Source organism: Bradyrhizobium sp. USDA 4341, assembly GCF_054063755.1.
This window is the reverse complement of the sequence record NZ_JBSSGO010000002.1, coordinates 6,467,568-6,523,987: the sequence shown is the minus strand read 5'-3', so window position 1 is coordinate 6,523,987 and position 56,420 is coordinate 6,467,568. Positions and strand designations below refer to the sequence as shown.

The window sequence follows — 56,420 nt, the reverse complement described above, 5'->3', positions numbered from 1 at the left end:
GGCATTCGTGGTTATGGGTCCCTGCTTTCGCAGGGACGACACTGAGTGTGTCGCGCTGTTTGCGGTTATAATTTCGCATTCTCGCGACACGATTTGCCCGAGCTTTGCTCTTCGTTTCGCCGCTCTGAGATCAGAGGGCGCAGGGAAAGCCGTGTGCCGATCGGCAGCGCCGCTTCATCGCGTCTGGTCAAGGTAGCGACCGAAGCAACACGCCATCGATCTTTCCGTCAGATGCCAGAATGATCCGCCATTCCATGTCGACATTGGCGAAGTTGACGTCATAGACATCCCAACCGTCTCGCCCGACGCCCTTGAAGCGAATCGTTTGCATGCCCCCCGCCAGATCCAGCGCGGCGATGATCGCCGGAGCCTGCTCGCGGGCCACTGCCGCCATGAGGTCGCTCATGCCGGCGTAGTCGACGGCACCTTGCTGGTGCTGAATGATCAGGCGGCGGATCGCCTCCTCGGTTCCCGGCGACGGCGTCTTGTTATCTATCTTCTTTGCCAGCGCGGTCACCGCATCTTGGGCCTGCTGGTCGTCGATCCGGGTCGCGTTGTGCGTCAACCCGCCTTGATGAAGCGTCAGGGCGTTCGCGATTCCATCCGGCTCGACGGCGAAGGTAATCTGCGCCGCCGTGGTCTTGAGAAAAAACTTGTGCTCGCTTTCGGGATATATTTCCGAGGCGAACTGTCCGAGCGGCTTCGCGAACAGATGACCGCCATCGCGTGTGATCGTCACCACCTGCCCGCCGGTCTGAAACCGAAAATGACCGACGTAGCGCTCCATCACGCCGGGATCGATTTGAATCGCAGCGCGGGGCCGGGCCTGTTCGTAGCGCCGTTGCGCGACGGCATCGAACGATACTTCGGCCATGTTGGTCTCTTTGGCCAGCGTAATGAGGTCGGCGATCGAGAGCGATCCACCGGCGGAAAGCTTCAAACGCGCCACATTCACCAGCGCAAGGCCCTCATCGGCGCGGTTGCGCAGTTGAAGGATCGACGATTGTTGCATGGCCAGGATTCGGTCGAGATCGATCTCGCGGCCTTCGAGAAGCTTGGCGATTTGCGCCAGGCTGAGCCCCATTCGCTTTAGCGCGAGGATCTCGTGCAGCCGGCTGATCTCCGCAGCCCCATAGAGCCGCCAACTCTTCGCCGTGCGGCGCGGCGAAATCAGGCCGCGGCTCTCATAGAGCCGAAGTCCGCGTACCGTGAGACCGATGCGAGCGGCGCACTCTGCCGCGGTCAGCAAAACGTCCTTGTCGGCTTTGTCTCTCGGCTCGTTCATCGACGGAGGCCCTTTCGCCCGTACCTTACGGTGTGACCTTAGGTCCGGCTCAAGGCCTTTTTCGGCGCGGCAGGCGATAAACCGCTTGAGCCGGCCCCAAGGTCATAGGTCAGAAGCGGGGCAGGAAGACCCTTCAATGCGCAAGTCGCCACAAGACACGCGCGCATGAACGACGGTCCTCCGGACCTCGCCACACAACCACAACAACGGGAAACCAATCTCATGAAAAAGCTTCTGCTCGGTGCGGTCGCTGGTATCGCCTGCGCGGCTCCCGCGTTCGCGGCCGATCTTCCGGCGCGAACCTATCCGAAGGCGCCGGCCCATACGGCGCCGGAGGCGGTCTATAACTGGACCGGCTTCTATATCGGCGGCCACGTCGGTGGTGCCTTCGCGGGCAACAACAGCCTGGGCGGGGACAAGGTCCGATTCCTGGGCGGCTTGCAAGGTGGCTTCGACTACCAGTTCGCATCGAACTGGGTGATCGGTGCCGAGGTTCAGTTTAGCGGGCTCACCGGCAACGGTGGCAAAGGCTCGACCCTTCCGGCAGGCACCCTGGTAACAAGCAATCAGCTTGGCTCGATCACCGGCCGGCTCGGCTACGCCTGGGGCCCCGCGCTCCTCTACGCCAAGGGCGGTTACGCCGTCCGCGACAACCTCAATATCGGCGCCGGCTCCGGCGGAATTCCGGTGGTCGTTGCGACCAATGGCAGTCACCGGAGCGGCTTCACCCTCGGCGGCGGTCTCGAATATTTGTTCGGGCGGAACTGGTCCGCGAAGGCCGAATATCAGTACTACAACTTCGGCAACACCACCTTCGCCGGCGGCCCCGCCACGATCGTCGGCGTCCGGTTCAGGGACGACGAGCATACCGTCAAGGTGGGCTTCAACTACCGCTTCGGCTGGGGTGGCTAGAGCGCTTTCGATTCCTGGCCGTCATGGCCGGGCTTAGCCGTTCAAGAACCGCGTCGCTTCCGCTCGCCTATGCCCGGCCATCCACGTCTTTCTTCACGTTGGAAACCCAGGACGTGGATGCCCGGGACAAGCCCGGGCATGACGATTAAACTACCACCGCGCCGAACCTCACCGTCGCAACCGTTGATCCCGGATCGGCCCCGCCGCCGATATCGGCGCAACCTTCTGGGTCAGCCGCTGGCGGCCGACGAGGCCGGCGGTTGCCAGCATGACGTCGCCGCCGAACCACCACGAGCCGATCACGAACTCCCAGGCACGCGGCGGAATCTCGTCGAACACGATGCCATAGACCGACACCAGCGCAGCCAGCGCGGCGAGGAAGATGCCGCCGGCGCTCATCAGCTCGACGGCATCGATGCGCCCCGTGGCGCGCAAGGCCGGCCTTGGAATATCGATGCCGAGATAGAAGCCGACGGCACCGATCACGATCGTCGTCACGATGAAGGCAAGCGTACCGAAGAAAGCGATGTGCCCCTTCGCGAGCTGGGCGGCGACGAAGGTGCCGGCCATGGCACCGGCCATCGCCAGACCGGTTCGCTGCAACACATGCGCGGCGCGGCTGACCATCATCAGTTCGCGGGCGATCACGGCCCTCTCCTTTCTGCTCACGATCCTCATCTGCATGTTCCTTTCCAGCTCGATGGCCCGAAGCGCTCCAGAACGTGATCAGATTAGGTCGAATAGCGACGGCGCTACGCTCCGCCCCCTCTCCCCGTTCTTACGGGGAGAGGGTTGGGGTGAGGGGCCGTCACCGCACATACGGTGATAGCTGCGCTTGCGGAGGCTCCCCCTCACCCGGATTGCATCTCCGATGCAATCCGACCTCTCCCCGCACGCGGGGCGAGGTGGAACGGCGTCCGCGGCTCGACCGGGAGTAAAGTCACATCACGTCCTAGAACGGGTAGTAGCGGATCTGGGTCATGATGATGTGGTCGTCGGTCTTCGGCGCGCCGCCGACACCTTGGAAGGCGAAGCGCTGGTTATAGGAATACTGCACGCCGGCCTTGATCGCTCCGTAATCGCCCTTGAAGATCGTGTCGTAGAAGCCGGCGGTGTACTGCCTGACCTCCGAGGTGTTGCCGTTGCAGGTCGCCGCCGGCGAGTTCTCGATGTTGCAGCCGAGATTGTTGTAGAGCGGGTTGCCGTAGCCGAACGGCACCGTGCCGACATTGGAGAACGTCGCCTTGGTCTTCTCGAGGCCGGCATAGGCATAGAGATCGAGCGACGGCGTCGTGTGCCAGACCGTGCCGAGCAGGAACGCGGTGATCGGCAGCGGCTGGATCGAGCCGTCCTGCCGCACCGTCGCATCCGGGAACGGCGCGGCGGTGAAGCGGCCAAGCGCACCGTGAGACGCGGAGCCTTGCAGCTCCAGGAGCTTCGGCACGATCTCCGCCGAGAAGTGCCCGCCGAAGCTCACCGTGTTGACGTCGTGATTGGCGAAATTGAAGCGATCGTAGAAATCGCGATACATCGCCCAGCCCTCGACATGCAGCTTATAGGGCCCAAGCCGCGGATCCCACGCACCCTTCACGGTGAAATCAGGCACGTGATTGAGGCTGACATTGTTGGCGTTGTTGAAGAAGCTGCCGCCCGGCCCGGTGAGGTTGACCAGGAGGTTCGGGTTGAGCACGCCCTGTGGCCCAACCGCCGGCGTGCCGACCAGCGGCGTGTTGCCGCCGAAGAACGACGTCTGCGGATTTTCCGCCGAGACCGCGAGCTTGAATTCGGGCCCGATGTCCTGCCAGACGCGAATGCCGGGCTGCCGCGCCGCGAGGAAGCCGGGCACCGATTCGAAATCGATCACGCCGGGAGCATCGACCCCGCGCGGATCGATGCCGGACTTGCTCGGCGCATTCAGCGACCAGCTCTGACCGGCAAGCACGTGCAGGCCGAGATCGGTGCGGCTGACCTCGACGCTGGCCTGCCGCAGCCGCGGGTTGAACGAGTTGGTGGCGACCGAGTTCGCGGTCTGCGCCGCGCCTTCGAAATCCATTTCGCCGTAGCCGGCGACGCGGGTGTTGGCGAATATTTCGGCTTCCGCAAGCACCGAGAAGCGGGTCTGCCGCGCCGAGAAGCGCGATTCGCCGGTGTTGAAGTTCTTGCTCTGCGGGAACGGAATGAAGGCGTAGACCGAGCCGGTGTCGGAGGCGAGATTGCGGGTCCGATAGATGCCGGTGAGATCGACCCAGCCGCCGAAGGTGAAGGTGACGCCCTTGTAGCAGAGCTTGCCCGACGCGCAGGGATCGAACGGCACCGGCGCCTTGGCCGCCATGTGCGTGTTCTGCATCGCGCTCTGTCTTGCCGCCAGCGCCTCCTCCTTACGCGCCTGCACTTCCATTTTCTGTTCGAGCTGCTTGAGGCGTGCCTTCAACGCCTTCAGCTCCGACGCATCGTCGTCCGCCAACGCTGGACCTGCCGACAACAGCACGCTGCCGAGCAGAATCCCCCCGAGAATTCGCATCGCTTCCTCCACACGAGGTTGTTTCCTCAGGCGAGAGAGAGCGGTATTCGGGGAATGATATTCGCGGCGGCCCGCAATATTCCGGTCACGTTTTTCTCATCGCGCCAGCGGGAATGTTTTGCCGCGACGGACGATATCGCGCGCGGGGGTTAAGGAGTCTGTGCAATGCGTAGGGCGGATTAGCGTAGCGTAATCCGCCATCTTGGTGAGTTGGCGCGGCGAGTTACGGCTTCGCCTAACCCGCCCTACGAGCTACGAGCCCTCGACAGAACGCCGCTCAGAACAGCGGCGGAATCTGCGCGACTTTCAGCGGTCCCAAAAACACCGCGCCGTCGGCGAAGCGCAGCGGGAAGCTGCGCGCCTTCTTGCCTTCGAGCGTCGCCTCGATGCCGAGCGAATTGATGCCGGCGGAGATGCCGGCATTGGCGTTCTGCTTGATCACCTTGCCGAGGCCGGGGATGGCGCGGTCCAGCGCGCCGAACAGATTGCTGAGGTCCTGGCTCTTCACGCCCGGTGCGACGCGATCGAGCGTGGACTGCGGCACGCCCTCCTCGAGCATCTTGTCGATGCCGAGCGCGGGGATGACGCGCTCGAGGCCGGCGACCGTCATCTGCAGTTCGCCCTCGATGCGGCCTTGGGCGTTGAGGCGGAGCGTGCCGGCCGCGACCGAAAGGACGTCGCCCTGCTCGATCCGCGACTGCTGGATCTCGACGCTGCCGCCGGCCGCCTGGATCTCGCGGAAACGATCCGGCCACGGCTTCGGCGAGAAATCCTTCAGGCCGTTCAGCCGCGCATGGATGTCGGCGTTGAACGGCTGGGTGAGCAGCGGATGCACGTCCTGCAGGGTGCCGCCGGCGATCTGGAGCACGGTCTCGATCGCGGGGCTGTCCGGTGCCGAGCCGTCGACCTGCCTGCCGTGCAGCTCGATGTGATTGACGCGCATCAGCGGTGTCGGCGCAGGACCGCCGGTGCGGTCGATGGCGAGATTGTCGAACACCAGCGAGGCGCGCTGCGGCACCGCCGGCAGGCCGACCACGCTCGAGCGTCCGAGGCTCCAGTTCACCGACAATGTCGGCTGCGCATTGCGCTCGGCGATCGTGGCCGGGCCCTTGAACTCTGCGATCACGAGCTTGGGATCATAGATCTGCGCCACGACCAGGATCTCGACCAGCCGTGCCACGAACGACATTTGCGGCGAGGCGGTCTGCGACACCAGCATCACGCTGGGCTGCTCGCAGCGGATTTCGAGCCGGAACGGGTAACCCGCCACCGAGCGCTTGTCGCAATCATAGACCCGGCCGGCCTTCGCCTCCTGCGCGCGCCAGGCATCGGCCTGCACGCCGACCTGCGAGGCGGCAAAGAACCAGAAGCCGCTCCATAGCACGGCGGCGATCAGGACTGCGACAGGGACGGCATAGAGGCCGAAGCGCGAGCGACGGCGGGGGGCTGAGTTCAAATCGGACATGCGGCGTCCTTTGGCGGGCGAATTTGTCAAAATCGAAGCGGCAGCAAGCCGCGGGCAACCCTTACGCACCTCTTGCGCACCGCTTGCGCAATCCTCGCGCAACCTTTGCGTAACCCTTACGTAACCCTTGGAAACATCACGGAATCTGCTTCGCTTCGACGGCGTGTTCTGCTAGCCCATCTGCGGGATGTCAGCAAATCCTCCCCATTCCGAAACCGACGGCGACCTCTGGGTGTTCGGCTACGGCTCGCTGATGTGGAAACCGGGCTTCGAGTTCCTGGAGCAGGTGCCGGCGCGGCTGATCGGCGAGCATCGCGCGCTCTGCGTCTATTCGTTCGACCACCGCGGCACGCCGGAGAAGCCGGGCCTGGTGCTCGGGCTCGACCGCGGTGGCGCCTGCCGCGGCATCGCCTTCCGCGTCGCCGCCCGGCTGCGCTACGACACCATCGCCTATTTGCGGGCGCGCGAGCAGACCACCAACGTCTATCGCGAGGTGATGCGCTCGGTGTGGCTGGAGAATGCGGCGCGCGATCGCGTCAGTGCGCTGGCCTATGTGGTCGATCGCGGCCATGTGCAATATGCCGGACGGCTGTCGCTCTCCGAGCAACTGCGCCTGGTGCAGCAGGGCCACGGCCGTTCCGGCAACAACCGCGATTATGTGCTCTCGACGGTTGCCGCGATCGAGAAGCAGGGCTTTCGCGACACCCAACTGCACCAGCTCGCGACGATGCTGCATGATTCCGGCCCGCTGCATCGCGATGCACGTGCGGCGGACGGGCTCGACCAGGCCTGAGTGCGGCCGCGCTATTGGCGTCGATCTCGCGCATTGAGGAACCGGTTCGCGGAATTTTGCCACGGCGCGAACAATATTGTGGTCTCAATTTTCGGTCGCCGGAATGGAATGACTGGAATGCGCCCCTCATTGCTGAAGCTCGCCGCACTCGGCCTGCTGTTGCTGCTCAACACCCCATCTTATGCCGGGCTGAGAGAGGATGGTGCGGCGTGCGACGCCAAGGATCCGCACCCGGAACTCGCGATCCCCGCCTGCACCCGCCTGATCGCGGCCAATCCGAGGGGACGCGACCTCGCGATCACCTATTACAACCGGGCGCTGGCCTGGCATAACAAGGGCGATCTGGAGAAAGCCAAGGCGGACTACGACCAGTCGATCGCGATCAATCCGTCGTTTGCGCCTTCCTACGGCCAGCGTGCGAAGGTCTATCTGCAGAACCAGGCCTATGACCGCGCGCTGAGCGACTTCGATCAGGCGATCCGGCTCAAGCCTGCCGGTCCGTTCAGCGCCGGCTGGTTCAACAATCGCGCCGAGCTGTTCGTTGCCACCGGGGACTATGATCGCGCGTTGGCCGATTACGGCAAGTCCATCGAGCTCGATCCCAACTCGTGGTACGCCTATGTCAATCGCGCGCTGGTCTATGATTTCCGCGGCAAGGACCGGCTCGCGGCGCTGCATTGCCAGGATGCGATCAAGCTCGCGCCGCGCGCAGCCGGCCCCTATTATTGCCGGGCCGTCGTCGAGATCAGCGCCGGCGATCTCGACAATGCCGCGCGGGATATCGACCACGCGATCGCGACCCAGGATGGGCAAGCCGAGTTCTACTCGCTGCGCGGCCTGACGCTCGCCAGCAAGGGCGAGCTCGACCAGGCGATGCGCGACTACGACCACGCCACGCAACTGAATGCACAGGGCGCGCTGAATTACGCACGGCGAGGTCTCGCCGACGAGAAGAAGGGCGATATCGACGCTGCGCGCGCCGACTTCCGGCATGCGCTCGACGTCATCGGCCTCGATCAACTCGACCGCACCCAGGGCCAGCGCGTCGCCAGGGACGGCCTGCAACGGCTGGATCAGGTCGCCACCACGGAGAAGAGCGTCGTCGCGGATCACGGCGCGGCCAAACCCGGCCCGGCCAATCCTGCCCCCGCGCTCGCCGCGGCCGTTCCGATCCCGCCGATCGGCGCGGGCCAGACGGCAACGACAACCGAACGGCGCATCGCTCTCGTCGTGGGCAATTCGAAATATCGCTCCGTCCCGGTGCTGCCGAACCCCGGCCAGGACGCCGCGGCGATTGCCGACACGCTGCGCGCGGTGGGCTTTCAGGACGTCCGCCTCGTCACCGACGCCACGCGGGACAGCCTGGTCGAAGCCCTCAAATCATTCGCCAACGCGGCTGACGGCGCCGACTGGGCCGTGATCTACTATGCCGGGCACGGCATGGAGATGGCGGGCGAGAACTATCTGGTGCCGGTCGACGCCAAACTCGCAACCGACCGCGACGTGTCGTTCGAGGCCGTCGCCCTGACCCAGGTGATGGGCGCCACCGAAGGGGCGCGCAAGCTGCATCTCGTCATTCTCGATGCCTGCCGCGACAATCCGTTCGCCAACCAGATCAAGCGCACCGTCGCGTCACGCTCGATCGGCAGGGGGTTGGCCCAGGTCGAACCCGACAGCGGCACGCTCGTGGTCTACGCCGCCAAGCACGGCCAGGTCGCGCTCGACGGCGACGGCGGCCACAGCCCGTTCGTGACCGCCCTGATCAAGCGCATGCAGACCCCGCGGATCGAGATCCGCAAGCTGTTCGACCTCGTGCGCGACGACGTCATGGCGGCCACGGATCGGCGCCAGCAGCCCTTCAGCTACGGTTCGGTCCCGGGAAGCGAGGATTTCTACTTTGTCAGCGCGAGCCAGAATGCAGCCAAGTAGTCCGCGTCCGCGCGGTCGGGAACGAGCGATCGGGAATTCGGCCATTGTCGGGCGTCTGTTGCGATCCGATCAATCGCGGCGGGCGTATGGCGGCGGCCTGTGACATTTAAGCTTTTGCATCGCGGCGCGGACAGATAGAAGCTCATCCGCGAACATCGACACTGATGCAATGAACCTCTCCGCCCCCTTTATCCGCCGGCCGGTCGGCACCACGCTGCTGTCTCTTGGACTGGTGGTGGCGGGCATCATTGCGTTCTTCAAGCTGCCGGTGTCGCCGCTGCCCGACGTCGACATCCCGACCATCATGGTGCAGGCGACCCTGCCCGGCGCCAGCCCGGCCGACGTCGCTTCCACCGTGGCGAGCCCGCTCGAGCGTCATCTCGGCCAGATCGCGAGCGTCACCGAGATGACGTCGACGTCTTCGCTCGGCTCCGCCCGCGTCACGCTGCAATTCGACATCGACCGCGACATCAACGGCGCCGCGCGCGACGTGCAGGCGGCGATCAACGCCGCGCGCGCCGACCTGCCGACCAACCTCCGCGCCAACCCCACCTACCGCAAGTTCAACCCGGCCTCGGCGCCGATCCTGATCTACACCCTGACCTCGGACACGCTGACGCCGGCCGAGCTCTATGACGCGGCCTCGACCGTGCTGGCCCAGAAGCTGTCGCAGGTCGAGGGCGTCGGCGAAGTCTCGGTCGGCGGCGGCTCGCTGCCCGCGGTGCGCGTCGAACTGATCCCGCCGGCGCTCTACAAATACGGCATCGGGCTCGAGGACGTCCGCGCCGCGCTGTCGAGCGCCAACGCGCACAGCCCGAAGGGCGGCATCGACGTCGGCGACCAGCGCTACCAGATCTACGCCAACGACCAGGCGCGGAAGGCCGCCGACTACAAGCCGCTCGTCGTCGCCTACCGCAACGGCGCGGCGGTGCGCCTGACCGATGTCGGCGACGTCATCGATTCCGTGGAGAATGTGCGCACGCTCGGCCTGTCCAACGGCAAGCCCGCCGTCGTGATGATCGTGTACCGGCAATCGGGCGCCAACATCATCAAGATGGTCGACAGCGTGAAGGGGCTGATGCCGCAGCTCAAGGCCTCGGTTTCGCCCGCGATCGACATCACGCTGGCGATGGACCGCTCGAAGACGATCCGAGCCTCGCTGCACGACGTCGAGATCACGCTCCTCATCGCCGTCGCCCTGGTGATCCTGGTCGTGTTCGCCTTCCTGCGCAATGCGCGGGCGACGCTGGTGCCTGTGGTAGCGGTCGGCGTGTCGCTGATCGCGACCTTTGCCGTGATGTATTTGCTGGGCTACACGCTCGACATCTTCTCGCTGATGGCGCTGACGGTGGCGACCGGTTTCGTGGTCGACGACGCCATCGTGGTGCTGGAGAACATCGCCCGCCACTTGGATGCCGGGATGTCGCGGCTGGAGGCGACGCTGGTCGGCACCCGCGAGGTCGGCTTCACCGTGCTGTCGATGAGCGTGTCGCTGATCGCAGTGTTCGTGCCGATCCTGCTGATGGGCGGCCTGGTCGGTCGCCTGTTCCGCGAATTCGCCATGACCATCACCATCGCGATCGTGATCTCGCTGGTGGTCTCGCTGACGACGACGCCGATGATGTGCGCGGTGCTGCTGCGCAAGGAGGAAGGCCAGCCGCATGGCTGGATCTACCGGATCAACGAGCGCGCCTTCGAGTTGATGCTGAGCGGCTACCGCGCGACACTCGGCCTCGCGCTGCGGCATCCGCTGCTGGTGATGCTGATCCTGGGCTGCACGCTCTATCTGAACGTCCATCTCTACACGGTGGTGCCCAAGGGCTTCGTTCCGCAACAGGATACCGGGCTGCTGATCGGCTCGATCCAGGCCGACCAGAGCACCTCGTTCCAGCTGATGCAGCAGAAGCTGACCCAGTTCATCGACATCGTGAAATCGGATCCGGCGGTCGATACCGCGGTCGGCTTCACCGGCGGCGGCGGCGTGGGTCCGGGCGGCACCAACACCGGCACCGTGTTCGCGTCGCTAAAGCCGATGGACGAACGCAAGCTGCGCGCCGACAAGGTGATCGAGCGGCTGCGCGACCCCTTGGCAAAGGTGGCGGGCGCCACCCTGTTCCTGCAATCGATCGGCGATCTCGGCGCCGGCGGGCGCTCGGGCAACGCGGCGTATCAATACACGCTGAAGGGCTCGACCTTCGAGGAGCTGAACGAGTGGACGCCCAAGCTCGTTGCGGCGCTGCAGAAGGAGCCGACGCTCGCCGACGTCAACACCGACCAGCAGAACAAGGCGCTGCAGGCCAATCTGGTCATCGATCGCGACGCCGCCTCGCGGCTCGGGATCACGGTCAGCCAGCTCGACAACACGCTCTATGACGCGTTCGGGCAGCGCCAGGTCTCGACCATCTTCGTCGCGCGCAACCAGTATCATGTGATCATGGAGGTCGCGCCGCGCTTCTCGCAGGACCCGCAGACCCTGAAGGAGGTCTACATCTCGACCTCGGGCGGATCGGCGACCGGCACGCAGAGCACCAATGCGGTGGCCGGCACGGTGGCCTCGTCGTCGCAGAAGAGCTCGATCAGCTCGGTCGCCGCCAATGTGGTGCGCAATCAGGCGACCAACTCGATCGGCGCCACCGGCAAGGGCGTCGCCTCGACCGGAACCGCGGTCTCGACCAGCGCGGAGACGATGATCCCGCTGTCGAGCGTCGCCCGCTTCGAGCATGGCGAGACGCCGCTTGCGGTGAACCACCAGGATTTGCTGGTCGCCAGCACGATCTCGTTCAATTTGCCGCCGGGCGTCTCGCTCAGCACCGCGACCACCACGATCGAGAACGCAATGCACACGCTCGGCATGCCGGCGGGCATTTCCGGCGGATTCGCCGGCTCCGCGAAGATCTTCCAGCAGGCGCTGGCGAACGAGCTGTTTTTGATTCTCGCAGCACTTGCGACGATCTACATCTCGCTCGGCATGCTCTACGAGAGCTACGTCCACCCGCTGACCATCCTCTCCACTTTGCCCTCGGCCGGCGTCGGCGCGGTGGCGGCGCTGATGCTGTCGCACACCGATTTCGACATCATTGGCATGATCGGGGTGATCCTCCTGGTCGGCATCGTCAAGAAGAACGCCATCATGATGATCGATTTCGCGCTCGACGCCGAGCGCCAGCGCGGGCTGTCGTCGCGCGATGCGATCTACGAGGCCTGCCTGATGCGGTTCCGCCCGATCATGATGACGACGCTCGCCGCGCTGTTCGGCGCGGTGCCGCTGATGATCGGCCTCGGCGAAGGCAGCGAGCTGCGCCAGCCGCTCGGCATCGCGATCTTCGGCGGCCTGATCCTGAGCCAGATCCTGACGCTCTACACCACGCCGGTGGTCTATCTCTATCTCGACCGCGCCAGGCTGTGGGTCCAGCGCCGCCGCGCCGCGCGCCGCGCACGGCGGGCCACGGCACGCGCGTCCTGACTGGGCCGGGTACTCACACATCCGAAGCGCGTGCGCGGGGTCGCGAGGTCCGCGTTACCCCGAACAGCAGACGTCGGCGATGCCTTCGAATCATGCCTTGCGGCCGTTGGCATCGATCGACAGCGCCTGGGCAATGAATTTGTGTGTCGGGGTCGGTACGCCGAGCTTCTCACCCATGCGCACCAGGGTGCCCGAGAAATAGTCGATCTCGAGCGGCCTGCCGGCTCGCCGGTCGACCAGCATGGACGTGATCATTTCGCGGGGATTGGCGTCGGCGGCTTTCATGATCGTCTCGAAGTCGGCGGGCTTGAACGGCACGCCGGCTGCGAGGCCGACGGCGATCACCTCGCGCACGGCATCCTCGAACAGAGCGCGGGTGCCGGGCGTCTCGCGCATCGGTCCGTAAGAGGCATTCGTCAGCGTCATCATGCCCGAACTCGGAGCCAGTGACGCGAACTTCATCCAGACATTGTAGCGGATCTCTGGTGTGAGCACGGCATCGAGGCCGGCCTCCTTGCACATGTGTTGGAAGGCCTCGAGGTGCGGATTCGCTCGTCCATCCGGCTCGCCGAACTCGATGCGGCCGGGTTGCGCCTTGTGCTCGATCACGCCAGGCCGCGCGATGTGGCTCGAGATACGCACCACGCCCGGCACCACGTGCGCGCGCGGCAGGTGCGCCCTGATCAGGTCCGGCCCCTCGATGCCGTTCTGCAGCGAGATGATCGTGGTGCCATCCCGAACCGCGGCCTGCAACGCTTTCGCCGCGCGCTCGGTATCGCCGAGCTTGGTTGCAAAAAGCACCATCTCCGGCGGCCCGGCCTCGGCGGGATCGCCGACGGCCTTCGCCGGCTTCACAGTGTGATTGCCGCTGATACCGATGATCTGCAGTCCATCACGGCGCATTGCGTCGAGATGCGCTCCGCGCGCGACGAACGTGACGTCCTGCCCCGCGGCCGCTAAACGCCCACCGTAGTAGCCGCCAATGCCGCCAGTACCCATGACCAGAACTTTCATGGTCTCTCCTCCCAAGCCGCGAACGGCAGAGAGTGCCGATCGGCAACATTCCTGCCAGTCACCTCTGGCTCGAACCTCCCGAACATCATGTCACGCGACCACGGCATCGCCTCGCCTCGTTGAGGCGATGCCGTGTTTGCGGACCATCAAGGTCATGCAACCAAGGTGGCTCAGGCGACGACCAAATCGGGCACCAAGAGCTTGCCTTTGGTCTCGGGCCCGTAGAAAGCCGCTGCGGTCCAAGCGAGGCAACCGATCCACGTCCCGACAATCATCGGCAAAGCCAATCCTGTGCCGTAACGTTCAGCGACGAAGGTCAGCACCAGTGGCACGAAGCCGCCGAAGATGGCCCCCTGGTGGTAGCAGAACGCAGCTGCGGTCGCCCGAACCTCGGTCGGGAAACGCTCGTTCAAGTAGGGCACCATCTGCCCATGCATCCCGCCGCCGGCGCACATTCCCTGAGCGATGAAACCCAACGCGATCCATAGAAAATCGGAGGAGAGCAGGTAAAGCGGTGCGAGCGGCAGAGCGATCAGCGCTGGAATAATGATCGCCGCGCGCCGGCCAAAGCGGTCGGACCACCAACCCCAGCCGCACGTCGAGAGGAACAAGCCGAGATTGGCGAAGAAGATCGGGGTCGCGACCTGCCCTGGGGAGAGGTGCAGTTCCTTCTGCAGATACGTCGCGAACAGCGCGTTGACGGAGTAATAGGCGACAAAGCCGCCGGCAAGCCAAACGCAGGCTGTCAACGTGTTGGCCAGAACACCACGTTTGAAAATGGAGATAAGGGGGGCACGAACCTCGCGTTGCTCGACACGCTGGCGGCGCCGGTTCTCGAGCCAAACGGGCGGCTCTTTGACGTACTTGCGGACATAGAAAACGGAAAGCGCCGGGAGGACCCCGACCCACAGCATGCCGCGCCAGCCGATATAGCTGTAGAAAAGGCCATAGATCGCGCTCGACAGCATGAAGCCGAGGCCCCATGAGCCTTGCAGGACGCCGCCCATCAAGCCGCGCGAACGTACCGGCCAAGTCTCCATCGCCAATGCCGCGCCGGCCGGCCATTCGCCGCCCATGCCGATACCAAGCAGCGCGCGGAAAATGAAGAGATAGGTGAAGGTTGGTGAGAAGCCGGCGGCGAAATTGCTCAGCGAATACCACAGGATCGAGATCATCAGCGGGATCTTGCGACCGACACGGTCAGCGAGCCAGCCCGATCCCACGGCGCCGACCAGCCTGAGCCACAATGTCACGGACAACACGAACGCGACTTCGGTCAACGGAACATGGAATTCCTGCGAGATGGGCACCATGATCAGCAGAAACATCGTGAAGTCGAACGCGTCGAGGGTCCAGCCGAGCCAGGCCGCGACCCACGCCAGCCATTGATCCTTCGTAGGCTCTTTCCACCAGGGGACTTCCAAAGAGGAATTAATTTCCAAAGAGGAATTGAGGGTGCCAGACATGGGATGCTCCGTTTGTTGGCTTCCCGGTTGCTCGAAAAGGAATTGCTGCCGCTGGGAAAGCGGCACACGAACGAAGAAGAATGAAAATCTGAGTGGAGAGCCAAAAGAGACGGCAATCTCCCGAGAGATCATGCCTGCCGACAGCAACAACCCTGCTCAGCGAATGAACGGGGAATTCGGCACGTCCCCGCTATGAGCGTCAGACAAGTGGACAGCTTACCTCTCACCGACGGGTGCGGCAAAGAGTAAGGATTGCTGTCACCTTTCCAAGGCCGCCGCTCCTTCGCTTCGATGCGGCATTTCTGGCGGGTCCGTGCGTCTTGCAACTGCTGCCAGACCATGCGCCGCGAGCTGGCGAAATGTACCATGGCACTCGGCGCCATCATCGCAGCCGAGCTTGCCGCGCCGCACGGGTGATGCCGGCCCACATGCAACCCATTCCCGCGGCTGCGTTATGACGGCGTCGCGGAATGCGTGATAGCGTTTCGCCAACCAGACCCATCGCCTTGCGGGAGGATCTCATGAAGACCTATCAGCTCTACATCAACGGCCAGTATGTCGACCCCGCCAATGGCGAGTGGTTCGACAGCATCGATCCCTATCGCGGCGAGGCCTGGGCCAAAATTCCGCGCGGCTCGGCGGCCGATGCCGACAAGGCGGTGAAGGCCGCCAATGAGGCGATGTGGCGCGGCCCGTGGGCGAAGATGACGGCGTCCGCGCGCGGCAAGGTGATGCGCAAGCTCGGCGACCTCGTCGCCGCCAACGCGGAGCGTCTCGCCGAGATCGAGGTGCGCGACAACGGCAAGCTGATGGCCGAGATGCTGGGCCAGCTGCGCTACCATCCGGAATGGTGGTGGTATTTCGGCGGCCTCGTCGACAAGCTCGAGGGCGGCCTGGTGCCGATCGACAAGGCGGACACCTTCGCCTACACGACGCATGAGCCGGTCGGCGTCGTCGCGGCGCTGACCGCCTGGAATTCGCCGCTGCTGTTCGTCGCCTGGAAATGCGCCGCAGCGCTCGCCGCCGGCTGCGCCGTGGTCGTGAAGCCCTCGGAATTCACCTCGGCCAGCACGCTGGAATTCGCGGCGCTGACCAAAGAAGCCGGAATTCCCGACGGCATCTTCAACGTGGTGACCGGCTTCGGGCCGGAGGCAGGCGCCGCATTGATCTCGCATCCCGGCGTCGCCAAGATCACCTTCACCGGATCGGACACGACTGGCGCAAAGGTCTACGAGACCGCGGCCAAGAGCCTGAAGCGGGTCTCGCTCGAGCTCGGCGGCAAGTCCCCCAACATCGTGTTCGAGGATGCCGACCTGACGGCGGCTGCGGCCGGCGCGATCTCCGGCATCTTCGCCGCCACCGGCCAGACCTGCATCGCCGGATCGCGCCTTCTGGTGCAGAGCTCGATCAAGGAGAAGTTCGTCGCGCGCGTGCTGGAGCTGGCAAAATCCGCCAAGATCGGCGATCCCATGCAAGCCGACACCAATGTCGGCCCGATCACGACGCCCGCGCAGTACAAGAAGGTGCTCGACTACATCGATATCGCGAAAGCCGAAGGCGCGCGCTGCCTGCTCGGCGGCAAGCCTGCGTCCGGCGAGGGTATCAAGGGCGGCCAGTTCGTCGAACCGACCATCTTCACCGATGTCGACAACACCATGCGGATCGCGCGCGAGGAGGTATTCGGCCCGGTGCTGTCGATCATCTCCTTCGACACCGAGGAAGACGCCATCCGCATCGCCAACGACACGATCTACGGCCTTGCCGCCGGCATCTGGACCAAGGATCTGGCGCGCGCCATCCGCGTGCCGAAGCAGCTGCGCGCCGGCACGGTGTGGGTGAACACCTACCGCGCCATCAGCTACATGATGCCGTTCGGCGGCATGAAATTCTCCGGCGTCGGCCGCGAGAGCGGCATCGACGCGGTGCGCGAGTATCAGGAGACCAAGAGCGTCTGGGTCTCGACCGCGACGGACGTGCCGGCGAATCCGTTCGTGATGCGGTGAGAGGACGAAACCCATCATTGGAATGGCTTGCTTGAGTTCAACCTCGGTGGCGAAGATGTATGCGATCGAGCTGAAGATTGCCATGCAGCCCGTGCCGCCTTTCTCCTCTGCGGCGGCGACGCCGTACACGCGCGGTAGTCGCAGGCGTCACCCGGCCGGGCTTGCCGCCGCACAAGCCGCGCACTGCGCGTCGGCTTTTGCCTTGCGACGACGTGCTCCGACCAAGATAACGAGCGACGAAAGGGCGAGGATGGCGGCACTGAACAGAAACGTGGCTCGATAGCCGCTGTGATCGAAGAGAACGCCGCCGCCCGCAGCACCCATCGTGATCGCGAGCTGAACCACCGCGACCATCAGCCCTCCGCCTGCTTCGGCGTCATCGGGCAAGGCCTTGCTCAACCAGGTCCACCAGCCGACGGGGGCCGCCGTGCCGACGAAGCCCCACAGGAACATCAGTGCCGCCGTTGCCCCGAGTGACGAACCCATTGCGATCAGGGCGACGGCGATCACGGCCATTGCGAACGGCATCAACACAAGCGAAGCGTAAAGGCGGTCGCGGATGACAATGCCGATCAGCGCCGTGCCGACGAGACCGGCAACGCCCATCACGAGCAGCAGTGCCGAAATGGTCGTGACATCGACGCGTGTTACCGTTTCGAAGAACGGCCGCAAATAGGTGAAGAGCGCGAACTGCCCGAGGAAGAACAGGGCTGCGGCGATCATGCCGTAGGGCACTCCAGGGCGGCGAAGCACCTTGAACGCCGCTGCCGCGCTCGCCCGCTCATGGCTCGGCATCATGGGCAGTGTGACGAACTGCCAAAGCAGGGTCAGCGCAGCGATCGGCACGACGCAAAAGAACGCGCCGCGCCAGCCGATATACTGGCCAAGGAAGCTGCCAAGCGGCGCGGCGATCGTCGTCGCGAGGGCATTGCCGCCATTGAGAACCGCAAGGGCCCGCGGCACATCCTTGGCCGGCACGATACGTATCATCGTTGCGGCGGACATCGACCAAAAGCCACCGACAGCCATGCCGACAAGAGCGCGTCCGAGCATGAAAACCGGATGATTGGGCGCGAAAGCCACGACGATGCCGGAGACCAGCATGACGCTGGTCAACCACAGCAAAACAGACCGCCGGTCGATACCGCGCGTTGCGGCCGAGATAAACAGACTGGTCAGGATGGCGAAAAGGCCAGAGATCGAGATGGCTTGCCCGGCCTGTCCTTCCGTCAAGCGCAAGCCATCGGCAATCGGCGTGAGCAGACTCACGGGCATCCATTCAGAGGCAACGAGGGTCGAGGCGCAAAGCGTGAGCGCAAAGACGGCGCCCCATGCACGCATGGGCTGCGTGGTCTGTTGATCGGTCGTGGTGTTCATCGGGCATCCATATGCGGAGAGGCGCCAGGCAGGCGCCGTTCACGGCCACACCTAGAGCTCTCCGCAGCATTCGATTAGCCGATATAATTTGCTTGCATTAATCGATGGAGGCCATGAATACTGACCGGCCATGGCGAGCCAAGATTTCAACGACTTACTGGCATTCGTGGCCGTCGCCCGCGAGCGCAGCTTCACCAAGGCGGCGGCAAAGCTCGGCGTCGTGCAGTCAACGCTCAGCCATACGATCAAGCGCCTGGAATCCCAGATGGGGCTGCGGCTTCTCACGCGCACGACCCGCAGCGTCGGCTTGACCGAAGCGGGCCAGCGCCTTCAGCAAACACTTGCGCCGCGTATCGAGGAAATCGAGCGCGACATCGCCGCGCTGATGTCCCTGCGAGACAAACCGTCCGGCACCATCCGGATCACGCTTTCGGACCATGCGCTGGAAAAGGTTGTCTGGCCGAAACTGTGGCCCGTTCTCAAGAAATATCCCGACATCAAGGTCGAGTTCAGTCTCGATACAGGCTTTCGCAATATCGTCGAAGACGGCTTCGACGCGGGCATCCGCCTCGGTGAGAGCGTCGAGAAAGATATGATCGCAGTGCGCATCGGCCCCGATTGGCGGCTGGTCGCGGTCGCGTCACCCGCTTACCTGAGAGAGCATCCCAAGCCCAAGCACCCGCAAGACCTCATCCAGCATGTCTGCATCAAGCGGCGTCAAGCGGCAGGCGGTCACTATGCGTGGGAGTTCGCCAAGAACGGCGCTGAACTGCGGGTGCGTGTCGAGGGCCAGGCGACGTTCAATGACTCTCGCGCCATGATCGATGCCGCCGTGAAGGGCTTCGGCATCGCCTATGTTCCCGAAGACCTGGCTGCGCCGCGCGTGCAGTCAGGTGAGTTGGTCGTTGTGCTCGACGACTGGTCGCCGAAGTTCGATGGCTACTATATCTACTATCCAACATCCCGGCAGAACTCGGCTGCATTCAAGGTGATCGTCGATGCGCTACGGCATCATGACGCACGGCAGAGGAAACGCGGATAGCACTCGGACATTGCCGTGGATTGGTGAGCTCCGTTCATGCGCCCAGGCAAAACTCTTCTAATTTGCCAGATGCCGTCGGCGTCATCTTCGGCTTCGCCGACGAAGCGCCAATAAGCCCGCGCCTACCCCTTCGCCGCACCCGGCACCCCGCCGAACAATTGCGCCTGCTCGGCGCGGCCGGCGTCGACGATGCGGGTGGTGGCGGTTTCGATCTGTTCGCGCAGGCGGGTCATGAACTCGTCGCGCGGCAGGCCCGGCGGCAACGGATCGAGGAATTCGACCACCAACGTGCCGGGATAGCGCATGAAGGTGCGGCGCGGCCAGAACAGCCCGGAATTGAGCGCGATCGGCAGGCACGGCACGCCGCTCTCGGCATAGATCTGCGCGACGCCGGCCTTGTAGTTCGGCGCAGCACCAGGCGCGGTGCGGGTGCCCTCCGGAAAGATCACGAGCTGGCGGCCGAGCTTCACCTCGACTGCCGCGCGCTTCAGCGTCTTGATCAGCGAGCGCGGGCCGCCGCCGCGCTCGACCGAGATCATGCCGACCTTCTTCAGGTACCAGCCGAACACCGGGATCATCATCAGCTCGCGCTTGAGGATGAACAGCGGATGCTCGAAGAAGCGCACCAGCGCAAACGTCTCCCAGAACGACTGGTGCTTGGAGGCGACGACGAGCGGCCCGCTTGGAATCTTCTCGACGCCGCGGAACTCGATCCGGATGTTGCAGATCACGCGCATCAGGAACAGGCTGATGTTGGCCCACGCGGCCTCGATCGCCATCATCGCGCCGCGCGGCAGCAGCAGCGCCGGCAGCGCGACGATGCAGAGCAGCACCAGCACCAGATAGAACAGCACGTTGAAGATCAGCGAGCGCAGGAAAATCATTTCAGTCCTTGTTTGAGCATGATCTCAGCGCAAACGCGTACCGCGCTGGTCGCGAAGGAAAACCGCTCCGCACTTTTCCGGATCATGCCTAGTCCTTGTTCGCCTGCGCCGTCGCCGGGCGGCGTGGCACGGCTGCCGGCTCGGCGAGATCGGAGGTCAGGTCGAGGCCGATATCGGCCAGCCGCACCCGCATCTCCGCGGCGACATATTTGGCGTATTCCGATAGCAAGAGACGGAACGTTCCGCCACTCGTCCACCACGGCTCGTCGCGCCATTTGTCGCCGACCACCGCGAACGGGATCAGCGTGATGTCCGGCATCGCATGTGACAGTTCCACGATCGCGCGGGGCATGTGGTAGTTCGACGTCACCACGATCAGCGACTTGAAGCCGCGCTCGTGCGCCCAGCGCCGCGTCTCCGCCGCATTGCTGCGGGTGTTCACCGCGGAACGGTCGAGATCGACGCAGCACCGCATCAGCCCCTGGCTGTCCGGGACCGAGCGCGAAATGTCATTGGCGTCGTTGGTCGGATGCACGCCGGAGATCAGCAGGCGCTTGCCGTAGCCCGCCGCCAACAGCTCCATGGCGTCGGACACCCGCGACGAGCCGCCGGTCAGCACCACGATGCCGTCGGCATTGTGCGGCGGGTCGGTCTCGACGCCGCGCAATTGCGACAGGAAGCCGATGAAACCGACCGCGGCGGCAACGAAGGCAAGCGCCAGCGGCACGACGATGACGACGCGCAGCCAGCCGCGCGGCTGCGCGGCATGGCCTTTCGGCGACGTATCGTCGGGCTGCAAACTCATGTGATGCTGATATCCTTCCCCCCGGGGATTTTAGAGCATGATCCGGAAAAGTGGAAACCGGTTTTGCCCGGCCAGGGCCGTGCGGATGCGGGCGAAATCACACTCTGGCGACGACCCGCGATCACGAAACCGGCCCCATGATTGCGACGCCGCGGGCCGTCAGTCGATATCGTCGAGCGTGGCAAACAGGGTGCGCCGCGACGCCCACGCGGTGATCGCCGCGATCAGCACCGCCTGCAACGCCAGGACGAGGTAGCCCGACGGACGCAGCGAGAACGTGCCGAGCAGCGCCGCGAACTGGTCCCCCACCGGCGTGCCGGAGAACCAGTTGGCGATCGACTCGGAGAAGCCGAACGCCAGCATCGCCGCGCCGCCGCCGATCAGTCCGCCCTCGAGGCCGAGGCGAAGGAAATGCCGCAGGAAGCGGTTGGCGATGAAGCTGTCGCCGGCGCCGACGAAATGCAGCACCTCGACGATCGGACGGTTGGACGCCATCGCGCCGCGGGTCGCGAACGACACCGAGATGATGGTGGCGATGATCACGAGGATCAGGATGCCGACGCCGGCAAACACCGTGGCGCCGGTCATCGAGCGCATGCGCTCGATCCAGGCGCGATGATCGTCGACGCTTGCGGTCGGCGCCGCCTGCGTCACCCGCGCGCGCAACGCGGCGAGATCGAGCGTGGTGCCGGGCTGCACCCGCGCCACGATCACGCGCGGCACCGGCAGCTCGTCGATCGAAAGCCCGCTGCCGAGCCAGGGCTCCAGCAGCTTGGCGGATTCCTCCTTGCTGAATGGACGCACCTCGAGAATGCCGGACTGCGCCCGCATCGCCTCCACGGCGGCCTGCGCGTCGCGATCGAGGTCGCGGCCGGGCGCGGGGCGCACCTGGATGGTGATCTCGCTCGACACTTCGGACTGCCATTCGGCCGCCGACGCGCTGACCAGCAGCACGGTGCCCGTCGTCAACGAGGCGAGGAAGGTCATGATCGCGACCACCGCGACCAGCGCGCGGCCCGAGATCGAGGCGCGCGGCACGATCGGCGACATGTTGCGCGCGGTGGCCGGGACCTGCGGGCGCTCGCGCCCGAGATCGACCAACGACACTTTCTCGTCGCCGCTCCTACTCATAGATGTGCAGCCGTCCCTGATGCAGCACCAGCCGCCGCGCCTCGTATTGATCCATCAATGTGATGTCGTGGGTCGCGATGATAACAGCGGTGCCCGATTTGTTGAGCTCGATGAACAGCCGCAACAGGCGGCGCCCGAGGGTCGGGTCGACGCTGCCGGTCGGCTCGTCCGCCAGCAGCAATTGCGGCCGCGAGATCACCGCGCGCGCGATCGCCGCGCGCTGCTTCTCGCCGCCCGACAGGATCGGCGGCAGCGCATCCATGCGCTCGCCGAGGCCGACCCATTTCAAAAGGTCGATCACCTCGCGGCGATAGGTCGATTCCTCGCGGCCCATCACGCGGAACGGCAGCGCAACGTTCTCATAGGTCGTCATGTGGTCGAGCAGGCGAAAATCCTGCAGCACGATGCCGATCCGCTTGCGCAGGTCGGCGACCTGGTCCTTGCTCAGCAGGGAGACGTCCTTGCCGAACAGATTGACCAGCCCGCGGGTCGGCCGCAGCGACAGGAACAGCAGCCGCAGCAGCGAGGTCTTGCCCGCGCCGGACGGCCCGGTGAGGAACTGGAACGAATGCGCCGGGATCATGAAGGAGAGGTCGCGCAAAATCTCCGGGCCGAGCCCGTAGCGCAGACCGACATTTTCGAACCGAACCAATGCGCTAGCTCCGTTCGAGAGGGCCTGTGGCCCAATACCCAACTCCAGAGCCTTTTCCGTTCCGATGGAATCGGAACGGGGCTCTGGATTCTTGTTTGGACGCGTTTTCTTCACGCGGACCGGTACCCACTTCGCTCGAAAACGCTTTCGCGGCCCGAACCCCCGCCGAGCGGCCGCGAACCGCACAGAAAGCTTGTGCGTCGGTTATGGTTTCCGATTCGTTAACGGTCGCTCGGTAGCATCCGGACATACCACACGGTGGAGATTCGCCTCCATATGCATATCGTTTGCCCGCATTGTACAACATCTTACGCCATCAATCCGGCCACCCTGGGCGAGGCCGGACGCACGGTCCGTTGTTCCCGCTGCCGCGAGGTCTGGCTGGCCCGACCGGAGGACGCGATCGGGGCGACCGCACCCAGTTTGGCCTACGAGGCCGCCGGCTCCAATCTCGCCGCCGAATGGGAGGCGATAGGCCGCGAGGAGGCTGACACGACCCCGATGGTCGACAGCCCCTCGATTTCGGCCGATTTGCCCGCCGACGGGGACGCCGCCACGGAATGGCCGGCGGTGGCCGAGGCGGATGCCGCGGCCCATGCCGGCACCCAGGACGCCCGAAAGCGCCGCTTCAGCCTGCCGCGGCTTCCCCGCCTGTTCCGCCTGCCCTCGCTGCCCCGGATTCCCTTCATGCCCGTGATCGGCGCCCTGCCGACCGCCTGCGCCGCGATGGGCGCGCTGATCATTGCGCTGTTCGTCTGGCGCAACGACGTGGTGCGGCTGCTGCCGCAGACCGCGCTGTTCTACAAGATGGTCGGGCTCGACGTGAATTTGCGCGGCCTCGCCTTCAAGGACCTCAAGATCACCAACGAGACCGTGGACGGCAAGCCGGTGCTGGTGATCGAAGGCATGATCGTCGGCCAGACCAGGAAGCCGGTCGAATTGCCGCGGCTGCGCTTCTCGGTGCGCGACGCGCAGGGCGCCGAAATCTATGCCTGGAACGCGGTGCTGGAGCAGCCGGTGCTCAATCCCGGCGAGCGCGCCTTCTTCAAGTCGCGCCTCGCCTCACCGCCGCCCGAAGGCCGCAATATCGACGTACGCTTCTTCAACAAGCATGATCTCACAGGCGGCCGCGCCTGAGGCTAGCGGCCACCACTTTCGGAAACCGACCAATCACCATGACGCGTGTTCTGATCGCCGACGACGAAGACTCGATGCGCTCGCTGGTCGCGCGCGCCATCGCCATGGACGGCCACGAGACCGTGACCGCGCAGGACGGCGCCGAGGCGCTGGAGATGCTGACGCGCGACGAAGGCGCGTTCGATCTCCTGCTCACCGACATCCAGATGCCTGTCATGGACGGCATCGCGCTGGCGCTGACCGCGGCCCGCGACTTTCCCGCATTGAAGATCCTGCTGATGACCGGCTTCGCCCATCAGCGCGAGCGCGCCTCCGGCCTCGAGGCGATCGTGCATGACGTGGTGACCAAGCCGTTCTCGGTGGCCGATATCCGCACCGCGGTGGCGAACGCGCTGGCGGCAAGGAAGGCGAGCTAGCCGTCATTGCCGGGGCTTGCCCCGGCAATCCATCTCCGAAAGACAATTCTCGCGAAGCTCGATGGATGCGCGGGTCGAGCCCGCGCATGACGAGGGTGGTGTGCGGTGCTTTCCGCGTTGTCACTGCAAGCGAAGCAACTCGCCTCACATTTTGTGCCATGCCCCGCCACCGGGTCGCGAGAACGCGCGCCCGATAACAGGCTCCGGCGGGGCATCCAGTACGCCGCGGCCTCTCGATTCAATCGCTGGCGTCTCTGGAATACTGGATCGCCCGGTCGAGCCGGGCGATGACAGCGGGCTCAGTAATCCTTCAGCAGCCGCTCGATGTAGTCGAGCTCGATCTGCGGCCGTGACGGATCGGCGAGGCGGCGGCGTAGCTCTTCGAGGATGCGGCGGACGCGCTGGACGTCGATCTCGCCGGGGATCTTCACCGTGTAGTCGTCGCCGAATTCGCGGCCGTGCAGCGGGCGGCCGAGCGGATCGGTCTGGTTGCCGCCGCTCTGCTGGCGGCCGGCGCGGTTGCCGGGACCGTCCCCGGGCTGGTCGCCATCGCCCTGCTGCATCGCATCGGCGAGGCTCTGGGCGCCCTTGCGCAGCGCATCCAGCGCGCGGCCTTGCGAATCCACCGCACCGTCGGCATTGCCCTCGCCGAGCCGCCCGGAGGCATCGCCCATCGCGGAGTCCGCCTGGTCGAGCCCGTCGCCGTCGTCATCACCCTGATCGCCGCCCTGGTCGCCCTGCTGCGCCTGATCGCCCTTCTGGCCTTGCCCCTTCTGGCCCTTCTGGCCGCGCTGCTCCGGACCCATGCCGCGCTTGGCGAGCTCTTCCTGCAGCTTCTTCAGGCGATCGCGCAGCGCCTGCTGATCCTGCTGCAGGTCGCCCATCGACTGGTCGCCCTGTTTGCCGCGCATGCGGTCGCGGCGGGAATCCTGGCCCTGCTTGAAGGTCTTGTCGCGCAGCTGCTGCTGCTTGCGGATCATGTCGCCGAGCTCGTTGAGCGACTGCTGCATGTCGTCGTCACCCTGGTTGGGCTGCGCCATCTGCAGGTTTTCCAGCATCTGCTGCATCTGTTCCAGCAACTGCCGCGCCGCATCCTTGTCGCCGGAGCGCGACATCCGCTCCATGCGATCGAGCATGTTCTTGAGATCCTGCTGGCTCAGCATCTTGGTGTTGGGATCGAGCGGGCGAGCGAGCTGCTGCGGATTGTTGCGGTACTGCTCGGCGAGCTGGCGCAGGAAATTGTCCAGCGCCGCGCGCAGATTGTCGGTGAGCTTCTTGATCTCCTCGTCGCTCGCGCCGCGCTCCAGCGCCTGCTTGAGCGCGTCCTGCGCCGCGCGCAGCGCCTTGTCGACGTCGCTGATGTTGCCGTCCTCGATGGTGACGGCGAGCGCCCACAGGCTGGCGACGACCTCGCGCAGCTGGTCGTCGGTGCGCGCCGCCTCGAGCTGGCGGCTCACGGTGTGGAGGCCGAGATAATAGCCGGTCTCCGGCATGAACATTTCCGGCGCGATCATCAGCGCGTCGAGCGCGGCGTAGACCTGGCCGTTCTGGTTGGCATCGAGCGCCAGGATGCGGCGCTGCTCGATCAGCGCACGCGCCAGTGGCTTGGTGAACAGCCGCTCGGGCAGCCGCATGTTGAACGGCTCGCTCCTGCCCTCATTGCCGGCCTCGTCCTTGGCGGTCAGCGTCAGCGTCACGTCGGCGCCGGCGTAAGGGTCCTCGCTGAGGTCCTTGACGGTCTGGCCGACGCCGTTGCGGGTGCGCGCGTTCGGCAGCACCAGCGCGAATTGCGGCGGCTCGAACAGCGGTCGCGGCTGCGCCGCCTTGCTGTCGGCATCCTTGGCCACATCCTTGGGCGCATCGCCCGGCCGCGCCGCGAACTGCGCGCGCGCTTCGGTGACGCCGTAATCGTCCTCGAGCCTGTAGGACATCTGCAGGGCGCCACGCGCCTGCCGCTCTGGATCCTTGGCGAGCGCAATCGACGGCGGGCGGTCCGGCGTCGCGGTGAACTTCCACTGCGGCTGCCCGGCCGGGGCGCGGACATGCGCGGTGCCGTCGCCGGTGATCTTGAAATGCCGCTCATTGGTGCCCTTGGGCGCCTGCCCCTCCGGCGCGACCTCGGCGACGCCGCCGCCGACCACGACGTCGATGGTGCCGCCGCTGGAGCGCACCAAAAGCGTGCTGCCGGCCGGAACCGCGAGCGGGGTGGAGTCGGCCGCGTTGGCGTCCTTGTTGGCGTTGGACAGGATGATCGGCGGCTTGCCGGTGTAGTTCGGCGGCGTCACCCAGGCGTCGACCCGGACATTGGCCGGCGCCATGATGCCGTTCCAGTCGAACGCGGAGGCGACCCGCAGGCCGCGCTCGTCGCCGGCCGCGACATAGGTCGCGACCAGCATCACGATGACCAGCGCGCGCAGCGCCCAGGGGTCGTGCAGCGAGACGCGCGGCCGCGGCAGGCCGGCGCGGATGCGCTTGATCGAGGCCAGCGTGCGCTCGCGCTGCGCCTGCCACAGCGCCAGCGCGAACGGATCTTTGTTGGAGAGCGTGTCGGAGAGCGTGGTCGCGGGGCGATGGCGGACGCCGGCGCCACGGTCAAGCCGGCTCAGGCCCTCCTCGCGGCTCGGCCAGCGGAAGCGCAGCAGCGGCGCCAGCGCCGCGAGCGCGGCAATGCCGAACAGGGCGGCGCCGGCCACGCGTGCGGCAAACGGCAGCAGCAGCCACAGCCCGGCCCAGGACGCGACCAGGAACAGACCGGCGACCGTCAGGAACCGCGCCAGATGCGGCCACGCCCGTTCCCACGCAATCGCGAATTTCGCCCGCTGCAGAGCCTCGGTCAGCTTCAGTTGCGTCAGCTTCAGCCGCGCGTCCGCATCGCTGTCTCGGGCGGCGCGTGACGGGTTCTCAGACGGGTCGATGTTGGCTCCGCTCAATAAGATCTCCGGGGTAGCCGGCACGTCACCCTAGCACAGCGGCGGCTTTGAGGCACCCGTTCCGGGACGTAACCCACACCGGGAAATACGCATAACACGAAGGCGTGACTGCGGCGGTTCGACCCCGTAACGTCCCGGCCGAACCAACGCCTTACGCATGAGGAAACGACATGGACCAGAAAACACACGACAAGGGGCTCGAAATCCGCAAGGCGGTGCTCGGCGAGGCCTATGTCAACAATGCGCTGAAGAATTCGGACAGCTTCAACAAGCCGTTCCAGGAACTCGTCACGGAATATTGCTGGGGCGCGGTCTGGGGCCGCGAGGAATTGCCGCGCAAGACGCGCAGCATGCTCAACCTCGCCATGATCTCGATCCTGAACCGGCCGCACGAGCTGAAGGCGCACATCAAGGGCGCGCTGACCAACGGCGTGTCGCGCGACGAGATCCGCGAGATCTTCATGCAGGTCTCGATCTATGCCGGCATCCCGGCCGGCGTCGACAGCTTCCGCATCGCGCGCGAGGTGTTCGCCGAACTCGACAACAAGGCGTGAGCGAACTCCACCCGTTGTCGTCCCGGCCAAGCGAAGCGCGAGCCGCGGACCCATAACCACAGCTCGTTGTCGTTACGACGGCTGTGGCCCCAGCTAAACCAAACAACTCAGTCTTGGGGTTATGGGTCCCTGCTTTCGCAGGGACGACATCGAGTACGGGGCGCGCGGCTCGACACATAACGACGTAGAGGAAACAACACCATGGAAATCGGATTCATCGGCCTCGGGAAGATGGGCTTCCCGATGGCTCGCCGGCTGATCGAGGCCGGCCACAAGCTCACCGTGTTCGACATGCGCAAGGACGCCGTCGATCAGCTGGTTGCACTCGGCGCCGCGGCTGCGACATCGCCCCAAGATATCGCCGACCGCGTCGAGACCGTGATGGCGAGCCTGCCCTCGCTGCAGGCCTCGCTCGAGGTCGCGACCGGCGCTGGCGGCGTGATCGAGGGCAAACGCGTCAAGCGCTTCATCGATCTCTCCACCGTCGGCTCGCAGATGGCGGTGAAGATCCATGACCTGCTGGCCAAGAAGAACATCGTGCAGATCGACAGCCCGGTCTCCGGCGGCGTCTCCGGCGCCGAGAAGGGCACGCTGGCGGTGATGGTGTCGGGCCCGCGCGCCGATTTCGAGCTGGTGAAAAGCGCGCTCGACGTCATCGGCAAGGTGTTCTTCATCGGCACCAAGCCGGGCTCCGGCCAGACCATGAAGCTCGCCAACAACTTCCTGTCGGCGACCGCGATGGTCGCGACCTCGGAGGCTGTCGTAATGGGCGTGAAGTCCGGGCTCGATCCGGCCGTGATGATCGACGTCATCAACGCAGGCTCGGGGCTGAACACCGCAAGCCGCGACAAGTTTCCGCGTTCGGTGCTGCCGCGCAGCTTCGACTTCGGTTTCGCCACCGGCCTGATGGTCAAGGACGTGCGGCTCGCGGTCGAGGAGATGCGCTCGCTCGGGCTGTCGATGGAAGTTGCCGAAGCGGTCGGCCGGCTCTGGGAAGTCATCATCCGCGACGAGGGACCGGACTCGGATTTCACCGCGGCGATCAAGCCGATCGAGAAGGCCGCGGGCGTGATCGTGGGTGGTGGCAAGGGCGGCAGTCACGCCGCGAAGTAAGCGCCGTCGACAAAATAACGCTGTCGTCCCGGGCAAGCCAACGGGTCGGCGCGAAGCGCCGCCCGATGACAGGCTCCGCGCGACCCGGGACCCAAAACCACAGGGGTCTGTAGTATGTTGAGCCGGGGCCCCAGCTCAGCATCTCAACCAAGAGCGGTGGTTATGGGTCCCTGCTTCCGCAGGGACGACACCATTGATGCGGCACGCTCGGTGCCGCACAACCACGGCGCGGGCTTGTGCATTGCGACAAGGGGCGCGGACGCCATCGCTCCCCTGTCATCCTCAAGTTGTCATGTCGGTCGGCTATTCTGTCTTCCCTACAAACCTGCAAAAAATCGGGGAGGATAGAATGAGGCGTCATCGACCCTATCGTGTCGGCGCGACCATGGCCCTGTTTGCCGGTGTCGCGATCGCGGGCTCGCCAGCCATGGCGACACCGTGCAGCAATCTGCAATCCTTGCAACTGCAGCACACCGTCATCAATTCGGCGACCGACAACAGCGCCGGAACGTTCGTCGTTCCCGGCAACCCGCCGACCACGATCACCGGTCTCCCCCCGTTCTGCCGGGTGACCGCAACCCTTACTCCCAGCTCGGATTCCAGCATCAAGATCGAAGTCTGGCTGCCCGAGGGCACGTGGAACGGCAGGTTCCTCGGCACCGGCGGCGGCGGGTTTCAGGGCGACATCACCTACAGCGAGCTCGCTAATGGCATCAAGGCCGGGTTTGCCGCGACCAACAGCGACCTCGGCACCGGATCCTCGGGATGCAATCCGCTGTTCTGCGGCTCGAACGGCAACATGGGCAATCCGCTCGCGACTGAGTTCGGCGATCCGGCCGCGCCGTCGACCGGCCTGTTCGGACATCCCGAGCGGATCAAGGATTTCGGCTTTCGGGCCATTCACCTGATGACCGTGCGCGGCAAGGAGATCGCCAACGCGTTCTATGGGCAGCGAGCGAAGACGGCCTACTTCGCCGGCTGCTCCACCGGCGGCCAGAATGCCTTGATGGAGGCGCAGCGCTTCCCCGACGACTATGACGGCATTCTGGCGGGCGCAGCGGCGTTCAACCGCACCCACCTGCATATGGCGGGTCTTGCGGGCTGGCAGAACACGCATGCGAGCCCCAGCCGGTTCATCCAGCCTGGCCAGATGACGCTGATCACCCAGGCGGTGCTCAAGCAGTGCGTCGGCCACGACGGCGGCGCCGGCACCGACCAGTTCCTGACCGATCCGCGCGACTGTGGTTTCGATCCGAAGTCGTTGCTGTGCACCGGCGGCAAGCAGCCGCCCGCATGCCTGACGGCCGATCAGGTCACGACCATGCAGAGATATTACGCGGGCACGATCGACCCGGTGAACGGGCAGCTCATCAATCCGGGCTCCGAGCGCGGCAACGAAACCGACGACGTGCTCGCACTCGGCCTCGCGTTCCAGGAGCAACTTCCCGAGCCGGCCTTCGACGGCCTGTTCTACTGGGTGTTCGGTCCGAGCTTCGGCTACCCGTCCAGCAAGGTCAATTTTGCGAATTTCGACTTCCACCGCGCGGTCGACAAGGTCGACGATCAGCTTGCCGAGGTGCTGAACGCAACCAGCACCGATCTCGGCGAGTTCCGCGAGCATGGCGGCAAGCTCATCATGTATCACGGCTGGGCCGATCCGCTGATCCCGTCGCAGAGCAGCATCAACTACTTCAATGCCCTGGTCGGGAACGAAGGCCACGGTTTCCAGCCCGCCGGCTTCTTCCCGGGCGGCAACCCGGCGCTGCGGCGGACCCAGAGCTACGCGCGGCTGTTCATGGTGCCGGGGATGTACCACTGCTCCGGAGGGCCCGGTCCCAACACGTTCGACGCACTCACCCCGCTGGTCAACTGGGTCGAGAACGGCACGGCGCCGGAAACCATCCTCGCGACAAAGTTCGTTGCCGATACGCCGCCAGCAGTCCAGTTCACGCGGCCGCTCTGCGTCTTCCCGAAAGTCGCACAGTACAACGGCAGCGGCAGCAGCAGCATCGCTGCGAATTTCACCTGCGTCGCGCACGACCACGAGTTCAACCAGACGCCGGCGCCCAAATACGGGCCGTGAGACGTGCGACGCCGGCGAAGCTTCGGGTTCGCCGGCGTTCCTGACGAACTGCGTAGGACGGGTGGAGCAGAGCGATATCCATCAATGCGTCCGCACGGCGAGATGATGGGTTTCGCTGCGCTCTACCCATCCTACGATGCCGACTGTCGACAAACTAAATGCTTGTCGTCCCGGGCAAGCGAAGCGCGACCCGGGACCCATAACCACAGGCGTTTTTGGTTTGAGGGGCTGGGGCCCCAGCTAACTGCAACAACAACAAGCGGTGGTTATGGGGCGGTTATCGGTCCCTGCTTTCGCAGGGACGACACCGAGCATGAGGGGCTATCGGTGCCTCACAACCACGGCGCGGGCCTGTCCATCGCGATCAGCGCGTCGACGTCGATGCGCGGGCGGACCACGGCGTACTGGTCGTCCTTGACCAGCACTTCCGGCACCAAGGGCCGCGTGTTGTAGGTGCCGGCCTGCACCGCGCCATAGGCGCCGGCGGTCATGACGGCCAGCAGATCGCCGGCCTTCGGCTGCGGCAGCGAACGGTCGAGCGCGAGATAGTCGCCGGTCTCGCAGACCGGGCCGACCACGTCGGCGACCATGGTCGGCGTGCCCTGTGCAGGCTGGCGCACCGGCAGGATATCGTGATGCGCTTCATACAGCGTCGGCCGGATCAGGTCGTTCATCGCGGCATCGATGATCACGAAGTTCTTGGCATCGCCCGGCTTCACATGGATCACGCGGCTGACGAGGATGCCGGCATTGCCGACGATCAGGCGGCCGGGCTCGAACATCAGCGTGCAGCCGAGATTATGCGTGACGCGCTTGACCATCGCGGCGTAGGCGGCCGGTGCCGGCGGCGCGGCGCGATCCATGTAGTAGGGAATGCCGAGGCCGCCGCCGAAATCGATATGCGAGATGTTATGGCCATCGGCGCGCAGCGTCTGCACGAATTCGGCAAGCAGCCGGAAGGCGGCCTCCAGCGGGCCGAGATCGGTGATCTGGCTGCCGATATGCACGTCGGTGCCGGTGACCTGGATGCCCGGCAGCTTCGCCGCGCGGGCATAGACCTCGCGGGCGCGCGCGATCGGAATGCCGAACTTGTTCTCCGACTTGCCGGTCGAGATCTTGGCGTGGGTGCCGGCATCGACGTCGGGATTGACCCGCACCGAGATGCGCGCGGTCGTCTTCATCTCGACCGCAAGGCGCGACAGCATCTCGAGCTCGGGCTCGGACTCGATGTTGATGCAGAGGATGTCGGCGGCGAGCGCGGCGCGCAGCTCGCCCTCGGTCTTGCCGACACCGGAGAACAGGATCTTCGACGGCAGGATGCCGGCCGCGAGCGCCCGCTTCAACTCACCGCCGGACACCACGTCGGCGCCGGCGCCGAGCTTGGCCAGCGTGCGCAGCACCGACTGGTTGGAGTTGGCCTTCATCGCGTAGCAGATGAGCGCCTTCTCGCCGGCAAAGGCCTCGGTGAAGACGCGGTAGTGCCGCTCCAGCGTCGCCGTCGAATAGCAATAGAACGGCGTGCCGACGGCCTCCGCCAGCTCAATGAGATTGACCGCCTCGGCATGCAGCACGCCGTTGCGATAGTCGAAATGGTTCATGACGGACTTGATTGTTTGAGCATGATCTCCGCGCAAACGCGTTCCGCGTTTGTCGCGAGGGAAAACCGGTTTCCACTTTTCCGGATCATGCTCCAGATACTAGTTGCCGAGCAGCGGATCGAGGACGAAAGACCGTTTATTGCCTTTCGACGCGGCCGGCGCGGCATCCGAGCCATAGGTCGGATTGAACACGCTGGGCTGTGCCGCCCGCTCGCTCTCGGTGTCGCCCGGTGCTGTGGCCGGCGCGCCGTTCGCGGTCGGCGGCAGGTCGAGCGGTCCCTTGCGGCCGCAGCCGCCGAGCGCAAGCGTTGCAGCGCTCAGCACAATGATGGCCCATCCCGAGGGGGTCAGGCGGTTCTTGCTAATCACGACGAATTCCCCAATTCGGGCGGCACCATACAAACATTGGCGTGCTCTGGCGAGAGGCGGAGCGCCATGAAATCACGACCAAATTTTCCGGATCAGCCCAATTTTCGCTCTTTTTCCAGCCGCTTGGCCCAGGCTTTGGCCTGCGCCATCACATTCTTCGGCGCCGTACCGCCAAACGAGGTGCGGCTCTTGACCGAGGATTCGACGCTGAGCACTTTCAGCGCCTCCGCGGTAATCTTCGGCTCGACCTCCTGCATGGCCTCGAGCGGCAGCTCGTGCAGCGCCACGCCCTGCGCCGAGGCCAGGCCGACGATGCGCCCGGTCACGTGGTGGGCGTCGCGGAACGGCATCTTCAGGGTGCGCACCAGCCAGTCGGCCAGGTCGGTCGCGGTGGCATAGCCCTCGCCGGCCGCGGCCTTCATCTTCGCTTCGTCCGGCACCAGATCCTCGACCATGCCGGTCATGGCGCGGATCGCGAGCGACAGCGCCTCGAAGGCCTCCATGGCGCCCTGCTTGTCCTCCTGCATGTCCTTTTGATAGGCGAGCGGCAGGCCCTTCATCACGATCAGGAGCGCGGTGAGCGCACCGATGACGCGGCCGGTCTTGGCGCGCACCAGCTCGGCGGCGTCCGGGTTGCGCTTCTGCGGCATGATCGACGAGCCGGTCGTGAATTTGTCGCTGAGCTTGACGAGACCGACCAGCGGCGAGGTCCAGATCACGATCTCTTCGGCGAAGCGCGACATGTGCACCGCGCAGATCGCAGCCGCCGACAGCGTTTCCAGCACGAAATCGCGATCGGACACCGCATCGAGCGAATTGGCCATCGGCCGGTCGAAGCCGAGCGCCCTGGCGGTCGCAGTGCGGTCGATCGGAAACGAGGTGCCGGCGAGCGCGGCGGCGCCCAGCGGCGATTCGTTCAGCCGCTTGCGCGCGTCGGCAAAGCGGCCGCGGTCGCGGCCGGCCATCTCGACATAGGCCAAGAGATGATGGCCGAAGGTCACGGGCTGCGCGGTCTGCAGATGGGTAAAGCCCGGCATCACGGTTCCGGCATGCTCCAGCGCGCGGGTGACCAGCGCCTGCTGGAACGCCGCCAGCGCGGCATTTGTCTCGTCGATGGTGTCGCGGACATAGAGCCGAAAATCGGTCGCGACCTGGTCGTTGCGCGAGCGCGCGGTGTGCAGCCGGCCCGCAGCGGGCCCGATCAATTCGGACAGCCGCGACTCGACATTCATATGGATGTCCTCGAGCGCGCGCTTGAAGTCGAAATCGCCCTTGCCGATTTCTGACAAAATCGTGTCTAGACCTTTGCCGATATTTTTCGCATCAGCTGATGTGATGATGCCCTGCGCGGCGAGCATCGCGGCGTGGGCCTTGGACGCTGCAATGTCCTGGGCATAAAGGTGACGGTCGACGTCGATGGAGACGTTGATTTCCTCCATGATGGCGTCGGGACGTTCCGAAAACCGGCCGCCCCACATCTTGTTGCTCATGACATCTCGCTCACGAATTCGTATTTCAGGCCTTGCGGTTTCATCGCCGGAGCGGCGAAACAGCGTGGCGGTTCCGATCGTATTCCTAGCCACTGCTTAGCCACATCTGACCCAGGATGACAAACGATATGCCCGAGACGACCCCATCCGAACCGACCGCCAAGCCGACTGCCAAATGGCGCATCCCGCTGGTGATCGGCGCCGTGCTGGCCGGGGCCGTGATCGGCTATGTCGGGGTCTCCGGCCTCAGGCATCCCGCCGGCGGCGACGTCGCCTGCAACAGCGCGGTGGATCTGGCGAAGAAGATCGCCCCGCTCGCCCATGGCGAGGTCGCGGCGCTGACCATGGCGACCACGCCGCTAAGGCTTCCCGACCTGACCTTCGAGGATGCCAACGGCCAGCCGAAGAAACTGTCGGATTGGCGCGGCAAGACCGTGCTGGTCAATTTGTGGGCGACCTGGTGCGTGCCCTGCCGCAAGGAAATGCCGGCACTCGACAGCCTGCAGACCAAGCTCGGCGGCAAGGATTTCGAGGTGGTCGCGATCAACATCGACACCCGCGACCCGGACAAGCCGAAGAACTTCCTGAAGGAAGCCAATCTGACCAATCTCGGCTATTTCAGCGATCAGAAAGCCAAGGTCTTTCAGGACCTTAAGAACATAGGTAAGGCGCTGGGCATGCCGACTTCGGTGCTGGTCGACGGCAAGGGCTGCGAAATCGCCAATATTGCCGGTCCCGCCGAATGGGCGAGCGACGATGCGATCAAGCTGGTGAAGGCGGCGCTAGCCCCGGCCGCGGCGGGGTTCTGATCAGGCGACGGCGTTGAGGTTGCCACCGACGCCGGGGCCGAGATTGGCGGTCGACGGGGTGCCGAGCAGGGTCTGAACCGCGAACTTTTCCGCATCGAGGTTCTGCTTGGTCACGCGAGTCGCGATCTGACCCTGCAAATTGCCCTGCTGCATCGACAAGATGCTCGACACCATGCTCATCATGTCCATACGCGGCACTCCCAAACTTGCTCTTGCGTAGCGCGCGAAAGTTAATGCTTGGGTAACGGATGGCCGCGTCAGGCTGACGCATCGTCCTCTTCGTGGCGCAGCAAGTCGCCGGGCTGGCACTTCAGATAGGTGCAGATCCGCTCCAGCGTATCGAACCTGACGCCCTTCACCTTGCCCTGCTTGAGCAAGGACAGGTTGGCCTCGGTGATTCCGACATATTCGGCGAGCTCCTTCGATTTCACGTTGCGCTCGGCGAGCATCACGTTGAGCCGGACCCGGATCGGCATTGCGAAGGCCTCAGACGAATTGTGCGTGCTCGTCGGCGATCGCATTGGCTTCGGCCATCACCCAGGCCGTCACCGCAACCAGACCCGCGAACAGCAGCGCCAGCAGCGTGTCGGAGCCGAGCACGATGACGACGGACTTGCCTTGCGCGTAGGTTTGCCAGCTCAGCAGGATTGAAAGCAACGCGCCGATCACCGGCTTCAGCAAGGTCGAGAGCAGCATTGCGATCGCGAGGTCACGCAACCCCGCGACGTTTGCCGCCGTGAAGAAGCGGCCTGCCGCGAACGACGTGAAAGCGCGGCGCACGCGCGACAAGCCCCAGATCAGACAGGCGAGCGGCAACGCCGAGACCACGAGACCCATCAGGCGGACGAGCCAGCCGATCGGATGGAACGCAATGCCGGTCAGCCCTGCATCGCGCAGGATCGCCTCATCCGGGCTCGCCAGCCAATAGGCCAGCAAGCCAACCACAAGCACGAACGAGATGCCAGTGCAGGCATAGGCAAGCACGCGGCTGACCGCGCGGATGCGTTCGAGGCGGGCCGGCCGCGCGGATGGGGAAAGCTCTGACGAGAGGGACGCGGACATGGCTCGACCTCCGGATTGCTAATCTGATATTATCGTTTTACGATAATTAATATCTGCAAGTCAACCTGTCTCAGGAGGTGAAGTCATGCTCGTCCGTTCCGCTCACGCCATCTGCGCCGTCCTTCTATTGACGACCGCGGCTCACGCGCAGCCCTCGACATCGCGCGGACAGATCTCGGTCGCGCAGGTCAGGGCCATGCTGGACCAGGCCGCGACCAATCCGACCGCGCGACAGACGCTGACGGCCTATCTGGCCGGTACCGGCGAAACCGCCGGCTGGCTGCTCGATGCCGCACGCGGCCTGCCGCCCTGCGCGCGGCGGCTGACACTCGACGCGCAGCAGGCGCGTGACGCGATCGCAAGCGCGGCGGCCACGGCAGCGACCGAAACGCCGGCCACGCCGCTGATCATCCGTGACATGCTCAAGCGCGCAGGATGCCGCCTGACAGAATGAGGAGCGGCCAATGCTTCCGAGATCAGGCCGCGTTTGCGGCAAAGGCCGCACCGAGGGTGCGCAGCGCCTGCCGTGTCCGTGCGTCCGACAGCTTTGAGTGAAGCATGACGTCGCGCGACGGCAATGGCGGCAGGCCAAGCCGCGGCCCGAGGTCTATGGTATCCGCCGGCGCCACCCGGCGCGCCAGCGCGGCGACGGCGAGTCCTGCGGATATCGCGGCGCCGATCGTCGAAAGCCCGCCACCGACGAACGCCTCGGTCCAGGCGATGCCGGCGGCGTCGAGAGTTTCAACCGCCATGGCGCGCACGCTGCAAGGCTCGGCTTGCGTCGCCAGGCGCAGCGGCTCGCCCGGCCGATGGTGAAAATCGGGCGCGGCCATCCAGCCGAAGGGTTCTTCGAACAGCACGTCGCCATCGCGGCGCTTGGCGTCGTGGCGCAGCACGATCGCAGCGTCGAGCCTGCCATCGTCGAATGCGCTGAGCACCGAACGCGACGTATCGACATGCAACTGGATCACCAGTCCTGGATCGGTGGCGTTCATCCGCTTCAGCAGCGAGGCCAACTCCGATCCGACGATGTGGTGGCTGATGCCGACGACAAGCCGACGATGCTCGACCGCAAACGCCCCGATCGCCGATTGATGCGCGGCCACCAGATTGCGCGCCGCGCCGAGGAACGCCGTACCCTCGGCGGACAGTCGAACCATCCGCGGCGTTCGCTCCAGCAGCCGGCGGCCGAGCCCATCTTCCAGCCGCCTGATCTTCAGGCTGACCGCGGACTGCGTGGTCGCCATGGCCTGCGCCGCGCGCGTGAAGCTGCTGAGGTCCGCGACCAAGACGAAGGCCTGCACCGCCTCGACGTCGAGCGCCTTCATGACCAGACATTTAAATTAGCAATCATTGAAATGCGATACCATACCGTTTTTCAATGATCAACAAGCCCCTAGGATTGGCTGCACGCAACGATCGCCTCCAGGAGAGCCATCATCATGCCGCTGACCCGCGTCTCCCTGCGGCGGGGCAAGCCCGCCGCCTACCGCAAGGCCGTTCTTGAGAGCCTCTATCGCGCCATGCGCGAGACCTTCGATGTGCCGGAAGGCGATCGCTTCATGACGATCTCCGAGCACGATGACGACGATTTCGCCTATGGCGCGGACTATCTCGGCGTCAGGCGCAGCGATGATCTGGTCATCATCCAGATCACGGTCAGCAACACCCGCCCGGTGGCGCAGAAGCAGAGGCTCTACCGACGCATCGCCGACCTGCTGACGGAGAGTCCCGGCCTGCGCGCCGAGGACATCTTCATCAACCTGGTCGAGGTGCTTCCGGAAAACTGGTCGTTCGGCAACGGTGAGGCGCAGTACGTCCGATGACCGCGACACTGATCCTCTCGCCGCGCATGAGCGGCATCAAGGCATCGCCGGCGTCCATGCTGCGCCGTCGCGCCCGTGAACTGCGCGCCGCCGGACGCGACATCATCGAGCTGTCGTCGGGCAATCTCGACTTCCCGACACCGGATCATGTGATCGCGGCGGCGCATGAAGCGGCATTGCGCGGCGAAACCCGCTACACCGATGTCGACGGCACGCCCGAACTGAAGCGGGCGGTGCGGGCCGCGCTGCTGCGCGACCATCGCCTCGACTATCGCCTGGATGAGATCGTCATCACCAACGGCTCGACCCAGGCGCTGTTCAACGCGCTGCTGGCGACGCTGGCGCCTGAAGACGAGGTGATCGTGCCGGCGCCGTATTGGGCGCCCTATCTCGATCAGGTGCGGCTGGCAGGCGCGACGCCGGTGGTCGTGCCGTGCGCGCAGAACAACGGCTTCAAGCTGCGCGCGGAGGATTTACAGGCGGCGATATCGGCGCGAACACGCTGGATCGTGATCAACAATCCGGTCAATCCTTCCGGTGCAGTCTATTCCGCTGAGGATTTGGCTGAGCTCGCCGCGATCCTCTTGCAGCACCCTGACATCTGGGTGCTTGCCGACGGGCTCTACGAGCACATCGTGTTCAATGGCCGAGCTGCGCCGACGCTTGCGCAGATCGAGCCGCGCCTGAGGCCGCGGACGCTGACCGTCAGCGGCCTCGCCAAGAGCTACGCCATGATGGGATGGCGCATCGGCTATGCCGCCGGCCCATCAGCGCTGGTCCGCGCGATGATCACGATCCAGTCGCAGACCACGTCCGGCGCCTCGTCGATCAGCCAGGCCGCCGCGGTGGCCGCGCTCGATGGCGCGCAGGATGTGCTGGCCGAGCGATCCGCCATCCTTCGCATGAGGCGTGACCGCTTTGCCGAGCTCGTGAACGCATGCAGCGGGCTCGCCTGCACGCCGCCCGAAAGCACGTTCTATTTGCTGGTCAGTTGCGCCGGCGTGATCGGCAAGCGCGCAGCCGACGGCAAGCTGATTGCGACCGACCGCGATTTTGCGGCTTACTTGCTTGAGCAAGCCGATCTGGTGGTGTTTCCGGGCGAGGATCTAGGGCTGTCGCCCTATATCCGCCTCAGCTTCGCCAACCCGTCATCGATCATCGAGGAGGCCGGAAGGCGTCTGAAACGCGCTTGCGAGGCGCTGCAATGACAGCGCACGGGCAGAGCCAACGCCTCGCGCTGACGGCGCATCTGCTCGGACTTGGAACGGGTGTGGCGATGATTGCAGGTCTCGTGCCCGCGACGCTTGCGCTGCTGCGGACACTGATCTGAGCGGGTAGTTACCGCGTCGGGACCGGCTTGTCGCCGCGGTAGTCGTAGAAGCCGCGCTGGCTCTTGCGTCCGAGCCAGCCGGCCTCGACATACTTCACCAGCAGCGGGCACGGCCGGTACTTGGAGTCGGCGAGCCCCTCGTGCAGCACCTGCATGATCGACAGGCAGGTGTCGAGGCCGATGAAATCGGCGAGCTCGAGCGGGCCCATCGGATGGTGCGCGCCGAGCTTCATCGCGGCATCGATCGCCTCGACGTTACCGACGCCCTCATACAGCGTGTAGATCGCCTCGTTGATCATCGGCAGCAGAATGCGGTTGACGATGAAGGCCGGGAAATCTTCCGACACCGCGACCTGCTTGCCGAGCTTGGCGACGAACGCCTTGGCGGTGTCGAAGGTCGTGTCGTCGGTGGCGATGCCGCGGATCAGCTCGACCAACTCCATCGCCGGCACCGGATTCATGAAGTGAATGCCGATGAATTTCTCCGGGCGGTCGGTCGAGGCGGCGAGCCTCGTGATCGAGATCGACGACGAGTTGGTCGCGACGATCGCTTCCGGCTTCAGCACCGCACAGACATCGTGGAATATCTTGCGCTTGGTCTCTTCCTTTTCGACCGCGGTCTCGATCACGAGATCGCAATCGGCCAGCGCATCGATCGCCTCGGCGGAGGTGATGCGGTCGAGCGCCTGCTTGCGCTCGCCCTCGCTGATCGCCTTCTTGGCGACCTGGCGGGTCAGATTGCCGTTGATCGTCGCCAGCGCCGACTTCAGCCGGTCCGCGGAGACGTCATTGAGCACCACGTCGAAACCGGCCAGCGCCGCCACATGGGCAATACCATTGCCCATCTGGCCCGAACCGATCACGCCGACCTTTTTGATTGCCACCGTCATCTTGTCATCCACCGGAACGGCGCGCATGTCGCGCCTGCCCAATTCCAACGATACCCGAAGTGAAGCCTTCCGGGTTGCCCAATCCGCCGGAAAACGTTTCCCCGGACCATGATGTGATTACGACGTAATCGCACCCGATCCATCTTCCCTGCCGGACACGATCCTTTCGGAAAACCGTTTCCGGATCGTTGCGTCCCAAGAATAGTAACACCGGCCGGAGCTTACCCACCCGGCCGGTGTCTTGTCGCTTACTTTCCGAGCTTGCCGAGCGCTTCGGTCAGCTCCGGAACCGCCTGGTAGAGGTCGGCGACCAGGCCGTAATCGGCGACCTGGAAGATCGGTGCGTCCTCATCCTTGTTGATGGCGACGATCACCTTGGAGTCCTTCATGCCGGCCAGATGCTGGATCGCGCCGGAGATGCCGACCGCGACATAGAGTTCCGGGGCCACCACCTTGCCGGTCTGGCCGACCTGCCAGTCGTTCGGCGCATAGCCGGCATCGACCGCGGCGCGCGAGGCGCCGACGCCGGCGCCGAGCTTGTCGGCGAGCGGCTCGATGTACTTGGCGAAGTTCTCGCGGCTCTGCATGGCCCGGCCGCCCGAGACGATGATCTTGGCCGAGGTCAGTTCCGGACGGTCGCTCTTGGCGACTTCCTCGCCGACGAACGTCGACAGGCCCGGATCGGCGGCGGATGCGGCGTTCTCGATCGCGGCGCTGCCGCCTTCGCCGGCCGCGGCGAAGGTCGAGGTACGGACCGTGATCACCTTCTTGGCGTCCTTCGACTTCACGGTCTGGATCGCGTTGCCGGCATAGATCGGCCGCTCATAGGTGTCGGGCGCGACGACCTTGATGATCTCGGAGACCTGCATGACGTCGAGCAGCGCTGCGACGCGCGGCATCACGTTCTTGAAGCGCGAGGTCGCGGGCGCGACGAACGCATCGTAGCCCGGCGCCAGCGCGACGATCAGCGCAGCCAGCGGCTCGGCAAGGTCGTGCTCATAGGCGGGGCCTTCGGCCACCAGCACCTTGGTGACGCCGGCAAGCTTGGCGGCTGCTTCCGCCGCCGCCTTGGTGCCCTGGCCGCCACCGGCAACCAGCACATGGACGTCGCCGCCGAGCTGGCTCGCCGCGGTCAGCGCCTTGTTGGTCGAGTCCTTCAGGGTCTCGTGGTCGTGTTCAGCAATCAACAGCGTCGTCATCAGAGAACCCCGGCTTCGGTCTTGAGCTTGTTCACGAGTTCGGCGACGTCCTTGACCTTGACGCCCGCCTTGCGGCCTGCCGGTTCCGCGGTCTTCAGCACTTCCAGACGCGGCGTGAGATCGACGCCGTAATCCGACGCGCTCTTGTCGTCGATCGGCTTCTTCTTCGCCTTCATGATGTTGGGCAGCGACGCATAGCGCGGCTCGTTGAGGCGCAGGTCAGTGGTGACGATCGCCGGGCCCTTGAGCTTGATGGTCTGCAGGCCGCCGTCGACTTCGCGCGTGACCTTGAAGTCGGAGCCTTCGACTTCGAGCTTGGAGGCGAAGGTCGCCTGCGACCAACCGAGCAGCGCGGCCAGCATCTGGCCGGTCTGATTGCTATCGTCGTCGATCGCCTGCTTGCCGAGGATGACGAGGCCAGGCTGCTCCGCCTCGACCACCGCCTTGAGAATCTTGGCGACCGCGAGCGGTTCGACATTGCCTTCGGCCTTGACCAGGATGCCGCGGTCGGCGCCCATCGCAAGCCCGGTGCGAATGGTCTCGGAAGCCTGCGCCGGTCCGATCGACACCACCACCACTTCGGTCGCCTTGCCGGCTTCCTTCAGCCGCAACGCTTCCTCGACGGCGATTTCGTCGAACGGGTTCATCGACATCTTGACGTTGGCGAGCTCCACGCCCGATCCATCGCTCTTGACGCGGACCTTGACGTTGTAGTCGACGACCCGCTTTACCGGCACAAGAACCTTCATCGATCCTCTTTCGCTTTGATTTTATGGGTTTCGGTTGGCTGGCGCGGAACCTAAAGGTCCCGTACCCCCCGGTCAACGCGGCAAAGCCAAAAAACCGTCCCCCGGTTTTGAACCAGTTTAGCGGTTCTGGCCCGGCACCCACAACACGTCCCCCGCCCCTTTATTGTTCAGGAAGCGGCTGGCAACGAACAGGAAATCCGACAGTCGGTTCATATACTGGATGCCAGCGGAATTGACCGTCTCATCCGGCCGGGCAGCGAGTTCCACCATGATCCGTTCCGCGCGGCGACATATCGTCCGGGCGAGATGCAGATATGCAGAAGCCGGCGTCCCGCCGGGCAGCACGAACGAGGTCAGCGGCGCCAGCTGGTCGTTGAGGCTGTCGATGTCATGCTCGAGCCGCTCGACCTGGCTCGCCAGCATCCGCAGACGCTCGGCCTTGCCCTCGCGCTCGGGCACCGCAAGGTCGGCGCCGAGATCGAACAGATCGTTCTGGATCCGGCCGAGCATCGCATCGACCTCGGGACTGTCGGCCAGGTGCAGCCGCACCACGCCGATCGCGGCATTGGTCTCGTCGACGGTGCCATAGGCCGCAACCCGCAGATCGTATTTCGGTCGCCGCTCGCCGGAGCCGAGCGCGGTGGTGCCGTCATCGCCGGTGCGCGTGTAGATCCGATTGAGAACGACCATGGCCGTGATCCCCTAAGGTTTGCGCCTCGCGCGCGTCGCTCGAAACGCCCTACCGCCCCATCGCCCAGACCGCGAGCATCGCGATGACGATGGCGACGAACTGCAGCAGCACGCGCAGCCGCATCAGCTTCTGCGATGTGTTCGGCGAGCCGCCCTTCATCATGTTGACGAGGCCGAGCAGGAGCACCAGCGCGACGGCGCCGACGGCAACGGGAAGAATGATCGTGCTGAGGACAGATGTCATCTGCGGTACATAACACCGCAGGACGCGGACTTCCACACAGGCGGCGCATGCAACCAACTGGCTTTTCACTGCGTAATATCAGATGCTGGGTTCGTCCTCGGACCAAGCGGTTTTCGACAATGCCGGGTGGAATGTGAAGCAGCTTCGTTACGTCTACCACGTCGTGATGGATGCCTTTTACACGTTCCTCGCCGACGACGGCTGGGCGATCGCGAGCCACATCGCGCTGTCGACCCTGATGGCGCTGTTTCCGTTCCTGATCGTGCTGACGTCGGTGGCCGGCTTCTTCGGCTCCAAGGAGCTTGCCGACCAGGCCGTCGGACTGTTGCTGCAGGTCTGGCCACAGCAGGTCGCCGAGGCCTTGTCCGGCCAGATCCACGACGTGCTGACCAACACCCGCGGCGGCATCCTGACCATCGGCGCGGTGCTCGCGGTGTACTTCGCCTCCAACGGCGTCGAGGCGCTGCGGGTGGCGCTGAACCGCGCCTATGCCGTGATCGAGCCGCGGCGCTGGTACTGGCTGCGGCTGGAATCTATTGGCTACACGCTGGTCGCGGCGTTCACCTCGCTCGCGATGGCGTTCCTGATCGTGCTCGGGCCGCTGATCATCGAGGCGGCGCGGCGCTATATTCCGTTCTTCGTCGAATCGAACGAGAGCCTGCTCAACACCGCCCGTTACGGCATCACCGTGCTGGCGCTGGTCGTCGCGCTCTTCATCCTGCACGCCTGGCTGCCGGCGGGCCGCCGCGGCTTCACGCAGATCCTGCCCGGCATCATCTTCACCATAGTGGCGTCGCTGATCTCGGGCATCGGCTTCGGCATGTATCTGGCGCGCTTCGCCAACAACTACGTCACGATGTATGCGGGGCTCGCCTCGGTCGTGATCGCGCTGGTGTTCCTGTATTTCATCGCCGCGATCTTCGTGTTCGGCGGCGAGCTGAACGCGGCGATCATCAAGTCGCGGCTGCCGCGCGGCGTGCCGCTTCAAGCAGAGCAGTCGCCAGTGCCCGCGGAGAAACAGGTTTGACGAGGAAGGCGTCGGCACCGGCGGCGCGCGCCGCGGCCTCGTCCTCGGCACGCCCGGAGATCCCGACGATCACGATGCGGCCGTGCGGCGGCGGCAGCGCGCGGATGCGCTTGATAGCTTCGACACCGCCGATGCCGGGCAGCACCATGTCCATCAGCACGGCATCGAAGGCCCCCTGTCCGAGCCGATCGGACGCCCCCTCACCCTGACCGATGAATTCGGCATGGTGACCGAGTTCGGTCAGGATCGTGTTGAGCACGACGCGGCCGAACGGATTGTCCTCGACGCTGAGCAGCCGCAGTCCCTGCGATGACGGCACCGCCGCGCCTTCGCTCGACGCAGCGCCGACCGGTCCTGCGGCTGAAACCAGCACCACGTTGAGCGTAAAGACGGTGCCGCCGCCCTTGCGCTGGGCCACGACGATGTCGCCGCCCATGGCGCGCGCGAGCTGCTTCACCGAGGACAGGCCGAGCCCGGCGCCGCCGAACCGCGCGGCGATCGAGACATTGGCCTGCGAGAACGGCCGGAACAGGCGCTTGACCTCCGATAGCGTCAGGCCGATGCCGCTGTCGGAGATCGCAAAGGCAATCCCGATCCTGCCGTTCGCCTTTCCCTTGGCCTTTCCCTTGGCCGTGCGCACCGGCCCGACATGCAGCTCGATGCTGCCCTGCTCGGTGAACTTGACGGCATTGTCGATCAGGTTTTCCAGCGCCGCGCGCAGCCGGACGGGATCGCCGACCGCAAACGCCGGCAGCTTCGCGGAGATCTCGACCGAGGCCCGCAATCCCTTGGCTGCGGCGCGGCCGGCCAGCGAATCCCCGGCGTGGCGCGCCAGCGTGCGCAGGTCGAAGAAATCCTGCCGGATCTCGAGCCCCGGCCCCTCGCTCCGGGCAGCGTCGACGAACAGGGTCGCAAGGCTTGCCAGATGCTCGGCGCCGGCCTTGATGGTATCGACCCAGCGCCGCTCGCGCTCGTCGAGATCCGATGTCGCGAGCAGGTTGCTGATCGCGAGGATTCCGGTTAGCGGGGTCCGGACCTCATGGGCAAAGGCGGCAAGCGCGGTCTCGATCATCCCGGGACCGGCCTTGCGGGAGGCCTTCGGCACAGCCCGCTTGCGGCCCGGCTTGGCCGCCGCCTTGACGGCGCGTGTCTTGGCAGCGCGTGTCTTGGCAGCGCGCGGCTTCGGCGGCATCCTTTTGGATTGCCGCTTGCTGCGCCGTACGCGCGATTTTGACGCCATGGTCTCCGTGATCCCCGCCCCGGATAACAACATGGCATGCCCGGCGTGCCGGTGTCACGGCGCCGTTTGTGGCTCGCCGCAGCGGTGCCCTGTGATGGTAACCACCGCGCTTCGCGATCGAAATGCGGCTGGGATCTATGGCAAGCCGACCAGGCGGCGGATATCGGCCGGGCTGGCGCCCGCCGCCCGCAGCTCGCGCAGTCCGGTCGCCTGGGTCGATTTCGACAGCTTTTGGCCGGCAGCGTCCCGGATCAGCGCATGGTGCCGGTAGGCCGGCGCGGGCAGGCCAAGCAGCTCCTGCAGCAGCCGATGCACGCTGGTCGACCAGAACAGGTCAACGCCCCTGACCACATCGGTGACGCCTTGCAGGGCGTCGTCGATCACGACAGAGAGATGGTAACTGGTTGGGGTCTCCTTGCGCGCCAGGATGACATCGCCCCAGGCCTCCGGCCGGGCCGCCACATCCCCGGTCTCGCCGGCCGGACCCTCGCCCGCCTCCCGCCAGCGCATGCCGCCGGTGCGCGCGCATGCCGCTGCCATGTCGAGCCGCAGCGCGAACGGCGCGCCCTGCCCGATCAGCCGGTCGCGCTGCTCGGTCAACAGCGATTTCGCCGTCCCCGGATAGAGCGGCGCGCCATCCGGATCGCGCGGCCACGCGCCAGCGGTCTCGCGTTCCGCGACCAGCCGCGCGATCTCGGCGCGGCTCTCGAAGCTCGGATAGACCAGCCGCTCGGCCGACAGGCGGTCGATCGCCGCGCGATAGGCGGCAAAATGCTCCGACTGCCGCCGCACCGGGGTCTCCCAGGCGATGCCGAGCCAGGCCAGATCCTCGTAGATCGCCTGGTCGAATTCGACCCGGCAGCGCGTCGCGTCGATGTCCTCGATCCGCAGCAGGAAGCGTCCGCCCGCGTCGCGCGCCAAGTCGTGGTTGAGCAGCGCCGAATAGGCGTGGCCGAGATGCAGGTAGCCATTCGGACTCGGTGCAAAACGGAAAACGGGTGGCATGGCGTTCGATCGGGGGTCATTGCCGGGCTCGACCCGGCGATCCTTGTTTAGGCATGATCTTCGCGCAAGTGCCTTGCGTTTGTCGCAAGCGAAAACCGGTTTCCACTTTTCCGGACCATGCGGCTGGACAAGACTCTGTTACGATAGGAGATGGATGCGCGGGTCAAGCCCGCGCATGACAAGCCGATGCAGATCCCGCAATGCTGATTCATCTCGAAACCCAGGCCGACCTCGACGACGCCATCCAGAAGCTGGTCGACCAGGATCGACGGCTGCGCCCGATCCTCGAGCTGACCGGCATGCCGGCCATCCGGCAGCGCGAGCCGGGGTTCGCGGGACTTGCCGCGATCGTCTGCGGTCAGCAGCTGTCGACCGCGAGTGCTGCCGCGATCTGGGGCCGCGTCAGCAAGGCATTCGACCCGTTCCACCATGAGACGATCCGCAAGGCGCGGGCCGACCGGCTCGGCCGGCTCGGGCTCTCCGCGGCCAAGATCAAGACGCTGAAGCACATCGCGCGCGAACTCGCGGAGGAGCGGCTGAACCTCGACGTGCTCGCCAATGAAGAAGCCGATGCCGCCCACAACACGCTGACCGCGCTACCCGGGATCGGCCCGTGGACCGCCGACGTCTATCTCTTGTTCTGCCTCGGCCATGGCGATGCGTGGCCGGCGGGCGACCTCGCCGTGCAGGAAGCGGTCAAGGTCGGGCTCGGGCTGAAAGAGCGCCCGACGCCGAAGCAGATGGCACCGCTTGCCGAGCCGTGGCGTCCGCTGCGCGGCGCCGCCGCGCATCTGTGGTGGGCATATTATCGCGTGCTCAGGAATCGCGAAGGCGTGATCGCCGGCGCGAAGTAGGTCGTCGAGAAAACATTCCAACTGCGTGAACGCGTGTTATAGCATCAGCAGACGAATACTCATTCAATTTGCCGGCCTCGCCCATTTTGTCCAGCACATCCTTCCTGCAAGGAGGACGGACCTGGTTTCACTTCGCACTCCGCTGCTTCTCCTGATATCCCTCGGGGCTATCGCCGCGGCGTGGTGGTGGCTGGGCATCCCGGTCAGCCTGGTGCGCGCTCCGATCGATCCGAGCGATAAAGTCCAGTGCATCTCCTACGCCCCGTTCCGCAACAATCAGACATCACTTGCTCCCGCGACGCAGGTCACGCCGGAACAGATCGCGGAAGATCTCGCGCAACTCGCGAAGATATCCAACTGCATCCGCACCTATGCGACCGATCTCGGTCTCGACCAGATTCCCGGGCTCGCAGCCAAGGCGGGGCTGAAAGTCATTCAGGGCATTTTCCTCGATCGGGATCGAAAGAAGAATGCAACGCAGGTCGAAACGGCGATACGCCTCGCCAAGCAATATCCAGACACGATCATTGCTCTCGTGGTCGGCAACGAGGTTCTGCTGCGCAAGGAAATGTCGGCGTCCGACCTCGGTGACCTGATCCGCTCGATCAAGGCGCAGGTTAGCGTCCCCGTCACCTACGCCGACGTCTGGGAGTTCTGGCTGAGCAATCGCGAACTTTCCGACGCCGTCGATTTCGTCACGGTTCATATCCTGCCCTACTGGGAGAATATCCCAATCCCCGCGGAACGTGCCGCGGCTCACGCTGACGAGATGCGCCGGCAGATCGCGGCGGTTTTTCCGGGCAAGGAGATCTTTATCGGAGAAATAGGTTGGCCGAGTGAGGGGCGGATGCGCGAATCCGCGCTGCCATCGCGCGTCAATCAGGCGCGGGTGGTCTCGGAGGTGCTCGACCTTGCCCGGCGCGAGCATTTCCGCGTCAACCTGTTCGAGGCCTATGACGAAGGATGGAAGCGGGAGATCGAGGGCACGGTCGGCGGATCCTGGGGCCTGTTCGATTCGGAAGCGCGCATGCTGAAATATCCGCCTGGCCTGCCGATCAGCAATTTTCCGTTCTGGAAACTGCAAATGTGCAGCGGAATGGCGCTGGCGATCCTGGTGTTCGGCGCAGCCTGGCTGACCTCGCGCCGCAAGCCGAACGAGCCCGAATTCGTGTCATGGCTTGCGGTCGGACTCTCGGCGACCACAGCCGGAATTCTGTTTGGGGTGGCCGCGCAAAGACTGGTCTATGAAAGCTATGGAACGGGAGGCTGGCTTGTCTGGGGTTCGCTTCTGGTGGCGGCAACAGCCTCGCCGGTGTTCGGCGCCAACGCGCTGATGTCGGGTCGCGCGCCGCCCAGTTTCCAGGAGTTGTTGGGTCCCAAGGGCTACCACACCGAAACGGTGCTGGTGACCGTGCACGGATTGGCCTTGATCGTCACCACGGTGATCGGGACGGCGGCCGCACTGGGCCTGATATTTGACCCGCGCTTCATCGATTTTCCTTTCGCGCCTCTGACCATGGCGGCGGTGCCGTTCGCGGCCATGACATTGCTCAATCCTGCTACGAAGGGAGTCCGCCCTCTGGCGGAATCGATCTTTGCCGGCATTTTTGTCGCAGCCGCCATCTATGTGGGCTTCAACGAAGGACCAGAGAACTGGCAGGCGCTGTGGACCTGCGCCGTCTTTATCTCGCTCGCGGTGACGTTGTGGCGGGCGCGTGCGTGACAATATTTTCTAACCGCGCAGCCTGATGCGGTCCTCGCGCGCGCAATCGGTGACGAAGCCGATGACGGCGCGCACCGAGGGAAGCTCGACCAGATCGGGATGGGCGAGCAGCCAGAGATCGGAGAGGCTCGACAGCTTTTGCGGAGCAACCCGAACCAGATCGGGATAGTCGGCCCCGACCAGGCAGGACAGCGCGCAAATCCCGAGCCCGGCCCGCGCCGCCGCCAGCATGTCGCCCTGCGAGGAACAGCGCATCACCAGCGTGCCCTGCCGCGTGATGACATCGCTCCACCGCGCCAGGCGCGCATTCGAGGCCTGGTCGGCAAACCCGATCACGCTGTGCCCCCGCCACTCGTCCGGCCGCTCCGGCAGCTTGCGTCCAGCGGCATAACCGCGTGACGCGTAGAAGCCGGCGCCGAGCCGTCCGATCTTGCGCCCGATCAGGTTCTCGTCGCCGGCATCGACCGGCCGCAGCACAACGTCGGCCTCGCGACGCCGGACGCTCGCCGGAAACGGGTGGGTGATGATCTCGAGCTGGATGTTGGCGTGATCGCGCAGGAACGGCCCGAGGCGCGGCATCAGCCAATGCGCCGCCAGCGTCGCGCCGATCGACAGCTTCACGACGCCGCGGGCTTGCTCCCCTGTGGCAGACGCGGCCGCCTCCGCGCGCAGGGCCGCAGCCGCCATCACCTCGGTGTGCTCGCGGAACTTGCGGCCATGCGATGTCAGGGACAGGCCGTCATTGGAGCGGGCGAACAGGCGGGTCCCGAGCTGCTTCTCCAGCGCCGCGACGTTGCGTCCGACGGTGGGGTGGCTGATGCGCAACCGCCGCGCCGCGCCGGCGAAGCTGCGCGTCTCGGCCACCGCGACGAACGTCTTGCAAAGCTCCCAGTCCATGCCGCCGCCCGCGCCTTTGTTCATTTCTGGCCAATCAGCTGTTCAATATTGAACGTCATGACGCAGCCGTCCAGCCTTATATTGCCGCGCCAAGGGAGCCGCCGCTCCAGCCATCACAACAAATCGCGATCCGCCCCGGCACCGGCCGGGCGCCGCGCATGGAGGATCCGAACAATGTCGCTGCCCGCCTCGCTCGCCAACAGGCTCGAACTGCCGGTCGTCGGTTCCCCGCTATTCATCGTCTCGGGGCCCGAGCTCGTGATCGCGCAGTGCAAGGCCGGCATCGTCGGCTCTTTCCCGGCGCTCAACGCCCGCCCGGTCGAGAAGCTCGACGAATGGCTGACACAGATCGAGAACGAGCTCGGCGAGCACCAGGCGAAGCATCCGGAGAAGAAGGTCGCGCCCTACGCGGTCAACCAGATCTGCCACGCCTCCAACGACCGGCTGATGCACGACATGGAAACCTGCGTGAAGCACAAGGTGCCCATCATCATCACCTCGCTGCGTCCGCCGTCCGAGATCGTCGAGGCCGCCCATTCCTACGGCGGCGTGGTGTTCCACGACGTCATCAACGTTAAGCACGCCCGCAAGGCCGCCGAGCAGGGCGTCGACGGATTGATCCTGGTCTGCGCCGGCGCGGGCGGCCATGCCGGCACGCTGTCGCCGTTCGCGCTGGTGCGCGAGGTCAAGCAATGGTTCAAGGGCACCATCCTGCTGTCGGGCGCGATCTCCGACGGCTGGAGCATCGCATCGGCGCTGGCACTCGGCGCTGACCTCGCCTATGTGGGCACCCGCTTCATCGCGACCGAGGAGGCCAATGCCGACATCAGGTACAAGCAGGCGCTGACCGAATACGCCGCGCACGACATCGTCTATTCGAACCTGTTCACCGGCGTGCACGGCAACTACCTCGGACCGTCGATCGCAGCGGCAGGGCTCGATCCGGGCAACCTGCCGGTCGCCGACAAGTCCAAGATGAATTTCGGCTCCGGCGGCAACACGAAGGCCAAGGCCTGGCGCGACATCTGGGGTTCGGGCCAGGGCATCGGCCAGATCACCGACGCCCCGCCGGTCGCCGAGCTGGTGGCGCGAATGAAGGCGGAGCTTGCGGAGGCACGCGACAGCTTCACGACGCGGCTCAGCGCCTGATCGGCAATCCCGGACATCTCGCAGGAGCGCAGGATGAAGCGTCTGCTGACATTGATCCTTCTCGCCCTGCTCACGACGATGTCCAGCATGGCACGGGCCGGCGACGGCCCGTGGGGCACGTTCGAGAAGAACACGCTCAATCCGGGCGAGATGTCGCAGGCGACGCCGGCGGATTTCGGCCTCGCCTTCGAGCGCGTCGCAATACCGAGCCACGATCGCCGGCTCGACGGCTTCCTGGTGCGTGCAGCCGCATCCTGCCAGGCGGCGCCGGCGTTGCTGGTCTTTCACGGCCGTGGCGAAACCGTCGCCGATTGGATCGCGGTGCAGAAACTCCTGCACGACAAATGCGTCTCTTCGCTCGTGTTCGACTATTCCGGACACGGCCGAAGCAGCCCTCCCGGAACGATCGACAACATCAACGATGACAGCGTCGCGGCGCTCGACGCCTTTTTGAAGCTATTTCCGGCCGGCGGACGGCGCTGCCTGCTCAGCCACTCCCTCGGCGGCGGTCCACTGCTATACGCGGCAACGCATGGCGACACCAAACCGGACTGCATCATCGTCGCAAGCCCGTTCTCGTCGCTGCGCGACATTGCCATTCGGGGCGGCGCGCCCGAGCAGGCCATGATCAAGCTGCCGGACGTCTGGAACAATGTCGACGCGGCGAGCCATTTGTCGATCCCCCTGCTTTGGGTTCACAGTCGATCGGACAAGACGATCCCTGTCGATCTCGGCCAACGGGTCTATGATGCCAAGCAGGGAACGAAGGCCTCCGACGTGATCGACGGATTTGATCACAACGCGATCTACAAGGAGATTCCTGACGCGATCTGGTCACCGATCATCGCGTTTGCGAAGAGCAAATGAGCGGCGCGGGCCGGAAAACTGATAAGATCGAACACCGGCTGGACGATCGCGAGGAAACGGAACGGAATATGATCATCAGCGGCGACAGACAGATCAGCTACGGCGACATTCACGCCCGCATCGCGCGGGCGGCGACCGGCTTCCGCGCGCTCGGCGTTCGGGGCGGCAAGCCGGTCGGCATGATGCTGCGCAACGATTTCGCGCTGTTCGAGGTGGTCGCGGCCGCAGCCGCGCTCGGCAGCCCGGTGGTGCCGATCAACTGGCATCTGAAGGCCGACGAGGTCGCCTACATCCTGTCCGACAGCGGGGCCGACACGCTGGTCTGCCACGCCGATCTGCTGCCGCAGATCCGCGACGGGCTGCCGCCGGGGATCACGCTGCTGGTGGTGACGACGCCGCCGGAGATCGCCGCGGCCTATGGCGTGGCGCCGGCGTCCACGCACGTGCCCGACGGCACGACCGATTGGGATATCTGGCGTGAGACGCATCAACCGCTGACCGACGCGCCGATCGGCGCAGCGCCGATGTTCTACACGTCCGGCACCACGGGACTGCCGAAGGGCGTCAAGCGCAAGCCGATGCCATCGGAGCAGCAGGCGGCGGCCACGCGCGTCGGCGCCATCACCTACGGCGTCAAGCCGAATGAGGATCAGGTGATCCTGATGAACGGCCCGATGTATCATTCGGCGCCGCACTCCTATGGCATGCTCGCATTCCGCAATGGCTGCGTGATCGTGCTCGAACCGCGCTTCGATCCCGAAGATCTGCTGCAGTTGATCGAGCGCCACCATGTCACCCACATGCATATGGTGCCGACCATGTTCGTGCGGCTGCTGCGCCTGCCGGAAGAGACGCGACGCCGCTACGATCTGTCGTCGCTGCGCTTCATCGTGCATGGCGCGGCGCCCTGCCCGGTCGACGTCAAGCGCGCGATGATCGAGTGGTGGGGACCGGTCATCAACGAATATCTCGGCTCCACCGAGACCGGCATCCCGGTCTGGCATTCGTCCGCCGAGGCGCTGGCCAAGCCCGGCACCGTCGGCCGCGCCATCGAGGGCGGCATCGTCAAGATCTTCCGGCCCGACGGCACGCAATGCGACGTCGGTGAACCCGGCGAGATCTTCATGCGTCAGACGTTGATCTCGGACTTCGACTATCACGGTAATGCCAAGGCACGCGCCGAGGCCGATCACGACGGCCTGATCAGCGTCGGCGACGTCGGCTATCTCGACGCGGACGGCTATCTGTTCCTGTGCGATCGCAAGCGCGACATGGTGATCTCGGGCGGCGTCAACATCTATCCCGCCGAAATCGAGAATGCCCTGATCGGCATGGCAGGCGTCCGCGACTGCGCGGTATTCGGCGTTCCCGACGACGAATATGGCGAGCGGCTGTTCGCCTGCGTCGAGCCGGAAGCGGGCAGCACGCCGTCGGTCGCGGCGATCCAGGATTTCCTGCGGGGCAAGCTCGCCAATTTCAAGGTGCCGAGGGACATCCGCTTCATGGACGCGCTGCCGCGCGAAGCCACCGGCAAGATATTCAAGCGCAAGCTGCGCGACCTCTACCGCGAAGGACAGCTTCGCTGAACGGGGTGACGGTGAAGCCGAACGGCGTTTGAAACTTAGTTGCTGTTGCAAAAGGCCGGCGATCGACGCAACGATGCCGGCGCATCGGAAGCCGGGATCATCGCCATGAACTCCACTGACTTCATCGTCATCCGCAACGACCTGCAGCAATGCAAGGTGATCGAGACGCAGCTGCCCGACGCCGCGACGCTGCCGGCCGACGCGCTGCTGGTGAAAGTGACCCGCTTCGCCTTCACCGCCAACAACATCACCTACGCCGTGATCGGCGAGCAGCTGAAGTACTGGCACCTGTTTCCGGCGCCTGACGGCTACGGCATCATCCCGGTGTGGGGCTTTGGCGAGGTGCTAGCCTCGAAGAATCCCGCCGTCGCGGCCGGCGAAACGCTGTTCGGCTATTTCCCGATGGCGACCCATCTGGTGATCGAGGCGGCCGATGTCAGCAAGCGCGGCTTGCGCGACGGCGCCGTGCACCGGCAGGAGGTCTCGCCGGTCTACAACGCCTATGCCCGCGTCTCCGGCGATCCGACCTACGCCGGCCGGCAGGGCGATTTCCGCGCGCTGCTGCTGCCGCTGTTCATGCTCTCGTTCCTGGTCGACGACTTCCTGGCCGAGAATGCGTTCTACGGCGCACGTCGCGTCATCCTGTCATCGGCCTCGAGCAAGACCGCGTTCGGGCTCGCCCATCTCCTGCACAAACGCGGTATCCGGGTGACCGGGCTGACCTCGAAGGGCAATGTCGATTTCGTCACCTCACTCGGCTGCTATGACGACGTCGTCACCTATGACCAGGTCACCGCGATCCCGGCGGCCGAGCCCACAGCCTATGTCGATATGGCCGGCAACAGTGCGCTGCGCGAGACCCTGCACCGGCACTTCGGCGCGCAGATGGTCTATTCCGGCCGGGTCGGGCTCACGCATCGCGCGAGCGAGCCGGACGAGCCGACGCTGCCCGGCGCCAAGCCGGTGTGGTTCTTCGCCCCGGACCAGATCCGCAAGCGCGCCAAGGAATGGGGTCCCGGCGGCATCGACCAGCGTTTCGGCGCCGCATGGACGGAGCTCGTGCCGCATCTGCCCAGCTGGCTCGATGTCGTCGAGCGGCGCGGCCCGGCCGCGGTGCGCGAGGCCTATCTCGATACCCTGCAGGGCCGCGTTCCGCCGGATCAAGGCCTGATCCTGTCGCTGGCCGAATAGGCGATATCCCGTCGCGCCCTTTCTGCGGCCTCGCCAATGGGTATAGGCTTGCGGGCAAGGGAACGCCGCCAAGAAAACGTCACCAAGGGCGGCCGATGACGAGAAACGCTCAATGCTCGACAAGACGGACGATATTTCGGTCGCCGCCGACAATTGGCTGGTGCAGTTCGAGGATGCGCTGGCGGGCCCCGACGATGTGCTGCTGAAGCCGCTTTTCCATCCCGAGAGCTACTGGCGCGACGTGCTGGCGCTGAGCTGGAACATCCAGACCGTCAACCGCGCCTTTGCAATCATCGAGGACCTGCCGGCGCATGCGCGTCGCAGCGCGCCGCACGATTTCCGCATCGATGCCGACCGCGCGCCGCCCCGCCGGGTGATGCGCGCCGGCACGAGCGCGATCGAGGCGATCTTCAAGTTCGAAACCGCTACTGGCCGCGGCCACGGCATCGTGCGGCTGATCCCTGACGCCGCCGACGGCGATCGGCTGAAGGCCTGGACGCTGCTGACGGCGCTGGAGGAACTGAAGGGATTCGAGGAGCAGCAGGGACACACAAGGCCGCGTGGACAAGCCTATTCCCGCGACTTCCGCGGCCCCAACTGGCTCGACCTGCGCAAGGCATCCGCCGAATACGCCGACCGCGATCCCGATGTGCTGGTGGTCGGCGGCGGACAGGCCGGGCTTGCGATCGCCGCCCGTCTGCAACAGCTCAAGATCGACGCGCTGATCGTCGACCGCGAGGCGCGCGTCGGCAACAATTGGCGCAAGCGCTACCATGCACTGACCCTGCACAACCAGGTGCAGGTCAATCATTTGCCCTACATGCCGTTCCCACCGAACTGGCCGACCTACATCCCGAAGGACAAGCTCGCCAACTGGTTCGAATCCTATGTCGATGCCATGGAGCTGAACTTCTGGACCGGAACGGAATTCGTCGGCGGCAGCTACGACGACGCACAGGGACGCTGGACCATCGAGCTGCGCCGCGCCGACGGCACAACGCGGAAACTGCAGCCGCGCCATGTCGTGATGGCGACCGGCGTCAGCGGCATTCCGAGCGTGCCTGATATCCCCGGCTTGAAGACGTTCTCCGGCAGGGTGCTGCATTCGAGCGGCTATGAAGACGGCGAACATTGGGCCGGCAAGCGGGCGCTGGTGATCGGCACCGGCAACAGCGGCCACGACATCGCGCAGGATCTGCACTCCTCCGGCGCTGAGGTGACGCTGGTGCAGCGCTCCTCGACCCTGATCACCAATATCGAGCCGTCGGCGCAGCTTGCCTATGCCGCCTACAATGAAGGCTCGCTCGAGGACAATGATCTGATCGCGACCTCGATCCCGCTCGCGCTCGCAAAGCGCAGCCACGTGCTGATGACCGAGCAGTCGAAGGAGCTCGACAAGCCGTTGCTCGACGGCCTTGCGCGCAAGGGCTTCAAGCTCGATTTCGGCGACGGCGGTACCGGCTGGCAGTTCAAGTACCTGACCCGCGGCGGCGGCTATTACTTCAACGTCGGCTGCTCCGATCTCGTCGCGAACGGCGCGATTGCCCTGAAGCAGTTTGCCGACATCGAGACCTTCGTGAGCCAAGGCGCGCGGCTGAAGAGCGGCGAGACGGTTGCCGCCGACCTGATCGTGCTCGCGACCGGGTACCG

Annotated in this window: 51 protein-coding genes (1 of these 51 only partly in view); 24 read left to right on the top strand and 27 right to left on the bottom strand. The window is 65.2% G+C overall.

Annotated elements, in window-relative coordinates; translation table 11 throughout:
• Positions 1–187 precede the first annotated feature (187 nt).
• Positions 188–1,285, bottom strand: coding sequence for a MerR family transcriptional regulator (locus tag ACVIGB_RS36875; RefSeq protein ID WP_456718988.1), 1,098 nt, complete (start codon positions 1,283–1,285; stop codon positions 188–190).
• Positions 1,286–1,507: 222 nt separating this feature from the next.
• Between ACVIGB_RS36875 and ACVIGB_RS36870 the strand changes: the two genes are divergently transcribed.
• Positions 1,508–2,197: an outer membrane protein gene (locus tag ACVIGB_RS36870; protein ID WP_456718989.1), complete on the top strand. Its 690-nt coding sequence runs from the start codon at positions 1,508–1,510 to the stop codon at positions 2,195–2,197.
• Positions 2,198–2,365: 168 nt separating this feature from the next.
• Here ACVIGB_RS36870 and ACVIGB_RS36865 read toward each other — a convergent pair whose 3' ends face one another.
• The 3 genes from ACVIGB_RS36865 to ACVIGB_RS36855 form a co-directional block, all read right to left on the bottom strand.
• On the bottom strand, positions 2,366–2,845 hold the full coding sequence (locus ACVIGB_RS36865; RefSeq protein ID WP_224924647.1) for a hypothetical protein: 480 nt from the start codon (positions 2,843–2,845) through the stop codon (positions 2,366–2,368).
• Between the two features lie 304 nt (positions 2,846–3,149).
• Positions 3,150–4,718, bottom strand: a complete 1,569-nt coding sequence (locus ACVIGB_RS36860) for a hypothetical protein (RefSeq protein ID WP_456718990.1) — start codon at positions 4,716–4,718, stop codon at positions 3,150–3,152.
• 277 nt (positions 4,719–4,995) lie between these two features.
• The gene (locus ACVIGB_RS36855) at positions 4,996–6,183 is read right to left on the bottom strand and encodes a DUF2125 domain-containing protein (RefSeq protein WP_456718991.1); all 1,188 of its coding nucleotides are present in this window, start codon (positions 6,181–6,183) and stop codon (positions 4,996–4,998) included.
• 187 nt (positions 6,184–6,370) lie between these two features.
• On the opposite strand from ACVIGB_RS36855, the gene ACVIGB_RS36850 reads away from it, so the two are divergent.
• The 3 genes from ACVIGB_RS36850 (at position 6,371) to ACVIGB_RS36840 (ending at position 12,368) form a co-directional block, all read left to right on the top strand.
• Entirely contained in the window at positions 6,371–6,976 is a 606-nt protein-coding gene (locus ACVIGB_RS36850; RefSeq protein ID WP_456718992.1) for a gamma-glutamylcyclotransferase, read from the top strand.
• A gap of 117 nt (positions 6,977–7,093) precedes the next feature.
• Positions 7,094–8,905, top strand: coding sequence for a caspase family protein (locus ACVIGB_RS36845; protein WP_456718993.1), 1,812 nt, complete (start codon positions 7,094–7,096; stop codon positions 8,903–8,905).
• A gap of 169 nt (positions 8,906–9,074) precedes the next feature.
• On the top strand, positions 9,075–12,368 hold the full coding sequence (locus tag ACVIGB_RS36840; RefSeq protein WP_456718994.1) for an efflux RND transporter permease subunit: 3,294 nt from the start codon (positions 9,075–9,077) through the stop codon (positions 12,366–12,368).
• A gap of 90 nt (positions 12,369–12,458) precedes the next feature.
• Here ACVIGB_RS36840 and ACVIGB_RS36835 read toward each other — a convergent pair whose 3' ends face one another.
• Both ACVIGB_RS36835 and ACVIGB_RS36830 read right to left on the bottom strand, forming a co-directional pair.
• On the bottom strand, positions 12,459–13,382 hold the full coding sequence (locus ACVIGB_RS36835; RefSeq protein ID WP_456718995.1) for a 2-dehydropantoate 2-reductase: 924 nt from the start codon (positions 13,380–13,382) through the stop codon (positions 12,459–12,461).
• 170 nt (positions 13,383–13,552) lie between these two features.
• On the bottom strand, positions 13,553–14,848 hold the full coding sequence (locus ACVIGB_RS36830; RefSeq protein ID WP_456718996.1) for an MFS transporter: 1,296 nt from the start codon (positions 14,846–14,848) through the stop codon (positions 13,553–13,555).
• A gap of 521 nt (positions 14,849–15,369) precedes the next feature.
• Between ACVIGB_RS36830 and ACVIGB_RS36825 the strand changes: the two genes are divergently transcribed.
• Complete coding sequence (locus ACVIGB_RS36825) at positions 15,370–16,851, top strand: aldehyde dehydrogenase (RefSeq protein ID WP_456718997.1); 1,482 nt, start codon at positions 15,370–15,372, stop codon at positions 16,849–16,851.
• Between the two features lie 147 nt (positions 16,852–16,998).
• On the opposite strand, the gene ACVIGB_RS36820 is transcribed toward ACVIGB_RS36825, so the two are convergent.
• A complete protein-coding gene (locus ACVIGB_RS36820; RefSeq protein WP_456718998.1) occupies positions 16,999–18,228 on the bottom strand; it encodes an MFS transporter in 1,230 nt (409 codons plus the stop codon).
• Between the two features lie 130 nt (positions 18,229–18,358).
• Here ACVIGB_RS36820 and ACVIGB_RS36815 point away from each other — a divergent pair, with 130 nt between their 5' ends.
• A complete protein-coding gene (locus ACVIGB_RS36815) occupies positions 18,359–19,270 on the top strand; it encodes a LysR family transcriptional regulator (protein ID WP_456718999.1) in 912 nt (303 codons plus the stop codon).
• A gap of 122 nt (positions 19,271–19,392) precedes the next feature.
• Here the strand turns inward: ACVIGB_RS36815 and ACVIGB_RS36810 are convergent, their stop codons facing one another.
• The 4 genes from ACVIGB_RS36810 to ftsE form a co-directional block, all read right to left on the bottom strand.
• Positions 19,393–20,154, bottom strand: coding sequence for a lysophospholipid acyltransferase family protein (locus ACVIGB_RS36810; RefSeq protein WP_456719000.1), 762 nt, complete (start codon positions 20,152–20,154; stop codon positions 19,393–19,395).
• A gap of 88 nt (positions 20,155–20,242) precedes the next feature.
• A complete protein-coding gene (locus ACVIGB_RS36805) occupies positions 20,243–20,959 on the bottom strand; it encodes a YdcF family protein (RefSeq protein WP_456719001.1) in 717 nt (238 codons plus the stop codon).
• Between the two features lie 159 nt (positions 20,960–21,118).
• The gene (locus tag ACVIGB_RS36800; protein ID WP_456719002.1) at positions 21,119–22,090 is read right to left on the bottom strand and encodes a cell division protein FtsX; all 972 of its coding nucleotides are present in this window, start codon (positions 22,088–22,090) and stop codon (positions 21,119–21,121) included.
• Positions 22,083–22,742, bottom strand: coding sequence for a cell division ATP-binding protein FtsE (ftsE, locus tag ACVIGB_RS36795; RefSeq protein ID WP_021079468.1), 660 nt, complete (start codon positions 22,740–22,742; stop codon positions 22,083–22,085). The genes ACVIGB_RS36800 and ftsE overlap by 8 nt, the downstream gene beginning before the upstream one ends.
• Positions 22,743–23,018: 276 nt before the next feature.
• On the opposite strand from ftsE, the gene ACVIGB_RS36790 reads away from it, so the two are divergent.
• Positions 23,019–23,879, top strand: a complete 861-nt coding sequence (locus tag ACVIGB_RS36790) for an MJ0042-type zinc finger domain-containing protein (RefSeq protein ID WP_456719003.1) — start codon at positions 23,019–23,021, stop codon at positions 23,877–23,879.
• 38 nt (positions 23,880–23,917) lie between these two features.
• The gene (locus ACVIGB_RS36785) at positions 23,918–24,295 is read left to right on the top strand and encodes a response regulator (RefSeq protein WP_456719004.1); all 378 of its coding nucleotides are present in this window, start codon (positions 23,918–23,920) and stop codon (positions 24,293–24,295) included.
• Between the two features lie 299 nt (positions 24,296–24,594).
• On the opposite strand, the gene ACVIGB_RS36780 is transcribed toward ACVIGB_RS36785, so the two are convergent.
• Positions 24,595–27,225, bottom strand: a complete 2,631-nt coding sequence (locus ACVIGB_RS36780) for a TIGR02302 family protein (RefSeq protein ID WP_456719005.1) — start codon at positions 27,223–27,225, stop codon at positions 24,595–24,597.
• A 170-nt stretch (positions 27,226–27,395) separates the two neighbouring features.
• Here ACVIGB_RS36780 and ACVIGB_RS36775 point away from each other — a divergent pair, with 170 nt between their 5' ends.
• The 3 genes from ACVIGB_RS36775 to ACVIGB_RS36765 all read left to right on the top strand — a co-directional run bounded on the left by ACVIGB_RS36775 (position 27,396) and on the right by ACVIGB_RS36765 (position 30,975).
• Positions 27,396–27,779, top strand: coding sequence for a carboxymuconolactone decarboxylase family protein (locus ACVIGB_RS36775; RefSeq protein ID WP_018268955.1), 384 nt, complete (start codon positions 27,396–27,398; stop codon positions 27,777–27,779).
• 201 nt (positions 27,780–27,980) lie between these two features.
• A complete protein-coding gene (locus tag ACVIGB_RS36770) occupies positions 27,981–28,892 on the top strand; it encodes an NAD(P)-dependent oxidoreductase (RefSeq protein ID WP_456719006.1) in 912 nt (303 codons plus the stop codon).
• Between the two features lie 349 nt (positions 28,893–29,241).
• Positions 29,242–30,975, top strand: coding sequence for a tannase/feruloyl esterase family alpha/beta hydrolase (locus ACVIGB_RS36765; protein WP_456719007.1), 1,734 nt, complete (start codon positions 29,242–29,244; stop codon positions 30,973–30,975).
• Positions 30,976–31,307: 332 nt separating this feature from the next.
• Here ACVIGB_RS36765 and lysA read toward each other — a convergent pair whose 3' ends face one another.
• The 3 genes from lysA to argH form a co-directional block, all read right to left on the bottom strand.
• A complete protein-coding gene (gene lysA, locus ACVIGB_RS36760) occupies positions 31,308–32,573 on the bottom strand; it encodes a diaminopimelate decarboxylase (RefSeq protein WP_456719008.1) in 1,266 nt (421 codons plus the stop codon).
• Positions 32,574–32,672: 99 nt separating this feature from the next.
• Complete coding sequence (gene lptM / locus ACVIGB_RS36755) at positions 32,673–32,942, bottom strand: LPS translocon maturation chaperone LptM (protein ID WP_092123274.1); 270 nt, start codon at positions 32,940–32,942, stop codon at positions 32,673–32,675.
• A gap of 92 nt (positions 32,943–33,034) precedes the next feature.
• Positions 33,035–34,432 (bottom strand): argininosuccinate lyase, encoded by a 1,398-nt coding sequence (argH, locus tag ACVIGB_RS36750; RefSeq protein ID WP_456719009.1) that lies wholly within the window; start codon positions 34,430–34,432, stop codon positions 33,035–33,037.
• A gap of 128 nt (positions 34,433–34,560) precedes the next feature.
• Between argH and tlpA the strand changes: the two genes are divergently transcribed.
• Positions 34,561–35,241: a thiol:disulfide interchange protein TlpA gene (gene tlpA, locus ACVIGB_RS36745; RefSeq protein ID WP_456749270.1), complete on the top strand. Its 681-nt coding sequence runs from the start codon at positions 34,561–34,563 to the stop codon at positions 35,239–35,241.
• Here tlpA and ACVIGB_RS36740 read toward each other — a convergent pair whose 3' ends face one another.
• The 3 genes from ACVIGB_RS36740 to ACVIGB_RS36730 form a co-directional block, all read right to left on the bottom strand.
• Positions 35,242–35,430 carry a putative motility protein gene (locus tag ACVIGB_RS36740; protein ID WP_092123268.1) on the bottom strand — a complete coding sequence of 63 codons (189 nt, stop codon included), beginning with the start codon at positions 35,428–35,430 and terminating at the stop codon, positions 35,242–35,244.
• Between the two features lie 68 nt (positions 35,431–35,498).
• Positions 35,499–35,717, bottom strand: coding sequence for a helix-turn-helix domain-containing protein (locus ACVIGB_RS36735; RefSeq protein WP_137478883.1), 219 nt, complete (start codon positions 35,715–35,717; stop codon positions 35,499–35,501).
• Between the two features lie 10 nt (positions 35,718–35,727).
• On the bottom strand, positions 35,728–36,303 hold the full coding sequence (locus tag ACVIGB_RS36730; RefSeq protein ID WP_456719010.1) for a DUF2975 domain-containing protein: 576 nt from the start codon (positions 36,301–36,303) through the stop codon (positions 35,728–35,730).
• A gap of 85 nt (positions 36,304–36,388) precedes the next feature.
• Between ACVIGB_RS36730 and ACVIGB_RS36725 the strand changes: the two genes are divergently transcribed.
• Complete coding sequence (locus tag ACVIGB_RS36725) at positions 36,389–36,757, top strand: chlorophyllide reductase (protein WP_456719011.1); 369 nt, start codon at positions 36,389–36,391, stop codon at positions 36,755–36,757.
• 22 nt (positions 36,758–36,779) lie between these two features.
• Here the strand turns inward: ACVIGB_RS36725 and ACVIGB_RS36720 are convergent, their stop codons facing one another.
• Complete coding sequence (locus ACVIGB_RS36720) at positions 36,780–37,631, bottom strand: LysR substrate-binding domain-containing protein (RefSeq protein WP_456719012.1); 852 nt, start codon at positions 37,629–37,631, stop codon at positions 36,780–36,782.
• A 114-nt stretch (positions 37,632–37,745) separates the two neighbouring features.
• Here ACVIGB_RS36720 and ACVIGB_RS36715 point away from each other — a divergent pair, with 114 nt between their 5' ends.
• The 3 genes from ACVIGB_RS36715 to ACVIGB_RS36705 are packed head-to-tail and all read left to right on the top strand — an operon-like array spanning position 37,746 to position 39,459.
• A complete protein-coding gene (locus tag ACVIGB_RS36715; RefSeq protein WP_456719013.1) occupies positions 37,746–38,129 on the top strand; it encodes a tautomerase family protein in 384 nt (127 codons plus the stop codon).
• Positions 38,126–39,337 carry a pyridoxal phosphate-dependent aminotransferase gene (locus ACVIGB_RS36710; protein WP_456719014.1) on the top strand — a complete coding sequence of 404 codons (1,212 nt, stop codon included), beginning with the start codon at positions 38,126–38,128 and terminating at the stop codon, positions 39,335–39,337. The genes ACVIGB_RS36715 and ACVIGB_RS36710 overlap by 4 nt, the downstream gene beginning before the upstream one ends.
• On the top strand, positions 39,334–39,459 hold the full coding sequence (locus ACVIGB_RS36705) for a hypothetical protein (protein ID WP_283842295.1): 126 nt from the start codon (positions 39,334–39,336) through the stop codon (positions 39,457–39,459). Before ACVIGB_RS36710 ends, ACVIGB_RS36705 begins: the two co-directional genes overlap by 4 nt.
• Before the next feature lie 8 nt (positions 39,460–39,467).
• On the opposite strand, the gene ACVIGB_RS36700 is transcribed toward ACVIGB_RS36705, so the two are convergent.
• From ACVIGB_RS36700 to ACVIGB_RS36680, 5 genes are all read right to left on the bottom strand, one after another.
• Positions 39,468–40,349 carry a 3-hydroxybutyryl-CoA dehydrogenase gene (locus tag ACVIGB_RS36700; protein WP_229170623.1) on the bottom strand — a complete coding sequence of 294 codons (882 nt, stop codon included), beginning with the start codon at positions 40,347–40,349 and terminating at the stop codon, positions 39,468–39,470.
• Positions 40,350–40,597: 248 nt separating this feature from the next.
• Complete coding sequence (locus ACVIGB_RS36695; RefSeq protein ID WP_063695509.1) at positions 40,598–41,548, bottom strand: electron transfer flavoprotein subunit alpha/FixB family protein; 951 nt, start codon at positions 41,546–41,548, stop codon at positions 40,598–40,600.
• Positions 41,548–42,297: an electron transfer flavoprotein subunit beta/FixA family protein gene (locus ACVIGB_RS36690; protein ID WP_092123260.1), complete on the bottom strand. Its 750-nt coding sequence runs from the start codon at positions 42,295–42,297 to the stop codon at positions 41,548–41,550. The genes ACVIGB_RS36695 and ACVIGB_RS36690 overlap by 1 nt, the downstream gene beginning before the upstream one ends.
• 117 nt (positions 42,298–42,414) lie before the next feature.
• Complete coding sequence (locus ACVIGB_RS36685) at positions 42,415–42,987, bottom strand: cob(I)yrinic acid a,c-diamide adenosyltransferase (RefSeq protein WP_456719015.1); 573 nt, start codon at positions 42,985–42,987, stop codon at positions 42,415–42,417.
• Positions 42,988–43,036: 49 nt separating this feature from the next.
• A complete protein-coding gene (locus tag ACVIGB_RS36680; RefSeq protein WP_092123256.1) occupies positions 43,037–43,231 on the bottom strand; it encodes a twin transmembrane helix small protein in 195 nt (64 codons plus the stop codon).
• A gap of 166 nt (positions 43,232–43,397) precedes the next feature.
• Between ACVIGB_RS36680 and ACVIGB_RS36675 the strand changes: the two genes are divergently transcribed.
• Positions 43,398–44,258, top strand: coding sequence for a YihY/virulence factor BrkB family protein (locus ACVIGB_RS36675; protein ID WP_376711757.1), 861 nt, complete (start codon positions 43,398–43,400; stop codon positions 44,256–44,258).
• Here ACVIGB_RS36675 and ACVIGB_RS36670 read toward each other — a convergent pair.
• Together ACVIGB_RS36670 and gluQRS are read right to left on the bottom strand one after the other, a co-directional pair.
• Entirely contained in the window at positions 44,185–45,498 is a 1,314-nt protein-coding gene (locus tag ACVIGB_RS36670) for an ATP-binding protein (RefSeq protein WP_456749269.1), read from the bottom strand. The genes ACVIGB_RS36675 and ACVIGB_RS36670 overlap by 74 nt on opposite strands.
• Before the next feature lie 135 nt (positions 45,499–45,633).
• Entirely contained in the window at positions 45,634–46,503 is an 870-nt protein-coding gene (gene gluQRS / locus ACVIGB_RS36665) for a tRNA glutamyl-Q(34) synthetase GluQRS (RefSeq protein WP_456719016.1), read from the bottom strand.
• Positions 46,504–46,703: 200 nt separating this feature from the next.
• Here gluQRS and ACVIGB_RS36660 point away from each other — a divergent pair, with 200 nt between their 5' ends.
• Together ACVIGB_RS36660 and ACVIGB_RS36655 are read left to right on the top strand one after the other, a co-directional pair.
• Entirely contained in the window at positions 46,704–47,357 is a 654-nt protein-coding gene (locus tag ACVIGB_RS36660; RefSeq protein ID WP_456719017.1) for a DNA-3-methyladenine glycosylase family protein, read from the top strand.
• 121 nt (positions 47,358–47,478) lie between these two features.
• On the top strand, positions 47,479–49,080 hold the full coding sequence (locus ACVIGB_RS36655; RefSeq protein WP_456724985.1) for a glycoside hydrolase family 17 protein: 1,602 nt from the start codon (positions 47,479–47,481) through the stop codon (positions 49,078–49,080).
• A 9-nt stretch (positions 49,081–49,089) separates the two neighbouring features.
• Here the strand turns inward: ACVIGB_RS36655 and ACVIGB_RS36650 are convergent, their stop codons facing one another.
• Entirely contained in the window at positions 49,090–49,977 is an 888-nt protein-coding gene (locus ACVIGB_RS36650) for a LysR family transcriptional regulator (RefSeq protein ID WP_375781004.1), read from the bottom strand.
• Between the two features lie 174 nt (positions 49,978–50,151).
• On the opposite strand from ACVIGB_RS36650, the gene ACVIGB_RS36645 reads away from it, so the two are divergent.
• From ACVIGB_RS36645 to ACVIGB_RS36625, 5 genes are all read left to right on the top strand, one after another.
• Positions 50,152–51,126 carry an NAD(P)H-dependent flavin oxidoreductase gene (locus tag ACVIGB_RS36645; RefSeq protein WP_456719018.1) on the top strand — a complete coding sequence of 325 codons (975 nt, stop codon included), beginning with the start codon at positions 50,152–50,154 and terminating at the stop codon, positions 51,124–51,126.
• Between the two features lie 33 nt (positions 51,127–51,159).
• Complete coding sequence (locus ACVIGB_RS36640) at positions 51,160–51,993, top strand: alpha/beta hydrolase (RefSeq protein ID WP_456719019.1); 834 nt, start codon at positions 51,160–51,162, stop codon at positions 51,991–51,993.
• Between the two features lie 68 nt (positions 51,994–52,061).
• The gene (locus ACVIGB_RS36635) at positions 52,062–53,579 is read left to right on the top strand and encodes an acyl-CoA synthetase (RefSeq protein WP_456719020.1); all 1,518 of its coding nucleotides are present in this window, start codon (positions 52,062–52,064) and stop codon (positions 53,577–53,579) included.
• 105 nt (positions 53,580–53,684) lie between these two features.
• A complete protein-coding gene (locus ACVIGB_RS36630; protein ID WP_456719021.1) occupies positions 53,685–54,770 on the top strand; it encodes a DUF2855 family protein in 1,086 nt (361 codons plus the stop codon).
• 112 nt (positions 54,771–54,882) lie between these two features.
• Positions 54,883–56,420, top strand: the 5' portion of a protein-coding gene (locus tag ACVIGB_RS36625) for a flavin-containing monooxygenase (RefSeq protein WP_456719022.1). Its footprint extends 250 nt past the window's final position; 1,538 of the gene's 1,788 nt are visible here — the first part of the coding sequence; the start codon lies at positions 54,883–54,885; its stop codon lies beyond the right edge, outside the window.

Bases quoted from the DNA above. Each gene is read 5' to 3' on its own strand.
- lysA (WP_456719008.1), bottom strand. From the start codon at position 32,573: ATGAACCATTTCGACTATCGCAACGGCGTGCTGCATGCCGAGGCGGTC.
- ACVIGB_RS36850 (WP_456718992.1), top strand. From the start codon at position 6,371: ATGTCAGCAAATCCTCCCCATTCCGAAACCGACGGCGACCTCTGGGTG.
- ACVIGB_RS36690 (WP_092123260.1), bottom strand. From the start codon at position 42,297: ATGAAGGTTCTTGTGCCGGTAAAGCGGGTCGTCGACTACAACGTCAAG.
- ACVIGB_RS36830 (WP_456718996.1), bottom strand. From the start codon at position 14,848: ATGTCTGGCACCCTCAATTCCTCTTTGGAAATTAATTCCTCTTTGGAA.
- argH (WP_456719009.1), bottom strand. From the start codon at position 34,432: ATGAGCAACAAGATGTGGGGCGGCCGGTTTTCGGAACGTCCCGACGCC.
- ACVIGB_RS36700 (WP_229170623.1), bottom strand. From the start codon at position 40,349: ATGACGGTGGCAATCAAAAAGGTCGGCGTGATCGGTTCGGGCCAGATG.
- ACVIGB_RS36775 (WP_018268955.1), top strand. From the start codon at position 27,396: ATGGACCAGAAAACACACGACAAGGGGCTCGAAATCCGCAAGGCGGTG.
- ACVIGB_RS36875 (WP_456718988.1), bottom strand. From the start codon at position 1,285: ATGAACGAGCCGAGAGACAAAGCCGACAAGGACGTTTTGCTGACCGCG.
- ACVIGB_RS36870 (WP_456718989.1), top strand. From the start codon at position 1,508: ATGAAAAAGCTTCTGCTCGGTGCGGTCGCTGGTATCGCCTGCGCGGCT.
- ACVIGB_RS36675 (WP_376711757.1), top strand. From the start codon at position 43,398: ATGGATGCCTTTTACACGTTCCTCGCCGACGACGGCTGGGCGATCGCG.
- ACVIGB_RS36660 (WP_456719017.1), top strand. From the start codon at position 46,704: ATGCTGATTCATCTCGAAACCCAGGCCGACCTCGACGACGCCATCCAG.
- ACVIGB_RS36790 (WP_456719003.1), top strand. From the start codon at position 23,019: ATGCATATCGTTTGCCCGCATTGTACAACATCTTACGCCATCAATCCG.
- ACVIGB_RS36685 (WP_456719015.1), bottom strand. From the start codon at position 42,987: ATGGTCGTTCTCAATCGGATCTACACGCGCACCGGCGATGACGGCACC.
- ACVIGB_RS36640 (WP_456719019.1), top strand. From the start codon at position 51,160: ATGAAGCGTCTGCTGACATTGATCCTTCTCGCCCTGCTCACGACGATG.
- ACVIGB_RS36845 (WP_456718993.1), top strand. From the start codon at position 7,094: ATGCGCCCCTCATTGCTGAAGCTCGCCGCACTCGGCCTGCTGTTGCTG.
- ACVIGB_RS36805 (WP_456719001.1), bottom strand. From the start codon at position 20,959: ATGAGTTTGCAGCCCGACGATACGTCGCCGAAAGGCCATGCCGCGCAG.
- ACVIGB_RS36740 (WP_092123268.1), bottom strand. From the start codon at position 35,430: ATGGACATGATGAGCATGGTGTCGAGCATCTTGTCGATGCAGCAGGGC.
- ACVIGB_RS36730 (WP_456719010.1), bottom strand. From the start codon at position 36,303: ATGTCCGCGTCCCTCTCGTCAGAGCTTTCCCCATCCGCGCGGCCGGCC.
- ACVIGB_RS36765 (WP_456719007.1), top strand. From the start codon at position 29,242: ATGAGGCGTCATCGACCCTATCGTGTCGGCGCGACCATGGCCCTGTTT.
- ACVIGB_RS36770 (WP_456719006.1), top strand. From the start codon at position 27,981: ATGGAAATCGGATTCATCGGCCTCGGGAAGATGGGCTTCCCGATGGCT.
- ACVIGB_RS36735 (WP_137478883.1), bottom strand. From the start codon at position 35,717: ATGCCGATCCGGGTCCGGCTCAACGTGATGCTCGCCGAGCGCAACGTG.
- tlpA (WP_456749270.1), top strand. From the start codon at position 34,561: ATGCCCGAGACGACCCCATCCGAACCGACCGCCAAGCCGACTGCCAAA.
- ACVIGB_RS36680 (WP_092123256.1), bottom strand. From the start codon at position 43,231: ATGACATCTGTCCTCAGCACGATCATTCTTCCCGTTGCCGTCGGCGCC.
- ACVIGB_RS36840 (WP_456718994.1), top strand. From the start codon at position 9,075: ATGAACCTCTCCGCCCCCTTTATCCGCCGGCCGGTCGGCACCACGCTG.
- ACVIGB_RS36860 (WP_456718990.1), bottom strand. From the start codon at position 4,718: ATGCGAATTCTCGGGGGGATTCTGCTCGGCAGCGTGCTGTTGTCGGCA.
- ACVIGB_RS36800 (WP_456719002.1), bottom strand. From the start codon at position 22,090: ATGAGTAGGAGCGGCGACGAGAAAGTGTCGTTGGTCGATCTCGGGCGC.
- ACVIGB_RS36670 (WP_456749269.1), bottom strand. From the start codon at position 45,498: ATGGCGTCAAAATCGCGCGTACGGCGCAGCAAGCGGCAATCCAAAAGG.
- ACVIGB_RS36710 (WP_456719014.1), top strand. From the start codon at position 38,126: ATGACCGCGACACTGATCCTCTCGCCGCGCATGAGCGGCATCAAGGCA.
- ACVIGB_RS36715 (WP_456719013.1), top strand. From the start codon at position 37,746: ATGCCGCTGACCCGCGTCTCCCTGCGGCGGGGCAAGCCCGCCGCCTAC.
- ACVIGB_RS36635 (WP_456719020.1), top strand. From the start codon at position 52,062: ATGATCATCAGCGGCGACAGACAGATCAGCTACGGCGACATTCACGCC.
- ACVIGB_RS36810 (WP_456719000.1), bottom strand. From the start codon at position 20,154: ATGATTTTCCTGCGCTCGCTGATCTTCAACGTGCTGTTCTATCTGGTG.
- ACVIGB_RS36725 (WP_456719011.1), top strand. From the start codon at position 36,389: ATGCTCGTCCGTTCCGCTCACGCCATCTGCGCCGTCCTTCTATTGACG.
- gluQRS (WP_456719016.1), bottom strand. From the start codon at position 46,503: ATGCCACCCGTTTTCCGTTTTGCACCGAGTCCGAATGGCTACCTGCAT.
- ACVIGB_RS36705 (WP_283842295.1), top strand. From the start codon at position 39,334: ATGACAGCGCACGGGCAGAGCCAACGCCTCGCGCTGACGGCGCATCTG.
- ACVIGB_RS36855 (WP_456718991.1), bottom strand. From the start codon at position 6,183: ATGTCCGATTTGAACTCAGCCCCCCGCCGTCGCTCGCGCTTCGGCCTC.
- ACVIGB_RS36825 (WP_456718997.1), top strand. From the start codon at position 15,370: ATGAAGACCTATCAGCTCTACATCAACGGCCAGTATGTCGACCCCGCC.
- ACVIGB_RS36785 (WP_456719004.1), top strand. From the start codon at position 23,918: ATGACGCGTGTTCTGATCGCCGACGACGAAGACTCGATGCGCTCGCTG.
- ACVIGB_RS36645 (WP_456719018.1), top strand. From the start codon at position 50,152: ATGTCGCTGCCCGCCTCGCTCGCCAACAGGCTCGAACTGCCGGTCGTC.
- ACVIGB_RS36815 (WP_456718999.1), top strand. From the start codon at position 18,359: ATGGCGAGCCAAGATTTCAACGACTTACTGGCATTCGTGGCCGTCGCC.
- ACVIGB_RS36835 (WP_456718995.1), bottom strand. From the start codon at position 13,382: ATGAAAGTTCTGGTCATGGGTACTGGCGGCATTGGCGGCTACTACGGT.
- ACVIGB_RS36820 (WP_456718998.1), bottom strand. From the start codon at position 18,228: ATGAACACCACGACCGATCAACAGACCACGCAGCCCATGCGTGCATGG.
- ACVIGB_RS36650 (WP_375781004.1), bottom strand. From the start codon at position 49,977: ATGGACTGGGAGCTTTGCAAGACGTTCGTCGCGGTGGCCGAGACGCGC.
- ACVIGB_RS36695 (WP_063695509.1), bottom strand. From the start codon at position 41,548: ATGACGACGCTGTTGATTGCTGAACACGACCACGAGACCCTGAAGGAC.
- ACVIGB_RS36630 (WP_456719021.1), top strand. From the start codon at position 53,685: ATGAACTCCACTGACTTCATCGTCATCCGCAACGACCTGCAGCAATGC.
- ACVIGB_RS36720 (WP_456719012.1), bottom strand. From the start codon at position 37,631: ATGAAGGCGCTCGACGTCGAGGCGGTGCAGGCCTTCGTCTTGGTCGCG.